This is a genomic window from Pseudoxanthomonas kalamensis DSM 18571, from assembly GCF_010211745.1.
Taxonomy (GTDB): domain Bacteria; phylum Pseudomonadota; class Gammaproteobacteria; order Xanthomonadales; family Xanthomonadaceae; genus Pseudoxanthomonas_A; species Pseudoxanthomonas_A kalamensis.
Map to the genome: position 1 here is coordinate 52840 of NZ_PDWQ01000002.1, position 56491 is coordinate 109330.

At 67.3% G+C, this 56491-nt stretch carries 55 protein-coding genes and 1 pseudogene (2 of these 56 running past the window's edge); 23 read left to right on the forward strand and 33 right to left on the reverse strand.

What is annotated here, in order from left to right; genetic code table 11:
• On the forward strand, positions 1 to 751 hold the 3' end of the coding sequence (gene ggpS, locus CSC70_RS04225; protein ID WP_162455818.1) for a glucosylglycerol-phosphate synthase. Its footprint begins 1583 nt before the window's first position; 751 of the gene's 2334 nt are visible here — the last part of the coding sequence; its start codon lies beyond the left edge, outside the window; the stop codon is at positions 749 to 751.
• Here the strand turns inward: ggpS and CSC70_RS04230 are convergent.
• The gene (locus CSC70_RS04230; RefSeq protein ID WP_162455420.1) at positions 661 to 2211 is read right to left on the reverse strand and encodes a sodium:solute symporter family transporter; all 1551 of its coding nucleotides are present in this window, start codon (positions 2209 to 2211) and stop codon (positions 661 to 663) included. The genes ggpS and CSC70_RS04230 overlap by 91 nt on opposite strands.
• Positions 2212 to 2305: 94 nt before the next feature.
• Positions 2306 to 4168, reverse strand: a complete 1863-nt coding sequence (locus tag CSC70_RS04235; RefSeq protein ID WP_162455421.1) for an ABC-F family ATP-binding cassette domain-containing protein — start codon at positions 4166 to 4168, stop codon at positions 2306 to 2308.
• 393 nt (positions 4169 to 4561) lie between these two features.
• Between CSC70_RS04235 and CSC70_RS04240 the strand changes: the two genes are divergently transcribed.
• From CSC70_RS04240 to CSC70_RS04260, 5 genes are all read left to right on the forward strand, one after another.
• The gene (locus CSC70_RS04240) at positions 4562 to 6940 is read left to right on the forward strand and encodes a TonB-dependent receptor plug domain-containing protein (RefSeq protein ID WP_162455422.1); all 2379 of its coding nucleotides are present in this window, start codon (positions 4562 to 4564) and stop codon (positions 6938 to 6940) included.
• 142 nt (positions 6941 to 7082) lie between these two features.
• Positions 7083 to 8765, forward strand: coding sequence for a cation:proton antiporter domain-containing protein (locus CSC70_RS04245; RefSeq protein ID WP_162455423.1), 1683 nt, complete (start codon positions 7083 to 7085; stop codon positions 8763 to 8765).
• Positions 8765 to 9346: a nucleoside deaminase gene (locus tag CSC70_RS04250; protein ID WP_425501526.1), complete on the forward strand. Its 582-nt coding sequence runs from the start codon at positions 8765 to 8767 to the stop codon at positions 9344 to 9346. The genes CSC70_RS04245 and CSC70_RS04250 overlap by 1 nt, the downstream gene beginning before the upstream one ends.
• 72 nt (positions 9347 to 9418) lie before the next feature.
• Positions 9419 to 10495 (forward strand): 23S rRNA (cytidine(2498)-2'-O)-methyltransferase RlmM, encoded by a 1077-nt coding sequence (gene rlmM, locus CSC70_RS04255; RefSeq protein WP_162455424.1) that lies wholly within the window; start codon positions 9419 to 9421, stop codon positions 10493 to 10495.
• Complete coding sequence (locus CSC70_RS04260) at positions 10492 to 10848, forward strand: hypothetical protein (RefSeq protein ID WP_211369418.1); 357 nt, start codon at positions 10492 to 10494, stop codon at positions 10846 to 10848. The genes rlmM and CSC70_RS04260 overlap by 4 nt, the downstream gene beginning before the upstream one ends.
• 47 nt (positions 10849 to 10895) lie before the next feature.
• On the opposite strand, the gene CSC70_RS04265 is transcribed toward CSC70_RS04260, so the two are convergent.
• The 6 genes from CSC70_RS04265 to CSC70_RS04290 form a co-directional block, all read right to left on the reverse strand.
• On the reverse strand, positions 10896 to 11342 hold the full coding sequence (locus tag CSC70_RS04265) for a GFA family protein (protein WP_162455426.1): 447 nt from the start codon (positions 11340 to 11342) through the stop codon (positions 10896 to 10898).
• A 33-nt stretch (positions 11343 to 11375) separates the two neighbouring features.
• Positions 11376 to 11732 carry a GFA family protein gene (locus CSC70_RS04270; protein ID WP_162455427.1) on the reverse strand — a complete coding sequence of 119 codons (357 nt, stop codon included), beginning with the start codon at positions 11730 to 11732 and terminating at the stop codon, positions 11376 to 11378.
• Between the two features lie 30 nt (positions 11733 to 11762).
• Complete coding sequence (locus CSC70_RS04275) at positions 11763 to 12182, reverse strand: hypothetical protein (protein WP_162455428.1); 420 nt, start codon at positions 12180 to 12182, stop codon at positions 11763 to 11765.
• Between the two features lie 123 nt (positions 12183 to 12305).
• Positions 12306 to 13094, reverse strand: coding sequence for an SGNH/GDSL hydrolase family protein (locus CSC70_RS04280; protein WP_162455429.1), 789 nt, complete (start codon positions 13092 to 13094; stop codon positions 12306 to 12308).
• A 51-nt stretch (positions 13095 to 13145) separates the two neighbouring features.
• Positions 13146 to 13475 (reverse strand): luciferase domain-containing protein, encoded by a 330-nt coding sequence (locus tag CSC70_RS04285; RefSeq protein WP_162455430.1) that lies wholly within the window; start codon positions 13473 to 13475, stop codon positions 13146 to 13148.
• 68 nt (positions 13476 to 13543) lie between these two features.
• Positions 13544 to 14062 (reverse strand): hypothetical protein, encoded by a 519-nt coding sequence (locus tag CSC70_RS04290; protein WP_162455431.1) that lies wholly within the window; start codon positions 14060 to 14062, stop codon positions 13544 to 13546.
• A 91-nt stretch (positions 14063 to 14153) separates the two neighbouring features.
• Between CSC70_RS04290 and CSC70_RS04295 the strand changes: the two genes are divergently transcribed.
• Entirely contained in the window at positions 14154 to 15890 is a 1737-nt protein-coding gene (locus CSC70_RS04295) for a hypothetical protein (protein WP_162455432.1), read from the forward strand.
• Positions 15891 to 16559: 669 nt separating this feature from the next.
• Here the strand turns inward: CSC70_RS04295 and CSC70_RS04300 are convergent.
• Entirely contained in the window at positions 16560 to 17342 is a 783-nt protein-coding gene (locus tag CSC70_RS04300) for a hypothetical protein (protein ID WP_162455433.1), read from the reverse strand.
• A gap of 59 nt (positions 17343 to 17401) precedes the next feature.
• On the reverse strand, positions 17402 to 18085 hold the full coding sequence (locus CSC70_RS04305; RefSeq protein WP_162455434.1) for an HNH endonuclease: 684 nt from the start codon (positions 18083 to 18085) through the stop codon (positions 17402 to 17404).
• A 151-nt stretch (positions 18086 to 18236) separates the two neighbouring features.
• On the opposite strand from CSC70_RS04305, the gene CSC70_RS04310 reads away from it, so the two are divergent.
• Positions 18237 to 18959, forward strand: a complete 723-nt coding sequence (locus CSC70_RS04310) for a hypothetical protein (protein WP_162455435.1) — start codon at positions 18237 to 18239, stop codon at positions 18957 to 18959.
• Positions 18960 to 19812: 853 nt separating this feature from the next.
• On the opposite strand, the gene CSC70_RS04315 is transcribed toward CSC70_RS04310, so the two are convergent.
• Both CSC70_RS04315 and ubiH read right to left on the reverse strand, forming a co-directional pair.
• Entirely contained in the window at positions 19813 to 20991 is a 1179-nt protein-coding gene (locus CSC70_RS04315; protein ID WP_162455436.1) for a UbiH/UbiF family hydroxylase, read from the reverse strand.
• Positions 20988 to 22196: a 2-octaprenyl-6-methoxyphenyl hydroxylase gene (ubiH, locus tag CSC70_RS04320; protein ID WP_162455437.1), complete on the reverse strand. Its 1209-nt coding sequence runs from the start codon at positions 22194 to 22196 to the stop codon at positions 20988 to 20990. Before ubiH ends, CSC70_RS04315 begins: the two co-directional genes overlap by 4 nt.
• Before the next feature lie 82 nt (positions 22197 to 22278).
• Here ubiH and CSC70_RS04325 point away from each other — a divergent pair, with 82 nt between their 5' ends.
• From CSC70_RS04325 to CSC70_RS04365, 9 genes and pseudogenes are all read left to right on the forward strand, one after another.
• A complete protein-coding gene (locus CSC70_RS04325; protein WP_162455438.1) occupies positions 22279 to 22887 on the forward strand; it encodes a hypothetical protein in 609 nt (202 codons plus the stop codon).
• A gap of 25 nt (positions 22888 to 22912) precedes the next feature.
• Complete coding sequence (locus tag CSC70_RS04330; RefSeq protein ID WP_162455439.1) at positions 22913 to 23470, forward strand: cob(I)yrinic acid a,c-diamide adenosyltransferase; 558 nt, start codon at positions 22913 to 22915, stop codon at positions 23468 to 23470.
• Between the two features lie 100 nt (positions 23471 to 23570).
• A complete protein-coding gene (locus CSC70_RS04335; RefSeq protein ID WP_162455440.1) occupies positions 23571 to 24479 on the forward strand; it encodes a histone deacetylase family protein in 909 nt (302 codons plus the stop codon).
• Between the two features lie 129 nt (positions 24480 to 24608).
• Complete coding sequence (lptD, locus tag CSC70_RS04340; RefSeq protein WP_246189323.1) at positions 24609 to 27020, forward strand: LPS assembly protein LptD; 2412 nt, start codon at positions 24609 to 24611, stop codon at positions 27018 to 27020.
• Between the two features lie 5 nt (positions 27021 to 27025).
• Positions 27026 to 28372 (forward strand): peptidylprolyl isomerase, encoded by a 1347-nt coding sequence (locus tag CSC70_RS04345; protein WP_162455441.1) that lies wholly within the window; start codon positions 27026 to 27028, stop codon positions 28370 to 28372.
• Positions 28373 to 29353 (forward strand): 4-hydroxythreonine-4-phosphate dehydrogenase PdxA, encoded by a 981-nt coding sequence (gene pdxA / locus CSC70_RS04350; protein WP_162455442.1) that lies wholly within the window; start codon positions 28373 to 28375, stop codon positions 29351 to 29353.
• Positions 29350 to 30138, forward strand: a complete 789-nt coding sequence (rsmA, locus tag CSC70_RS04355) for a 16S rRNA (adenine(1518)-N(6)/adenine(1519)-N(6))-dimethyltransferase RsmA (protein WP_162455443.1) — start codon at positions 29350 to 29352, stop codon at positions 30136 to 30138. The genes pdxA and rsmA overlap by 4 nt, the downstream gene beginning before the upstream one ends.
• A gap of 133 nt (positions 30139 to 30271) precedes the next feature.
• Positions 30272 to 31099, forward strand: a pseudogene (locus tag CSC70_RS04360) (symmetrical bis(5'-nucleosyl)-tetraphosphatase); the annotation flags it as partial.
• Between the two features lie 17 nt (positions 31100 to 31116).
• Positions 31117 to 31767, forward strand: coding sequence for a DUF1287 domain-containing protein (locus CSC70_RS04365; RefSeq protein ID WP_425501527.1), 651 nt, complete (start codon positions 31117 to 31119; stop codon positions 31765 to 31767).
• Here CSC70_RS04365 and CSC70_RS04370 read toward each other — a convergent pair.
• From CSC70_RS04370 to CSC70_RS04405, 8 genes are all read right to left on the reverse strand, one after another.
• Positions 31752 to 32246, reverse strand: coding sequence for a dihydrofolate reductase (locus CSC70_RS04370; protein ID WP_162455445.1), 495 nt, complete (start codon positions 32244 to 32246; stop codon positions 31752 to 31754). The genes CSC70_RS04365 and CSC70_RS04370 overlap by 16 nt on opposite strands.
• Before the next feature lie 25 nt (positions 32247 to 32271).
• Positions 32272 to 33066, reverse strand: coding sequence for a thymidylate synthase (locus CSC70_RS04375; protein WP_162455446.1), 795 nt, complete (start codon positions 33064 to 33066; stop codon positions 32272 to 32274).
• A complete protein-coding gene (lgt, locus tag CSC70_RS04380; RefSeq protein ID WP_162455447.1) occupies positions 33063 to 33968 on the reverse strand; it encodes a prolipoprotein diacylglyceryl transferase in 906 nt (301 codons plus the stop codon). The genes CSC70_RS04375 and lgt overlap by 4 nt, the downstream gene beginning before the upstream one ends.
• 91 nt (positions 33969 to 34059) lie before the next feature.
• A complete protein-coding gene (locus tag CSC70_RS04385) occupies positions 34060 to 34548 on the reverse strand; it encodes a TPM domain-containing protein (protein WP_162455448.1) in 489 nt (162 codons plus the stop codon).
• Positions 34549 to 34558: 10 nt separating this feature from the next.
• The gene (locus CSC70_RS04390; protein ID WP_162455449.1) at positions 34559 to 35440 is read right to left on the reverse strand and encodes a TPM domain-containing protein; all 882 of its coding nucleotides are present in this window, start codon (positions 35438 to 35440) and stop codon (positions 34559 to 34561) included.
• Between the two features lie 46 nt (positions 35441 to 35486).
• On the reverse strand, positions 35487 to 36065 hold the full coding sequence (locus CSC70_RS04395; RefSeq protein WP_162455450.1) for a LemA family protein: 579 nt from the start codon (positions 36063 to 36065) through the stop codon (positions 35487 to 35489).
• Positions 36066 to 36162: 97 nt separating this feature from the next.
• On the reverse strand, positions 36163 to 36912 hold the full coding sequence (locus CSC70_RS04400; RefSeq protein WP_162455451.1) for a TerC family protein: 750 nt from the start codon (positions 36910 to 36912) through the stop codon (positions 36163 to 36165).
• Between the two features lie 19 nt (positions 36913 to 36931).
• The gene (locus CSC70_RS04405; protein ID WP_162455452.1) at positions 36932 to 37312 is read right to left on the reverse strand and encodes a diacylglycerol kinase; all 381 of its coding nucleotides are present in this window, start codon (positions 37310 to 37312) and stop codon (positions 36932 to 36934) included.
• Between the two features lie 174 nt (positions 37313 to 37486).
• Here CSC70_RS04405 and CSC70_RS04410 point away from each other — a divergent pair, with 174 nt between their 5' ends.
• Entirely contained in the window at positions 37487 to 38233 is a 747-nt protein-coding gene (locus tag CSC70_RS04410; RefSeq protein WP_162455453.1) for an SGNH/GDSL hydrolase family protein, read from the forward strand.
• 34 nt (positions 38234 to 38267) lie between these two features.
• Here CSC70_RS04410 and CSC70_RS04415 read toward each other — a convergent pair whose 3' ends face one another.
• The 10 genes from CSC70_RS04415 to CSC70_RS04460 form a co-directional block, all read right to left on the reverse strand.
• Entirely contained in the window at positions 38268 to 38642 is a 375-nt protein-coding gene (locus tag CSC70_RS04415) for a VOC family protein (protein ID WP_162455454.1), read from the reverse strand.
• Positions 38643 to 38671: 29 nt separating this feature from the next.
• The gene (locus CSC70_RS04420; RefSeq protein WP_162455455.1) at positions 38672 to 39265 is read right to left on the reverse strand and encodes an RNA polymerase sigma factor; all 594 of its coding nucleotides are present in this window, start codon (positions 39263 to 39265) and stop codon (positions 38672 to 38674) included.
• 76 nt (positions 39266 to 39341) lie between these two features.
• Entirely contained in the window at positions 39342 to 40571 is a 1230-nt protein-coding gene (locus CSC70_RS04425) for an ABC transporter permease (RefSeq protein ID WP_162455456.1), read from the reverse strand.
• Positions 40568 to 41281, reverse strand: coding sequence for an ABC transporter ATP-binding protein (locus CSC70_RS04430; RefSeq protein ID WP_162455457.1), 714 nt, complete (start codon positions 41279 to 41281; stop codon positions 40568 to 40570). Before CSC70_RS04430 ends, CSC70_RS04425 begins: the two co-directional genes overlap by 4 nt.
• Positions 41278 to 42798 carry an efflux RND transporter periplasmic adaptor subunit gene (locus CSC70_RS04435; protein WP_162455458.1) on the reverse strand — a complete coding sequence of 507 codons (1521 nt, stop codon included), beginning with the start codon at positions 42796 to 42798 and terminating at the stop codon, positions 41278 to 41280. Before CSC70_RS04435 ends, CSC70_RS04430 begins: the two co-directional genes overlap by 4 nt.
• A gap of 100 nt (positions 42799 to 42898) precedes the next feature.
• Entirely contained in the window at positions 42899 to 44170 is a 1272-nt protein-coding gene (locus CSC70_RS04440) for a sensor histidine kinase (RefSeq protein ID WP_162455822.1), read from the reverse strand.
• 41 nt (positions 44171 to 44211) lie between these two features.
• The gene (locus CSC70_RS04445) at positions 44212 to 44913 is read right to left on the reverse strand and encodes a response regulator transcription factor (protein ID WP_162455459.1); all 702 of its coding nucleotides are present in this window, start codon (positions 44911 to 44913) and stop codon (positions 44212 to 44214) included.
• Positions 44914 to 44988: 75 nt separating this feature from the next.
• On the reverse strand, positions 44989 to 46395 hold the full coding sequence (gene murD, locus CSC70_RS04450) for a UDP-N-acetylmuramoyl-L-alanine--D-glutamate ligase (protein ID WP_162455460.1): 1407 nt from the start codon (positions 46393 to 46395) through the stop codon (positions 44989 to 44991).
• The gene (murL, locus tag CSC70_RS04455; protein ID WP_162455461.1) at positions 46376 to 47758 is read right to left on the reverse strand and encodes a UDP-N-acetyl-alpha-D-muramoyl-L-alanyl-L-glutamate epimerase; all 1383 of its coding nucleotides are present in this window, start codon (positions 47756 to 47758) and stop codon (positions 46376 to 46378) included. Before murL ends, murD begins: the two co-directional genes overlap by 20 nt.
• Positions 47755 to 50355, reverse strand: a complete 2601-nt coding sequence (locus CSC70_RS04460) for a bifunctional aspartate kinase/diaminopimelate decarboxylase (protein ID WP_162455462.1) — start codon at positions 50353 to 50355, stop codon at positions 47755 to 47757. The genes murL and CSC70_RS04460 overlap by 4 nt, the downstream gene beginning before the upstream one ends.
• A gap of 83 nt (positions 50356 to 50438) precedes the next feature.
• Between CSC70_RS04460 and CSC70_RS04465 the strand changes: the two genes are divergently transcribed.
• Positions 50439 to 51317 carry a PhzF family phenazine biosynthesis protein gene (locus CSC70_RS04465; protein WP_162455463.1) on the forward strand — a complete coding sequence of 293 codons (879 nt, stop codon included), beginning with the start codon at positions 50439 to 50441 and terminating at the stop codon, positions 51315 to 51317.
• A 19-nt stretch (positions 51318 to 51336) separates the two neighbouring features.
• Here the strand turns inward: CSC70_RS04465 and CSC70_RS04470 are convergent, their stop codons facing one another.
• Together CSC70_RS04470 and CSC70_RS04475 are read right to left on the reverse strand one after the other, a co-directional pair.
• The gene (locus CSC70_RS04470) at positions 51337 to 52023 is read right to left on the reverse strand and encodes an alpha/beta hydrolase (protein WP_162455464.1); all 687 of its coding nucleotides are present in this window, start codon (positions 52021 to 52023) and stop codon (positions 51337 to 51339) included.
• Between the two features lie 10 nt (positions 52024 to 52033).
• A complete protein-coding gene (locus CSC70_RS04475; RefSeq protein WP_162455465.1) occupies positions 52034 to 52471 on the reverse strand; it encodes an OsmC family protein in 438 nt (145 codons plus the stop codon).
• A 240-nt stretch (positions 52472 to 52711) separates the two neighbouring features.
• Here CSC70_RS04475 and fusA point away from each other — a divergent pair, with 240 nt between their 5' ends.
• From fusA to CSC70_RS04495, 4 genes are all read left to right on the forward strand, one after another.
• Positions 52712 to 54760, forward strand: coding sequence for an elongation factor G (gene fusA, locus CSC70_RS04480; RefSeq protein ID WP_162455466.1), 2049 nt, complete (start codon positions 52712 to 52714; stop codon positions 54758 to 54760).
• Between the two features lie 297 nt (positions 54761 to 55057).
• The gene (locus tag CSC70_RS04485) at positions 55058 to 55453 is read left to right on the forward strand and encodes an HU family DNA-binding protein (protein ID WP_162455467.1); all 396 of its coding nucleotides are present in this window, start codon (positions 55058 to 55060) and stop codon (positions 55451 to 55453) included.
• 164 nt (positions 55454 to 55617) lie between these two features.
• Positions 55618 to 55908 carry a DUF3861 family protein gene (locus CSC70_RS04490; RefSeq protein ID WP_162455823.1) on the forward strand — a complete coding sequence of 97 codons (291 nt, stop codon included), beginning with the start codon at positions 55618 to 55620 and terminating at the stop codon, positions 55906 to 55908.
• 45 nt (positions 55909 to 55953) lie between these two features.
• Complete coding sequence (locus tag CSC70_RS04495) at positions 55954 to 56253, forward strand: helix-hairpin-helix domain-containing protein (protein WP_162455468.1); 300 nt, start codon at positions 55954 to 55956, stop codon at positions 56251 to 56253.
• A gap of 6 nt (positions 56254 to 56259) precedes the next feature.
• Here the strand turns inward: CSC70_RS04495 and CSC70_RS04500 are convergent, their stop codons facing one another.
• Positions 56260 to 56491, reverse strand: partial view of a DUF3734 domain-containing protein gene (locus CSC70_RS04500; RefSeq protein ID WP_162455469.1) — the 3' end only. 968 nt of this gene lie beyond the right edge of the window; 232 of the gene's 1200 nt are visible here — the last part of the coding sequence; its start codon lies beyond the right edge, outside the window — the gene reads right to left on this strand; the stop codon is at positions 56260 to 56262.

Genomic DNA, 56491 nt, shown 5'->3' on the forward strand with positions numbered 1-56491 from the left:
GGACGTGCGCAACAACGTGTACAAACTGCGGCGCGAGATCGGCGCACGCAAGCTGGTGTTGTCGATCGAGCGGCTGGACTACACCAAGGGCACCCTGGCCAAGCTGGAAGCCTACGAGCGCCTGCTGGAAACCCGGCCGCAGCTGCAGGGCAAGGTCACCCTGCTGATGGTCTGCGTGCCGGCCGCACGAGAGATGACTGTCTACCGCACCCTGCAGAACCAGATCGAGCAGGCGGTGGGCCGGATCAACGGTCGCTTCTCGCGGCTGGACTGGACCCCGGTGCGCTTCTTCGCCCAGGCGCTGCCGTTCGAGGACGTGGTCGCGCACTACGCCGCTGCGCAGGTGATGTGGATCACCCCGCTACGCGACGGCCTGAACCTGGTTGCCAAGGAATTCGTCGCCACCCACGGCATCGAAGGCAGCAGCGGCGCACTGGTGCTGTCCGAATTCGCCGGCGCCGCCGCCGAGCTGAAGGGCGCGGTGCTGACCAACCCGCACGACCAGGCCGACCTGAGCGCGGCGCTGGAACAGGCGCTGTCGATGCCCGACGACGAAGCCGCCGGCCGCATGCGCCAGCTGTACGACATCGTCGAATACCACGACATCGACCGCTGGGGCCGCGAGTTCCTGGCCGCGGTGAAACAGGCCGTGCAGCCGGCTCACCAGAAGGCCAGCACCAGCAGGAAGGTCAGCAAGGCGACCAAGAGCATGCCCAGGCGCAGCGGCAAGGCCGGCAGCGCCGCCGCCTGAGGCGATGCCACCGCCGCCAGCTGCTGCGCGTCCGCCGGCCGGCCGCGCAGCAGCTGCCACAGCAGGATGAAGCCGCAGGTGGCGGCGAACAGCACGCCGGCGACGATGCTGAAATGCAGGTTCGCCCAGCCCAGCTGGGTGGCGGCGAACCAGGCCAGGCTCAGTGCATGCCCACTCAGGGTGCCGAGGAAAGCGGCGTCGGCGCCGATGCGGCGGTTCCACATCGCCATCACGAATACCGCCACCAGTGGCGGAGTGACATAGGCGAAGGCCTGCTGCAGATAGGCGAACAGGCCGGGGAAATGCTGGATCTGCGGCGCCCACAATGCCGCCAGCGCCATCAGCACCAGGGTCAGCACACGTCCAAGCCGGGCCAGCGCGCGGGTATCCATGCCCGGCCGGTGCGGCTGCACGAAATCGACACTGATCAGGGTCGAAGCCGAGTTCAGCGCCGAATCCACGCTCGACATGATCGCCGCCAGCAGGCCTGCCAGGATCAGTCCGGCCACGCCGACCGGCGCGTAATGCCGGATCAGCTGGGCAAACACCTCGTCGCCGCGCTGCAGGTCCGGCAGCAGCGCCGCCGCCATCGCTCCCGGCAGCACCATCAGGAACAACGGCAGCAGCTTCAGCGCTGCCGCGATCAGCGAACCGCCGGCCGCCGCATCGACGCTGCGTGCGCCCAGCAACCGCTGCGACACATACTGGTTCATCGTCCAGTAGTAGAAGCCCAGGATCGGCAGGCCGATCAGGGTGCCCAGCCACGGCAGTTCGGGATCGTCCAGCGGACGGATCAGCGACAGGTGATCGTCGGGCACCGCCGCCATCATCCGCGACCAGGAGAAGTCGAACTGCGAGAACACTACCCCGGCCAACAGCGCCGACCCGGCCAGCAACACCACGGTCTGCAGCGCATCGGTATAGACCACCGCGCGCAGGCCGCCGGCAGCGGTATACAGGCCGGCGAACAACGCGATCGCGACGATGGTCGGGGTCAGCGGCAACTGCGGAAAGAACACCTGCAACACCAGCGCGCCGGCATACAGGCTGCCGGCGGTGTCCAGCACGATCGCCAGGAACACCGTCACCGCCGACAGGTACTTGCGCATGCGCGCATCGAAGCGCTTTTCCAGCAACTCCGGCACCGTGGTCAGGCGATCGCGCAGGAACACCGGGATGACGAAACGGGCGGCGAACAGCAGCACCAGCGCCGCCATCCATTCGTAGTTGGCCACCGCGATGCCCGAGGACCAGGCCGCGCCAGGCAGGCCGATCAGGGTGGTCGAGGAGATGTTGGAAGCGAACAGCGACAAGCCAACCATGCCCGCTCCCAGCGAACGCCCGGCCAGGAACAATTCGTCGCTGTCGGGACTGCGTCGCGCCACGCGCACGCAGACCACGATCACAATCAGCAGATACGCCAGCAGAACGGCGTAGTCGAGCGTGTGCAGCGCTCCCATCTTCCTCGTGCAATGCGTGCGGGGGTGTTTTCAGGGAAACACGGATGGCCACGCATTACAAATCGACGGTCGCCAGACCGCGACAGCCACACGCTCAGGACGCGGCGTCGTACAGCGCAAGCAAGGCTTCTTCGGCTATCTCCAGCTGCGCGCGCAATTGCGTCTGCTGACGCCCCAGTTCCGCGCCTTGCGAACCGTCGCCGGCAAACACCGCCGGATCGGCCAGCCGCATCTCGACCTCGACCAGTTGCCGTTCCAGTTCCGCCACCGTCTGCTCGGCCTTGCCCAGCTTGTGCGGGTTGATCCTGGGGCGTTCGGGTTTCGGTGCGGCGACCGGCGTCGCTTCCGCCTTCGGCATCGCCGGCGCACGCGCCTGCTCGCCCGAGGGACGCGAACGCAACCACGCGGCGTATTCGTCCAGGTCGCCGTCGAACGGCTCGACGATACCGTCGTGCACGCGCCAGAAACTGTCGCTGACCAGGCCGATCAGGTGGCGGTCGTGCGAGACCAGCACGATCGCGCCATCGAAGTCGCTCAGCGCTTCGGCCAGCGCCTCGCGCATGTCCAGGTCCAGATGGTTGGTCGGCTCATCCAGCAGCAGCACGTTCGGCTGCTTCCAGGCAATCAGCGCCAGCGCCAGCCGCGCGCGCTCGCCGCCGGAAAAGCCGTCGATGCTCTCGAAGGCGCGATCGCCGGGGAAATACCACTTGCCGAGGAAGTCGCGGAACGCCTGAGTCGCGGTGTCCGGCGACAACTCGCGCAGGTGGTCGATCGGCGAGGTGCCTTCCTTCAACGACTCCACCGTGTGCTGGGCGAAGTAGCCGATCCGCAGGTCCGGGTGCGCGTAACGCTCGCCGTCGATCAGCGCCAGTTCGCCGACCAGCGACTTGACCAGAGTCGACTTGCCGGCCCCGTTCGGCCCGAGCAGGCCGATGCGGTCACCGGCCTCCAGCCCGAAGCCGACCCCGGACAGGATGCGGACGTCGTTGCCATAGCCGCAGACACCGTCGTTGATCCGCAACAGCGCATGCGGCAGCTTCGCCGGCGGCGGGAAATCGATCCGGAACTCGCGTTCGGCGCGCACCGCCTCGGTGCCGGCCAGCTTGGCCAGCCGCTTCATTCGTGATTGCGCCTGCCGCGCCTTGCTGGCCTTGGCCTTGAAGCGGTCGATGAACTTCTGCAGATGCGCGCGTTCGGCCTGTTCCTTGTCGAAGGCGATCTGCTGCTGGCGCAGGTGCTCGGCGCGCTGGCGTTCGAATGCGGTGTAGTCGCCGGCGTACAGCTTCGCCCGGCCTTCGTTGAGGTGCAGGGTATGGGTGCACACGCCGTCGAGGAACTCGCGGTCATGCGAGATCAGCAGCAGGGTACCGGGGTATTTCAGCAGCCACTGCTCCAGCCACAGCACCGCATCCAGGTCCAGGTGGTTGGTCGGCTCGTCCAGCAGCAGCAGGTCGCTGGGCATCATCAGCGCGCGGGCCAGGTTCAGGCGCACGCGCCAGCCACCGGAAAACTCGCTGACCGCGCGCCGATGGGTCGCGGCCGGAAAGCCCAGTCCATGCAGCAGGCGGCCGGCGCGGGCCTCGGCGTCGTAGCCGTTCAGTTCGGCCAGCTTCTGATGCGCCTCGGCGACCGCCTCCCAGTCCTCGCGCGCATTGGCCTCGGCCTCGGCGCGCAGCACGCGGGCGATGGTCTCGTCACCGCCCAGCACGAAATCGATCGCCGCGTCCGGCAGCGACGGGGTTTCCTGCGCCACGCTGGCGATGCGCAGGCGGTTGGGCACATCGATGTCTCCACGGTCGGCCTCGACCTGACCCTGGATGGCGGCGAACAGGCTGGACTTGCCGGTGCCGTTGCGCCCAACCACGCCAACCCGCCAGCCCGCATGCAGGGCCAGATCGACCTGGGACAGCAGCAGCCGTTCGCCCCGGCGCAGGGCGAAATTGCGAAAGGAAATCATGCGGCAATTCTACCGGTTGCCGGCACCCCGCATTGCCTTGCAAGGCGAGCGGACATCAAGGTCATCCACCTTCCGCAGGGCAGCCACCCCTCGAAGGCGCGGGCGCGGCCCGCCCCCTGCCGAACTGGCTTGCAAGCAATCCGTCGTTGATAGCCGAACCGCATCTGCACATGAGCCCAGACCATTGGGAATGCATGCGATTGCAGCCGAACATGTCGTCAACGTCGTTCATAAAAATCCGATTGACCACGATGTCATCCCAGTGTAATCAAGGCATGTGCTGCATCGCACAAAAGTGATTCCACTTGCAACCTTTGCTCCGCCACGCGGTGGAGAGAACGCCCCCTGGCGTGTGACATCGACATAACTACAAACCCCAAGGAAGAGCTTCCAATGAAGAACAAACTGTCCCTGCTGTCCATCGCCGTCCTCGGCGCACTGGCCAGCCAGTCGGCGCTTGCCCAAGACAACAGCGCCCCGGCCAACACGCTGGATACCCTGATCGTCACCGGTACCCGCGTCGCCGACCGTACCGTGGCCGAGTCGACCGCCCCCATCGACATCATCAGCCCGGAAGTGCTGGAAGGCACCGGCACCACCGAACTGGCCACCGCGTTGTCGCGTGCGCTGCCATCGTTGAACTTCCCGCGTCCGGCCGTTTCCGACGGCACCGACGCCGTGCGCCCGGCCCAGTTGCGCGGCCTCTCGCCCGACCATGTGCTGGTGCTGGTCAACGGCAAGCGCTACCACAGCGGCGCCCTGGTCAACGTCAACGGCACCCAGGGCCGCGGTTCTGCACCGGCCGACCTGAATACCATTCCGATCGCCGCCATTGCCCGCGTCGAAGTGTTGCGCGACGGCGCATCGGCACAGTACGGCTCCGATGCCATCGCCGGCGTCATCAACATCGTGCTGAAGGGCAGCGAGAGCGGCGGCAGCATCGCCGCGCGCTATGGACAATACAGCGCCGGCGATGGCCAGCAGTACCAGCTGTCCGCCGATGCCGGTCTGAAACTCGGCGAAGCCGGCAAGATCCACTTCGCCGCGCAGGGCGGCCATCAGGACCAGACCGACCGCGCCCGTCCCTACCTGGGTTCCAACCCGGGCCCGAATTCGTCCAACCCGCCCGCGGGCGAGGTCTCGCAGCGGCTGGGCGATCCGGAAGTCGACCATGGCTCGTTCGCCTACAACGGCGAACTGAACCTCACCGACTACCTCACCCTGTATTCGTACGGCATCTATACCAAGCGCGACGTGCTCTCCAACGGTTATTTCCGTGAAGACCTTGATCCGAACAACATCCAGGAAATCTATCCGAACGGCTTCCTGCCGCAGATCAACAACGTCTCCACCGACTACGACTTCGTGCTGGGTGCCAAGACCTGGACCGATGGCGGCACCAACATCGACCTCAGCTACACCTACGGTTCCAACGAACTGACCTTCGACATCAAGAACACGCTCAACCGCAGCCTGGGTCCCACCTCGCCGACACGGTTCTTCGCCGGCGCGCTGGAATACAAGCAGCACGTGCTGAACCTGGACTTCAACAAGGCGCTGGAATGGGGTCTGGCCTATCCGGTCACCCTGTCCTACGGCGTGGAGTGGCGGGGCGAAGAGTTCATCCAGACTCCGGGCGAACCCGATTCCTACGCCAACGGCAGCTTCGGCGGCGCCGCCGGTTCGCAGGTGTTCCCCGGCTTCCAGCCCGGCTACAGCGGCAATTACGACCGCAACAGCCTGTCGTTCTACGCCGGCCTGGAGGGCAACATCACCGAGAAGTTCGCCCTCGGTCTGGCCGCCCGTGCCGAGGACTACAGCGACTTCGGCAATACCACCACCGGCAAGATCACCGCGCGTTACGACTTCAGCCCGGCGGTCGCCCTGCGCGGCACCGTGTCCACCGGCTTCCATGCGCCGGCGCTGCAACAGCAGAACTTCCAGGCGGTTTCGACCAACTTCATCGACGGCATTCCCTACGACATCGCCACTTTCCGCGTCGACCATCCGGCGGCGGTCGCCCTGGGCGCCGAACCCCTGAAGCCCGAAGAATCGGTCAACTACAGCCTGGGTCTGGTGCTGCAACCGGCCGACGGCCTGTACGTCACCATCGACGCCTACCGCATCGCCGTGGACGACCGCATCACCCTGTCCGCCAACCTGACCAGTACCGCAGTACGCAACTACCTCAATGCCAACGGGTTCCCGTCGGTCGGTGGCGGGCGTTATTTCACCAACGCCATCGACACCACCACCGACGGCATCGACATCGTCGGCACCTACAACTGGAAACTGGCCAACAGCAGCATCGACCTGACCGCCGGCTACAACTACAACAAGACCACGATCGACCGCGTCGCCGGCAACCCGGCTGCGCTGGAAGCCATCGACCCCACCGCCGAACGCTTCAGCCGGGTCGAGATCGGTCGCTTCGAGAAGGGCGCCCCGCGCGACAAGCTCTCGCTGGGCGGCACCTGGCATCTGGCCTCGTTCGACGTTTCGGCCAGCGCGACCCGCTATGGCGAGTTCACGTCGTTCAGCAGCAATCCGGACAACGACCAGACCTTCGGCGCCGAATGGACGCTTGATCTGGCCGCCACCTACCGGATCAACGGCTGGGAGTTCACCCTGGGCGGCGACAACGTCCTGAACGAATACCCGGACGAACTGATCTACGCCACCTCGAACAACGGCCAGTTCCCGTACAGCGGCAGCTCGCCGTTCGGTTTCAACGGCGCCTTCATGTACGCCAACATCGGCTACAAGTGGTAATCACCGCTGCAACCGGCAAACGGAAAAGCCCCGCATTGCGGGGCTTTTTCATTGCCCCGAACGCGAACGGCAACACATTGCCGCCACCTGCCCCATCGGCGACACTGATCGCATCTTCCGAGTATCGCTTCCCGACCACCCGATGCATCACGACACCGACCTGATCACCCTGATCGCCGTGGGCCTGGCCCTGGCCTTCGTGCTGGGCACCATTGCGCACAAGCTGCGACTGTCGCCGCTGGTCGGGTATCTGGTTGCGGGCATCATCACCGGTCCGTACACGCCCGGCTTCATCGCCGACCAGGCATTGGCCACCCAGTTGTCGGAAATCGGGGTGATGCTGCTGATGTTCGGCGTCGGCCTGCATTTCTCGCTCGACGACCTGCTGGAAGTGAAGGCAATCGCCATCCCCGGCGCCATCGTGCAGATCACCGTGGCCACCCTGCTCGGCTGGGGCCTGGCCTGGACGATGGGCTGGCCGACGCTGGATGGACTGGTGTTCGGACTGGCCTTGTCGGTTGCCAGTACCGTGGTGGTCACCCGCGCGCTGGAGGAACGCCGGCAACTGGATACGCTGCGAGGGCGCATCGCCATCGGCTGGCTGATCGTCGAGGATCTGGTGATGGTGTTGGCGCTGGTGCTGCTGCCGGTACTGGCGCAAGCCGGCCACGGCGAGGCCGGCGAACGCAGTCCGTTGCTGCCCCTGCTCGGCTGGACCCTGCTCAAGCTGTGCCTGTTCGTGACCTTCATGCTGGTGATCGGCAAGCGCGCGATCCCGTGGACGCTGGAGCGCGTGGCGCGTACCGGCCAGCGCGAACTGTTCACCCTGTCGGTACTCGGCATCGCGCTGGGCGTGGCGTTCGGCGCGGCCGCCCTGTTCGGGGTGTCGTTCGCGTTGGGCGCGTTCTTCGCCGGCATGCTGCTCAACGAATCCGAACTGAGCCACAAGGCCGCCGCCGACTCGCTGCCGCTGCGCGATGCTTTCGCCGTGCTGTTCTTCGTCGCCGTCGGCATGCTGTTCAACCCGGCGATCCTGCTCGAACAGCCCTGGCAGGTGCTCGGCGTGCTGCTGGTAATCTACGGCGGGCAATCGCTGGTCGCGTTCGGCGTCATGCGCCTGTACCGGCAACCGATGGACAGCTCGCTGACGGTTGCCGCCAGCCTGTCGCAGATCGGCGAATTCTCGTTCATCCTGGCCGCGCTCGGCCTCGGCCTGGGCATCCTGCCGAAAGCCGGGCACGACCTGGTGCTGGCCGGCGCATTGGTGTCGATCATCCTCAACCCGCTGCTGTTCGCCCTGCTCGACCGCCGGCAGTCACGGCAACTGGCCGAAGCCCCGCAGGAAGCCGAACCCGAACCGCTGCCGGGGCCGTCGCTGGAACTGGAAGGCCATGCCATCGTCATCGGCTACGGCCGCGTCGGCAGCGAACTGGCCGAGGTACTGCGCGAGCGCGGCGTGCCGGTGCTGATCATCGACGCCGACCGCGACCACGTGCAGCGCGCGCACGAACGCGGCATTCCGGGCATCCGCGGCAGTGCCGCCGCCGACAAGGTGCTGGCCGAAGCGCATCCGGACAAGGCGACCATCGCGATCCTGGCCATCCCGCAACCGCTGGAGGCCGGCGAAGCCATCGCCAAGCTGCGCGCCACCAACCCGACCCTGACCCTGCTGGCGCGCGCGCACAGCGACGCCGAGGTCCGGCACCTGCTGGAACACGGCGCCGACGGCGCGGTGATGGCCGAGCGCGAACTGGCGCATTCGCTGGCCGAGATGGTGCTGTCCACCCCACCCTACCGCGCCCTGCGCCGCACGATCCCCGCATGATGGAAAGCTCTTCGCCACTGCCGCTGCCCGCCCGGGTGCAACTACTACTGCCCGAGTGGATGCAGCACTTCCCCGACCCACACACCGTCTGCGCCAGCGACGAGGACAAGGTCGCGCTGGCCATCGAACTGTCGCGGCGCAATGTCGACGCCGGCAGCGGCGGGCCGTTCGGCGCCATCGTGTTCGACGCCGAAGGCCGCATCGTCGCCGCCGGCGTCAACCGGGTGATGCCGCAGCACACCTCGCTGGCGCATGCCGAGAACATCGCCTTCATGCTGGCCCAGCAACGCCTGCACAGCGCGCGCATCAACGCCGCCCTTGCTGCGCCGGTGACGCTGGCCACCTCCTCGCAACCCTGCTGCCAGTGCTATGGCGCGGCGGTCTGGGCCGGCATCGACCGCCTGCTGATCGGTGCGCGCGCCGAGGACGTGATGGCGCTGACCCCATTCGACGAAGGCCCGCTGCCCGCCGACTGGATCGGCGAACTGCAGCGGCGCGGGATTCAGGTCGTGCGCGACCTGCACCGCCAGGCCGCCTGCGAGGTGCTGCGCGCCTACGGCGAAAGCGGCCCGCGGTATTGAGGCCTTCGCGCGGGAACACGGCTGCCCTCGTCCGCCATCGGCCCTGCCGCGGTCATGGATAATGCGCGCACGATGACCACGATCCGCGCCGATTCCGCTCCGCCTGCCGGCATCGGCCTGCTTGGCTACTGCCGTCCCGGTTTCGAGCCGGAACTGGCCGCCGAACTGGGCGAACGCGCCGCCGCAGCCGGAATCGCCGGCTATGCACGCGCCAACCGCAACGACGGTTTCGTCGTCTACGCCAGCGACGATCCCGCCCTGGCTGCGGCCCTGCCCTGGCGCGAGCTGGTGTTCGCCCGGCAGAAACTGACCCTGCTGGCCGAACTGCGCGGACTGGACCCGAAGGACCGCATCGCGCCGATGCTGTCCGCCCTGCATGGACACGCACCGTTTGGCGAGCTGTGCGTGGAGCACCCCGATTCCGACGCCGGCAAGCCGCTGGCCGGGCTGGCACGCAGCTTCGGCAATGCGCTGCGGCCGGCGCTGCGCAAGGCCGGCCTGCTCAGCGCGCGCGACAACCCGCACATCCCGCGCCTGCACGTGTGCTTCATCGCCGGCGACCATGCCTTGCTCGCCGAGGCCGACACCCGCAACAGCGCGCCGTGGCCGCAGGGCATCCCGCGACTGAAGCTGCTGGCCGACGCACCGTCGCGTTCGGCGCTGAAGCTGGAGGAAGCGCTGCTGGTCCTGCTCGACGACGACCAGCGCGAGGCTTTGCTGCAGCCGGGCATGCGCGCGGCCGACCTTGGCGCCGCACCGGGCGGCTGGACCTGGGTGCTGACCCGCCACCACCTGCGCGTGACCAGCATCGACAACGGCCCGCTGCGCCCGCACGTGCTGGACACCGGCCTGGTCGAGCACCTGCGCGCCGACGGTTTCCACTGGCAACCGCCGCAGCCGCTGGACTGGATGGTCTGCGACATGGTCGAACAGCCGCGCCGGGTCGCCGAACGCATGGCCACCTGGCTGCGCGAAGGCTGGTGTCGGCACGCCATCTTCAACCTCAAGCTGCCGATGAAGAAGCGCTGGGACGAAACCCGGCTGTGCCTGGAGCTGTTCGAAGCGCAATCCGCGCGCCCGTTGCAGGTCCGCGCCAGGCAGCTTTACCACGACCGCGAAGAAATCACCGTGTTCGCGACCTGCGCATGAAGAAGGAGTCCACCATGGCCGCCAGCTGGCTCACCATCGCCGCGCCCTACGTGCCGGAAATCATCCGCCTGGCCAAACCGCTGTTCACCCGCAAGCCGCCGCAGGTGGACGAATCGCAGCAGCAACGGCTGGAACTGATCGAAAGCCAGATCGCCGAACTGCAGTCCGCGGCCACCACCAATGCCGATTCGATCAGCAAGCTGGCCAGCGACATGCAGAAGACGCTGGAAATCCTGCAGGTCGGCGCCGAGCGGGCCGAGCAGCAGGTGCGTGGCGCGCAGGCGCTGGCCTGGGTTGCCGTCACTGCCGCGGTGCTGGCGTTCGCGCTGGCGGCTTATGCATTGGCGAGTTGAGACCGGACGACTTCCGGACAGTTTGAACCGGCGGGCCGGGGCCCGCCCTACGCGGTGCGGCCGACGAACTCGACGTGCGCGATCCAGCCACGGGTGCGGCGTTGCAACCGCGTGGCCACGTCCTCGTCGCCGAAATTCGCCGTCGTCATCTTCAATCGCGAGCGGTCGATGCCTTCCAGCGCGTTGACGCTGACCACCGCATAGGTGCTGCCGTCGATCTCGGAGCTGACCACCGGCACCACGCCGCAACGGCGGCAGACATGGAAACGCGCGGTGCCGGTGCCGAAGGCGTATTCCTGGTGCGCACCGGCATCGGCAATGCGGACCTGCAGCTGTCCGCCGGGACTGGAAGTCCATACCCCGCCGTGCTTGACGCAGAACGAGCAATCGCAGGCGCGCGCCGGAATTTCCTCCGGCTCGCCGTCCCAGTCCAGGGTGAACGCGATATTGCCGCAATGGCAGCCGCCTTCGATCCGCATGCCTGACCCTGCCATTCCTCCGATCCGTTCGACGCGATCAACCGAAGGCTAGAAACTTCTTCCGTCCACATGCTTGCTGTGCAGCTGCCGCGGCTCGACCCCGGCCAGGCAGTTGACGTTGACGGCCACCATCTCGGACCCGTCCGGCGTTTGTCCGTAGGCAAAACTCTCCACGCCGCAGGTCTTGCAGAAAAGATGATGGATCGCCTTGCGATTGAACAGGTACTCGGTCAGGTTGTCCTCGCCCGACTTCAGCCGGAAGCCCGACCGCGGCGTGAACGCCAGCACGAAACCCATCTTCTGGCAGCGTGAACAATTGCAGGTGACGGTGTTGTCCAGGTCCAGATCGACCTCGTAATCCACTGCGCCGCACTGGCATCCGCCCTGGTAGTGTGTGACCGACATGTGCATGACTCCTTGTGGGTAGGTGACGACTCAGGAACCGCTGTCGCGCGGACGGGCCAGCAGCTGCCCCAACCAGGCGAACGGCAGGTAGGCGCAGATCAGGTCGAGCGCGATGAACCAGGTCGGCGCCGGAATCATCCGCGCCGCCATGATTCCGCCGACCAGGAACAGCAGGCCGACGATCATCGCCGCGACGCGCTTGTGCCGCAAGGCGATCCTGGCGGCGACGAAGGCGCCGACCAGGGTCCCCAGCGCATGCGCGAGGAACGGGAACAGGTAGTGGCGCGGTTCCAGCATCGGCAGCGCGGCACGGATGCCCTCGGCCGTGGTCATGTCGGCGCCGGGCGGCGGCGGGATCACCTGCCCGCTGATCAGGATCAGGCCCATGTTGACGGCACTGCCCACCAGCAGGCCGACGATAATGGCAAGTACGGTTCTCAGGATGGACATGTCTTCTTCCTCTGCATGAGTTGGCATGACCGACGCGCAAGCGCGACGCGAGAAGATTCTTTTACCCCATCGGCAATGTCATCGCCGATACGCCACGGTCGGGCAATGGTCGGGGCGCTCGGCCTACTGCTTCAACGCGGTGGCGATGGCCTGTTCGGCCAGCGGCGCCATCACCGCATAGCCGGTCGGGGTCGGGTGCACGCCATCGCCGGCCAGTTCCGGGTCCAGACCGCCTTCGGCATTGGCCATCGCGGTGTAGTAGTCCAGATACACCAGCCCGTTGTCGGCGGCGTAACGGCGCATCCAGTCGTTCAACGCGCGAATGCGTCCGGCTGGCCGGTAACCCGGCCGCCACGGGTAGGCGCTGGCCGGCAGCACCGAGGCCAGCACCACGCGGATGCGGTGGGCCGCGGCCAGTTCCGCCATCGAGCGCAGGTTGTCCTCGATCATGTCCAGCGTGGCCGGGCCGGTGTTGCCGGCGATGTCGTTGGTGCCGGCCAGGATCACCACCGCCTCGGGCCGCAGTTCGATCACGTCCTGGCGGAAGCGCAGCAGCATCTGCGCGGTGGTCTGCCCGGAGATGCCGCGGTTGACATACGGCTTGCCGGGGAAGAACTCGGTACCGGGCACGCGGCCCCAGCCATCGGTGATCGAGTCGCCATAGAACACCACCCGGCCCGCTTCGCTCGCCGGCAGCGCGGCATTGTCGTCGCGGTAACGCGCCAGGTTCGGCCAGTCCAGCAACTGCTTCTGCATCCCGCCGACCTGCCCGGCATCCAGCGTGGCCGGATCGGCCAGGTATTGCGGCGACACTGCCGGCGGCGGCAGCGAGGATTCGCCGTCCTGCGCGCAGGCCGCGAACATGGCGAACGCCGACAGGCTGAGCAGAACCGCGACAGACAGGTGTTTCATCGATCGACTCCGTTCACGCGACACGCGGGGTGCGCGGAACGATATCAGGTTTCACTTGCCCGACCCGATGCGCTCGACCGCCATGCGCACCAGCCGCACGGCCTCGTCCACGTCGGCATCCGCGAGTATCCGCATCTCGTGCCACGGCGAAGACGCCGAACGGTCGGGGTGCACCGTGGAATCCGGCAGGCGGGACAGGCGCTCGCGCTTTATCACGTCCTTGCCAAGGCGAATATCCAGCTCGCATTCGGAATGGAAATGCGCGAATTCCTTGCCGCCGTACATCAACGAAGCGAATCCATCATCGCGCCCCGGCCATGCCTGTTCCTCGACCCCGATCTCGCGGAGCTTCCGGCTCAGTCTTTTGCGCAATGCATGCATGGCGAATGATCCCGATCCTTCCTGTTCAAACCACCGGCGCATGGTAACCCGCAGGCGGCAAGGCGACCTCAACCACCTCCTGCACGTACCGGTTGCGGGCGTGGCAGGTGGATGACGTGCTTGCGGAAGTTCAACACCGTGCCGGTCATGGCATTGGTCACCACGAAGGCGATGGGCAGTTCGGGTTCCGCGTCCAGGACGACGCGGGCCTCGAAGCCGCGCGACTTCAGGAACTCTGCCGCGCCGTTGGCGCTGGCGGCGGGGTCGCTGGCGACCAGCCCGATGCTGGCCGAAGCGTGGCCGAGCTTCTGCAGTACCTCGGGCGGCGACTGGTTGATGATGGTGCCGTCCCACAGGATCGAGCGCCGTATACCGCTGCTGTCGAAGCGGAAGCGTTCCTTCAGTCCGTGCCGGGCCAGCAACGCGACAACCGCGTCCTTGGCCTCTGGCGTGGATGCGGAAAAGATGCGCGAGCCGCGATCCGGGAACGGAAGCGGATTGCGCCCGGTGGCCAGCAGGAAAGACCACCCCGCAAGGGCCACGAAGACCAGGCACGCCAACACGATGAACCACATGGGCAGGAACATGCTTGCCTCCTAATGCGACCGTATGGCCGGGGCTTCACCGCTTGCGCCAGCCAAGCCATCCTACGGCGGAACCACCGGGAGCGATTTCGCCGTGGCGGCCCGTTACCCCGTGATTACGCGGATTGCCGGGCTTTTCGGTCGGGATTGCGGAAAAGCATGCCCGCCCACCGGCTTCGACCGGCGACATTCCACCCGGATTGGCCCGTGCATCAGCAGAAAAGGCCTGCATTCCGGGTTCACCGGCGTAATGATTGAGTCGCCCCGAAACCGCGAACCGAGGCCCACCCTACAATGCGCGGCAGCGGTCGGACGGATTCAAGCCCGTTTCATGCGGATTGACGGCTGCTTCCGCACGGACCAAACCGGGAATGGGTTGCACATGTCTCAACACGCCATCGAAGACCTTGTCGAAGACAGCATTCGTCTGGTCGATGCCTGCGCACTGCCGAAAGCGGACAAGCAGGCATGGGTCCATGGCCTGCTGCGCGTGCAGGCGCTGTACGACACCAGTCTGACCTGGTTCCGCATGGACGAAATCCTGATCGGACTCGATGTCCTCTCGCGGACCGCCGCGCCGCCGGAAACCGAAGCCGTCGATGGCTGGCAGACCGGTGAAGACGAAACCGGTTACCTGCGTGTCGACGAGAATGGCGCCTTCGTCTACCGCTTGCTGGACGAAACATCGCCGGTGCCATTGCCCGGCGTGTTCGTTGAAACCATGCAGTTGGCGTTCGACAACAAGGCCTTTCCGCTGGTGCACGACTGGTACGGACTGCTGGTCAATGGCTGGTGGGACGGCACGCTGGATACATCCCTGGGGTTTCCGGACGGCTTCGAAAGCCTCGTGGCGGATGCGAACATGAAACGCGCGCGGTCGCTGGCCGACCGGACGGCCCGGCGAGTCGATCCCGACCCCGACCGCGACGAGGACTTGACCGTTCCGGACCTGCAGGAAGCGCTGTCGCTTGCGGCAGACCCCGAGCAGGAAGCCTGCCTCCGCTACCTGCTGTCGCCGGGCAGTTCCGCGGCCACCCTCAGGCGCGATTTCGCCATGGCAATGGCGCGCAAGGCGCGGGGCAACGACTTCATCATCGACCGCCTGGAACAGGCCTTTTCCCGCTTGGGCTGGACGCGCGTACCCGACACGGATACGGATCGATGGCTATGGATTCTTGATGTCGATGGCCACCGGCGATTCGCCCATTTCCAGCTCCACCCCGAGCTGAAGTTGCTGATGTGCGAATTGGGCATCGAACACGCGCTGATGCTGCGCTGGCAGCAACGCACGGCCTCCACGGAATTCCACAATGTGCACTTCTACCGCATCGGAACCGTGTTCCTGCCCGAGGAACTGGGCCAGGGCAAACGCATTCACGCGTTCGGGGGCTGGAAGTTCGACATTGCGGGCTCCGAGCGCACGCTGGAAGCCACCCTGAAACAGATCGAATCCGCCATTCCGATGATGGTGCAGGCCTATTTCGACTTCATTGACGACACCTTCCAGGAGCGTTATTTCAGGACCACTCCCGATCAGCTGTTGTCCGTGCTGCTTGATGGCGAAATCATCCCGGAGGATGTGTTGTTCGACAGCCCGCAGGCTGTCCTGCTGGCATTTGCCATGCATGCCCGTGACCGGGGAAACCTGACGCTTGCCGATGATTGCGTGCGCAAACTGGAAAAAAGGATGCAGGACCGTCCGCGAAAATCGGCCTACGACATCCAGTATGTCGAGCCGTTCGTCCGGCGATGGCAAAGTGGCGACAGGAATGCGCCGATGCCGCCGGTCCTGCATGCGAAGCTGGCGCTGCACCTTCAGCGCCTGGCTTGAGGATGCCCCCGGACCACCCCGCCCCATCCCGGACACGACATGCCCTGGGGCCCGAAACGCCGTCGCAATCGCCTTTCGCGGCTCACAAAAACACGATCAGCGGCATCGTCGGCAGGCCGTCAACCGCCGAGGCGGGTCATCCGCCGCACAGGTTCCGCCCTTGTGGGTTGCGGGAAATAGGCCCGCCGACCGGCTTCGACCGGCGGCGTTCCGCCCGGATTGGCCCGCGCGCCGGCAGAAAAGGCCCGCATTCCGGGCAATTTGCTCGGCCGACCGCCCGAATTTCCCGGCCCACGGCCCTCGGAAGCCGGTCCGCCGAGCAAAAAGGTCCGCTGGCCGAGCAAATAGGCCCGCCAGCCGGGCAAATAGGCTCGCGCACGGAGCAAATAGGTCGGCCGGCCGAGCAAAAAGGCTCGTACGCGGAGCAAAAAGGTCGGCGCTCGGGGCTCAGAAGCCCGCGCTCCGAGCAAAAAGGCTGGCGCTCGGAGCTTTTTGCTCGGATCGCCGAGTTATTTGCTCGGCGGATGGACAAAATTTGTCCAAATTTGCCGTCGGCAACGTAGGGCGGAACCGCCGAAGGCGATTCCGCCGTTGCGATCCATCAGCTCATTGATGGAGGAATCCGCTGCGCGGGTTCCGCCTTACACGAGTTACGCGGGTTAGATGCACCTAACTCACTTTTTCTTGGGTGGAGGCGGCGGTGGAGGCGGTGGTGGTCGCTGACTTGTTTCTCTTGTTACGCCGCCTTTTACTTGGCCGCGTTCCACCCCTTCCTGTAGTGGGATTCTCTTGTCTGCCATTGGACAACTCCATTTCAGCGGATGAGGGTGACTCGATGGTAAAGGTTCCGAGTGGTTTGCTTAGATAGATTGAGTCAAGTTGGTAAAGCGGATCGGAATCCTCGTACGAGTACACAGTGACGTCAGTCAGCGCGATCTCTTGCACTTCTTTCGTCTCTGAGAAAGATCGGACGACCCCCCGATAGCTGAATCCCGCAGCTGGATCTCGCAGGTACACCCAGAGTACGTCAGGCGAGTTGAGGAAGTAGCTAAATAAATTTTCGTCGCCGTACTTATTGGAAATTCCCAATAGCTGTGCGAAGCGAGTCAGATGCTTCTTGTTTACGCAGTAGACTGCAGCTAATGCAATGAGAGGTGACAAGCCTGTTGCCCATGCGACCTCAGAAAAATGAAGGTCTTGCCCAGAGGAAAGCGTACCCCATAGTCCAAGCGCTGCGCTCTTGGACAAAAAAGGAAGATGACGGGAGCAAAGGAAGGTGGCCCATGCCAAGAACTGGAGTACAACGTAAGAGCCAACGCCAAAGATGAATGTGTAGATGCCGTATTTAAAGCTGTTCCAACGTTCGGCATGTACCAAGAGCTTGTCGCATATGACGGTCGCAATAAGGCCGGGGAAGGAAATGAGCCCAATGAGGACAGCGAGATCATTCATGTGCAATCTAACACCTGAATTAAGCCGCACCGCGAAGCGGCATCAGCTTGAATGAATTGTTAGGCCTTTCCCCGGAGAATGACATCATTGTGGTAACTGATGAAGTCCGGCAAGACATTGCTGAACTTTGTCGGATCGGCCACGATTGCGCCATAGTCAAGCATGACGTGGCAGTTCGGGCATACACAGACGATATTTCCGGGGTGGTCTGGGCCATTGTGAGGTGCCCCAAGTGGTTTGACATGGTGCGCTTCTGCGTAGGGCGCTCCGTTGCCAAGAACAATACGAGCAGAACAGTTCTGACAGGTGTAATCCATATCCGCCTTGATGCGACGGGCAAGAGCAGTATCACGGAGTACTCGATAGGTGGTTACAAGGTGGCGCCCTGTTGGTTCTGGCTCGCCAATGTCTGTCGCGATTGGCGTTGTATCTTCTGTCAGGAAGAACCGAGCAACACGCTCAGCGTCACTTTCAGAGCATGACCGCGCGAGCCATTGCCGTAGTAATGGAGAGCCATCTTTGATCCATTCGGTAATGAGCTGGTCGATTTCATTGGCGCTCAAAGTGTCATTTGTGTTTTTTCCAACGAGATGAGCAAAAACTGTCTTTGTTCTGACACCGCGCGAAGCTACATGCGCAATCGCCTTTTGCCTCCATTCGCTTGAATGGCTTCGAGGACTCTGGCGAGCAAGTGATCGCACGAGATCAAGAACTTCAAGGCAGTCGGCAATACGTTGGCTCATAGGAATGATGAGAAAGGCCTAAATATCGTTCACACCGCCCTTCCGCGGCCCCATCCGCCTTATACCACCATCTCACATTGAAACCCGGCGCCGTCTCAAGCCCTGAAACCCTGCCGTGGCATGCTGTTCAACCAGCAACGGAGCCTTTGCCATGCACGCCATCGAACTCAGGGACCCTGCCGCTTTCGGCAATGAATTCCTGCGCCTGACCCTGTTGCAGGGCTTCCAGTCGCTGACCAAGCGCGACCTGGAACTGCTGATCTTCGTCCTGCTGGAACGCGACGGCGCCATCGGCCGTGGCGAAGGCAATGCCGCCGTGGCCGCCCGGCTGCGGGTCACCCCGGCCAAGGTCAAGGCCCTGCGCCGCGACGGCTATGCCCGCTGGCGCGCGCTGGTGCATGAGGAAAACGCCGACGCCATGCGCCGCATCCTGTCCACCGTGCTAACCGAGGTCAACCTGCGTGCCGGCGTGCGCCACGTCAGCGCCGCCAGCCGCAAGGACGGCTTTCTGGCGATCCGGGTCGAACACCCGGACGATGCCCAGCGCTTCGAGCAGGCCATCCTCGACGTGGACGCCCTGCCCGTGTACGAGCGCAACCGCGAAGTGGTGGCGGTGCGCTTCGACACCCTGCTCAAGCTGGGCGAAACCTGGGGCTGGCTGCAGCCCGACCCGCAGCCGGTGGTGCGCGAACTGAAGAAGCTGGCGCCGGCCGCCGAGGAAGTGGCCGACCTGCTGAAGAAGGACGTGGGCAAGCTGCGCTGGGAGGACGCCCGCAATGCGCTGAACAGCCTGGGTGCCAAGGCCATCGCCAGCACCGCCGAGGGCGGGCTGAAGGGGCTGCTGAAGATCGTGTTTCCGTTTATTCCGGGGTGACAGCCCCCCATCCGCCTTCGGCACCTTCCCCCGCAAGCGGGGGAAGGGTGGGTTTGGCGCTGGTAAGGAATTGAATCCGTGCGAAGTCATCGTGACCACACTGCCGTCATCCCCGCGAAGGCGGGGGTCCATGTCGCCGAAAACCTGTGGATTCCCGCCTGCGCGGGAATGACGAACAAAAGCGGGAAGCTCTGCCCCCATCCGCCTTCGGCACCTTCCCCCGCGGGCGGGGGAAGGGTGGATTTGGCGCTGGTGAGGAATTGAATCCGTGCGAAGTCATCGTGACCACACCGCCGCCATCTCCGCGGAAACATCATGACCCACACTGCCGTCATCCCCGCGTAGGCGGGGATCCATGTCGCCGAAGCCTGTGGATTCCCGCGTACGCGGGAATGACGAGCAAAAGCGGGAGGCACCGCCCCCATCCGCCTTCGGCACCTTCCCCCGCAGGCGGGGGAAGGGTGGGTTCCGGGCGTCTTGGCGGACTGGGAAGGGCTGTTTCAGCCCTCGCATGAATCGAAGCACTGCCGTCATCCCCGCGAAGGCGGGGATCCATGTCGCCGAAGCCTGTGGATTCCCGCCTGCGCGGGAATGACGAGCAAAAGCGGGAGGCGCTACCCCCATCCGCCTTCGGCACCTTCCCCGCAAGCGGGGGAAGGGTGGATTTGGCGCTGGTGAGGGGCTGAATCCACGCGGGAACATCATGACCCACACCGCCGTCATCCCCGCGAAGGCGGGGATCCATGTCGCCGAAAACCTGTGGATTCCCGCCTGCGCGGGAATGACGAACAAAAGCGGGAAGCGCCGCCCCTACCCGCCTTCGGCACCTTCCCCCGCGGGCGGGGTTGAGCCGCTACAGGCCGGAGGCTTTGCGCCAGAACAGTTGCGACAGCGGCGGCAGTTTGCCGGCGGTGGCGAGCAGCGGGCCGCGGGCCAGGGTCAGGTGCGGTTCGTCGTTGGAGAACAGGCGGTTGATGGCGCTGAACGATTTGGACGCCAGCACGCTTTCGCTGCGGCGGGTGCGGGCCCAGCGTGCCAGCCGGTGCGGGGCGGCCCAGTCGGCCTTGCGCGCCTGCGCGTCCTGCAACAGCGCTTCCAGCGCGGACACGTCGCGCAGGCCCAGGTTGACGCCCTGCCCGGCCAGCGGATGCACGGCGTGGGCGGCGTCGCCGACCAGCAGCACGCGGCCGGCGAGGAACTGTTCCGCCGTCTGCCGCCGCAGCGGGAACGCGGCCCGCTTCGACGCCAGCCGCGTCTGCCCCAGCCGCGCGGCGAAAGCGGCGGTCAGTTCACGGTCGAAAGCGGCTTCGTCCAGCGCCAGCACCCGTTCGGCCTCGTGTTCGGGCAGGGTCCAGACAATCGAGCAGCAGCCTTCGAACGGCAGGAAGGCCAGCGGCCCGCTGGGCAGGAAGCGCTGCCAGGCAGTGGCTTCGTGCGGGTGTTCGGTATCGATGAAGGCGACCACGCCGCGCTGGCGGTAATCGTGCGCATCGACCTCGATGCCGGCCAGCGTGCGCAAGGTCGAAGCGGCGCCGTCGGCGGCGATGGCCACCCGCGCGTCCAGCCGGCTGCCGTCGTCCAGCCGCAGGCGCACGCCTTCGTCGTCCTGTTCCAGCGCCTCGACCCGCGCCGGGCAGCGCAGTTCCACCCCGGCCGCATCCAGCCCGGCCCACAGGCGGTCGACCAGCAGGTCGTTCTCGACGATCCAGCCCAGCTCGGTGCGGCCCAGCGCGTCGGCGTCGAACACCAGTTCGCCGCGCGGGCAGCCGGCGTCCCATACCCGCATGCGCCGGTAGGCCGGCGCGCGCGCGCTGCGCACCGCGTCCCACGCGCCCAGGCGCTGCAGCAGGGCGGCGTTGTCCGGGGCGAAGGCGTACACCCGCAGGTCGCGCGATTGCGCTGACCACGTCGGTGGCGGCCGGCCTTCGACCAGGGCGACGGCCAGGCCTTGCTGCGCCAGCATCCGCGCGCTGGCGGCGCCGACCACGCCACCGCCGACGACTACCGCGTCCAGTCGGGCGCGACGGCTCATCGGCCTTCGCCCCGGCACAGCTGCGGCACGTCGCCGCGGAAGCCCATGGCGCCGCCGACCAGCCAGCCCTGCAGGCTGGGCGATGCATCGGCCGCCAGCAGGCCCAGGCTGCGCAGCGGGCGCAGCAGCGGCGCATCGCTGGCGGTCAGCCGCGCCAGCTGGTCGGAGAACGCCAGCGTGCGTTCGCGGTCTTCGCGGCGGCGCTGGCGGTAATGCTGCAACAGGGCCGGATCGCCGGGGTCGGCGGCGCCGTCCAGCTGTTCGGCCAGGGTCAGCGCGTCGCGCAGGCCAAGGTTGAAGCCCTGCGCGCCGATCGGGTGGATGGTCTGCGCGGCATTGCCCAGCAGCACCGCGCGTTCGCCGATGGTGTCCTCGGCGACCATGCGCACGATCGGATAGCGGCTGCGTTCGCCGGCGGCCAGGAGGCGGCCGACCCGCCAGCCGAAGGCCTGCTGGATGCGTTCGCACCAGCCGGCGTCGTCCAGCGCGGCCACCGCGTCGGCCTGGTCGCGGGCGACGCCGTGGATCACCCCGTAGTGGCGGTCGCCGCGCGGCAGCAGCGCGGTCGGGCCGTGGTCGCCGAAGCGTTCGTAGGCGGTGCCGTCCGGCGCACGTTCGGCGCGCATCCGGGTCACGAACAGGGTCTGGCCGTAATCGTGTTCGCGCACGCCGATGCCGAGCGCGCCGCGCACGCCGCTGTGGTTGCCGTCGGCGCCGACCAGCAGCCGAGCGCGCAGTTCGCGTTCGCCCTGCGCATCGGTGATCCGGATCCGGCGCAGGCCGTCTTCACTGCTGCCGAGGCCGGCGAAGCGCGCCGGGCGGTAGCGGGTCAGGTTCGTCAGCTCATCCAGCCGCGCTTCCAGCGCCTCGCCGAAATCGCGCGCCACCACCACCTGACCGAAGGCTTCGACGCCGTAGTCGGCGGCGTCCAGCCGGACCCGGCCGAATTCGCCGCGACGGCTGACGTGGATGCGGCGGATCGCCCCGGTCGGGGCGCGCAGGCGCGCCATCACCCCCAGCGCGGTCAGCGCGTTGACGGTGGCGGCGGCGAAGCTGAGGTTGCGCTGGTCGAACACCGCCGGCAGGGTCCCGGCCGGGGTGGCCTCGACCAGACCCACATCCAGTCCCAGCCGGTCCAGGGCGATCGCCAGGCTGGCGCCGACCAGGCCGCCGCCGACGATCAGCACGTCGTGCGAATGCGTCATGCCGCCATGATAGCCGCCGCCACGGCACGGCGGCCGGCGAGCCGCTAGAATGGCGGCAGTTTCCCGCAACCGCCGCCACGCAATGAACAACACCACCGCCCGTGCCCTGATCCTGGTCCTGCTCGCCGCGCTGATGATCGTCACCCGCAGCCACCTGCTGTACCACTTTGCGCCGGTGCCGGACGCCTCGTGGGCGGTGTTCTTCATCGCCGGCTTCTACCTGCGCGGCTGGAGCCGCTGGGCCTTTCCGCTGTTCATGGCGCTGGCGGTGGCCACCGACTACGTCGCCATCAGCGGCCAGGGCCTGAATTTCTGGGCGCATTACTGTATGTCGCCGGCGTACTGGTTCCTGATTCCCGCCTACGGCGCGCTGTGGCTGGGCGGCAACCTGGTCCGGCGCGGGTATCGCAAGGCCGATGGCCACGCGCTGGCGACCCTGGTAGTCAGCCTGCTGGCCTCGGTGGCGGTCTGCCACCTGCTCAGCCAGGGCAGCTTCTACTGGCTCAGCGACAGCTGGATCGGCGACAGCGGCCGGGTCCCGACCGTGGCCGGCTGGTGGCAGAACTACGCCGACTGGTTCCTGCCCTACCTGCGGACCACCGCGATCTACACCGGGCTGGCGGTGATCGCCCATGTCGGCGTGCAGCAGATCGCGCGCCTGGCCCGCCCGCAGGACCGCACGGCGCACTGATCGCGCCGACGCCGGGCCGGAGCGCATGGGCAACCGCCTGACGAAGATCTACACCCGCACCGGCGACGACGGCAGCACCGGGCTGGGCGACGGCAGCCGCACCGGCAAGGATTCGGCGCGGGTGGCGGCCTACGGCACCGTGGACGAAGCCAATTCGGCAATCGGCCTGGTGCTGGCCACGGCCTCGGTGAGCGACGACATCCGCGACCTGCTGACCACGGTGCAGCACCAGTTGTTCGACCTTGGCGGCGAGCTGTGCATCCCCGGCCATGCGGCGATCCACGCGGCCGACATCGACGCGCTGGAGCGCCAGCTGGACCATTACAACGCCGAACTGCCGGCGCTGAAGGACTTCATCCTGCCGGCCGGTGGCGAGGCCGCGGCGCGTTGCCACCTGGCCCGCACCATCGTCCGCCGCGCCGAACGCGAGACGGTGGCGCTGTCGCGGCTGGAGCCGGTGCGCGCCGAGGCGATCGGCTACCTGAACCGGCTTTCGGACCTGCTGTTCGTGCTGGCGCGGGTGCTGGCGCGGGCCGAAGGTCAGGGCGAAGTGCTGTGGCGACACGAGCGCCGCAAGGCCTGACTGCCGCCAAGGTCGAATGCCGGCGCCGGCGACGCGGGCATAGAATGCGGGGTATCCCTTTCCCGGAGGCTTCCGCCCGCCCGCGGGTGACGCACGCCACGTGATCATCTTCACCCACCCCGCCTGCCTCGAGCACGACACCGGCCCGGAACATCCGGAATGCGCCGACCGCCTGCGGGTGGTGCTGGAATCGCTGCGCGAGGCGCACGGCGACCTCGACTGGCGCCAGGCGCCGCTGGCCAAGCTCGGCGAACTGCATCGGGTCCACGACCATGCCCTGGTCGAGGCGGTGATGGACGGCGACTTCGACGGCCACCGCATGCTCGACCCGGACACCGTGGTCAGCCCGAAATCGCGGCTGGCGGCCCTGCGCGCGGCCGGCGCCGGCGTGGCCGCGGTGGACGCGGTGATGAACGGCCCGGATACCATCGCCTTCTGCGCGGTGCGCCCGCCCGGCCACCACGCCACCCCGCAGGCGGCGATGGGCTTCTGCCTGTTCAACAACATCGCCATCGCCGCCGCCTACGCCTGCGAGCAGTACGGCCTGAGCCGGGTGGCGGTGATCGATTTCGACGTCCACCACGGCAACGGCACCCAGGCGATCTTCTGGGACGAGCCGCGGGTGGCCTACTTCAGCAGCCACCAGTCGGACCTGTACCCGCATACCGGCGCCCCGCGCGAGCACGGCTCGGGCAACATCCACAACGTGCTGCTGCCGCCGGGCAGCGGCGGCTTCCGCTTCCGCAATGTCTGGGAAGACCAGCTGCTGCCGGACGTGGCCTCGTTCCGTCCCCAACTGGTGCTGGTCTCGGCCGGTTTCGACGCCCACATGCACGACCCGCTGGCCGACCTGATGCTGGAAGCCGAGGACTTCGCCTGGCTCAGCGGCCGGCTGAAGCAGATCGCCGCGCAGCACGCCGGCGGACGGTTGGTGTCGATGCTGGAAGGCGGCTACAGCCTGGACGCGCTGCGCGAATGCAGCGTCGCCCACGTCGCCGCCCTGCGCTGAGCCCGCGCCGGTCACGGGATTGCCACGGTGCGTCTGAACCCCGGCCGACGCCGGGTTGGCGGTTTCATTGCCCGCCTGCCGGCGATACGGCACGATAGCGGGCGTTTTCACCCCGGATCCCCCGCCCGCGTGCGCCTCGCCCTTCGTCTGCTGACCCTGCCCTGCTGCATCGCCCTGGCCCTGCCGGCCATGGCCGCCGACGAAGGCAAGCCCCCCAACTGGGGGCTGTGCACGGTGCAGGACGCGATCCCTTCGTTCGACCTGCGCACCGACCCGCAGTCCAACGGCATCGAACTGAGCCCGGCCGAAAGCCGCGAACAGCGCGCCGAATTGCCAACCGAAATCACCGGGGACAGCCAGACCGGCACCGAGACCAACATGGCCTACCAGGGCGATGTCGAGCTGCGGCGCGGCGACCAGTACCTGCGCGCCGACAACCTGATCGTCGATCAGGAAACCGGCAAGTACCAGGCCGCCGGCCACGTCCGCTACCAGGACTCGGGCATGCGGGTGATCGCCGAAACCGCGCACGGCGACCAGGACAACGACACCCATTCGATCGAGAACCTGCAATACCAGCTGGTGTCGCGGCGCGGTAACGGTGGCGCCGACCGCATCGAAATGCACGGTGCCGACGGCGCGCTGATCGGTTCGACCTATTCGACCTGCGACCCGGGACAGCGCCACTGGGAGCTGCGCGCGCGGCGGATCGACGTGGATACCGACGAAGGCTGGGGCGTGGCCCGCGGCGCCAGCATCCGCCTGGGCAAGGTGCCGGTGCTGTACATGCCGTGGCTGAAGTTCCCGATCGACGACCAGCGCCATACCGGCCTGCTGTATCCGGCGATCAGCAACTCCGGGCGCAACGGCTTCGACTACCGCCAGCCGATCTACCTGAACCTGGCGCCGAACTACGACGCCACCCTGCTGCCGCGCTGGATGAGCGACCGCGGCGTGCAGCTGGGCGGCCAGTTCCGCTATCTGTACGAAAAGGGCAAGGGCCAGCTCGACCTGAACTGGATGCCGAGCGACGACCTGGTCGAACGCCGGATCGAGGACATCGCCAACGGCGCGCCGACGGTCGGCAACGACCCGCTGCGCACCGACAACCGCGGCATGGCCAAGTTCGTCGGCAACCACAATCTCGACCGCCACTGGCAGGCACGCGCCAACATCGCCTGGATCAGCGACTCGCGTTATCTGGAAGACCAGGGCAATTCGCTGTACGGCCAGGCCGCCACCCGCCTGACCAGCACCGTCGGCCTGTACGGACGCGGCAACGGCTGGACCGCCGGGATCATGGCCGACAGCCAGCAACTGGCCGACTACACCCTCAGCGACAGTTCGCTGCCCTACAACCGTCTGCCGCGCGCCTATCTGAACTGGGAACAGTCCTATCGCCGCTGGCTGCAGGTCGGGATCGACGCCGAGGCCGTGCGCTTCCAGCACAACGACAAGGGCGACGGCAGCCGGCTGGACATCAAGCCCTACGTGTCGCTGCCGCTGCAGGGCGCGGCCTGGTACATCACCCCGACCCTGGCCTGGCGCTACACCCGGTATCAACTCGAGGAAGACCTGCAGGCCTCGCTGGGCAATCCCGACCGCACGCCGTCGCGCAGCCTGCCGATCGCCTCGCTGGATGCCGGCCTGTATTTCGACCGCAACACCACCATCAAGGGCCGCTCCTACCTGCAGACGCTGGAACCGCGGCTGTACTACCTGAATGTGCCGTACCGCGACCAGGACACCCTGCCGCGCTTCGACAGCCGCGCCTTCACCTTCAGCTGGGGCCAGCTGTTCCGCGACAACCGCTATTCCGGCCCCGACCGTCAGGGCGACGCCAACCAGCTGACGCTGGCGGTCAGCAGCCGCTTCCTGCGCAGCGAGGACGGTTTCGAACGGCTGGCGCTGAACCTCGGCCAGATCCATTATTTCAAGGACTCGCAGGTCGTCTTTCCCGGCGAAGTCCCGGTCGAAAAAGGACGCTCGGCCTGGGTCGCCGATGCCAGCTACGCGCCGACCGACCGCTGGAACATCGGCCTGTCCTACCAGTGGAATCCGAAGTACCGCGCCGAGGATCTGGCCAGCCTGCGTGCCCGCTACCTGCTGCCCGACGACGGCGTGGTCAACCTGAGCTACCGCTACCGGCGCAACGCGGCCAGCCGTACCAACCTGCTGGAACAGGCGGACTTTTCCTTCCTGTATCCGGTCAACCGCAGCTGGAGCGTGGTCGGCCGCTATTACTACTCGCTGCTGGATCACAAGTTGCTGGAAGGCATCGCCGGCGTGCAGTGGGACAGCTGCTGCCTGGCCGTGCGCGCGGTGGTGCGCCGCTACGTACGCAACCGCGACGGCGAAATGAACAATGCCCTGCAAGTGGAATTCGTGCTCAAGGGCCTCGGCTCGGCCGGCCAGGACACCGAGCGCACCTTGCGCCGTGCTATCCTCGGCTACTACCGGGACGACCTCTATCTGGTCCCGCCCAGCATCGCTGCGCCGAGCGGGGACGACGACTCATCCTCCGGCGAACTCCTGCCATGAATACCATGAACACACGATCCATCACCGGCACCGTCCTCGGCGGCCTGTTCCTGTCCGCACTGCTCGCCGCGGCCGCCGCGTTCCCGGCGCAGGCGCAGCAGACGCAACCGCTGGACCGCATCGCTGCCATCGTCGACGAAGACGTCATCCTGCAGAGCGAACTGGAGCGCGCGGTCGCCAACGTCCGTGCCCAGTACGCCAGCCAGCCCGGCCAGTTGCCGCCGGACGACGTGCTGCGCCGGCAGGTCATGGAACGGCTGGTGCTGGTCAAGCTGCAGGTCGCGCGCGCCAACTCCAGCGGCATCCGCGTATCGGACAACGAACTGAACAACGCCGTCGCCACCGTCGCCCAGCAGAACGGCACCGACGTCGCCGGCCTGCGCCAGCGGCTGGCCGCCGAGGGCATGGGTTTCGAGGATTTCCGCAACTCGATCCGCGACGAGATCACCGTGCAACGACTGCGGCAGAGCTTCGCCCAGTCGCGCATCCAGGTCAGCGAGAGCGAGGTCGACGCGGCGCTGGCCGCGCAGGCGGACGGCGGCGTGCAATACCACCTGGCGCACATTCTGGTCGCGCTGCCCGATGGCGCCACCGCCGACCAGATCGCCACCGGGCAGAAGAAGATCGACGGCATCAAGGGCCTGCTGGACAAGGGCGAGATGGACTTCACCGCCGCCGCGGTGCGCTATTCGGACAGCCCCAACGCGCTGGAAGGCGGCGACCTGGGCTGGCGCAGCGTCGACGAAATCCCGTCCGCCTTCGTGCAGATGCTGCAGCAGATGAGCCCCGGCCAGGTGATCGGCCCGATCCGCGGCCCCAGCGGCTTCCAGCTGCTCACACTGGTCGAGACCCGCGACGCTTCGCAGGCCGCCAAGCGCAGCGTGACCGAGTACCAGGCACGGCACATCCTGGTCCGGATCACCGAATTGCAGGACAACGCCAAGGCGCGCGCCAAGATCGACACCCTGCGCGCGCGCATCGCCGGCGGCGCCGACTTCGCCGAAGTAGCCAAGGAGTCCTCGGAAGACGCCAATACCCGCGCCGATGGCGGCGAACTGGGCTGGTTCCCGGCCGATGCCTTCGGTCCGGACTTCCAGAAGCAGCTGTCCGGCATCGCCGACGGCCAGATCACCCAGCCGTTCCGCAGCGAGGCCGGCTGGCACATCGTGCAGCGCGAAGGCACCCGCCAGACCGACGTCACCGACCAGAACCAGCGCGCGCAAGTCCGCGAGATGATCGGCCGCCGCAAGCTGGAGGACGAGTACAACCGCTTCCTGCAGGAAATGCGCGGCGAAGCCTATGTCAACGTCCGCGACGCCAGCACTGCGCCTCCCGCCAGCAGCGGAGGCTGAATGATCCCGCGCCTGGCGCTGGTCCCGGGCGAACCGGCCGGTGTCGGCCCGGAACTGTGCGTGCGTCTGGCCCAGCAGGTCCGCAGCGATTGCCGCCTGCTCGCCTACGGCGATGCCGCAACCCTGCGCGATGCCGCCGCGGCGCTCGACCTGCCGCTGAACCTGTTGCCCGCCGAGGCCGACGCCGTCGCGCCGGGCGACCTGTGTCTGCAGCCAGTCGCCAACGCCGTGCCGGTGCGTTTCGGCCAGCCCGATCCGAATAATGCCGCGGCGGTGATGCAGGCGCTGGACGAAGCCGCCGCGGCCTGCCTGTCCGGCCAGCTGCACGGCCTGGTCACCGGCCCGGTGCACAAGGCCGTCGTCAACGCCGGTGGCATCGCCTATACCGGCACCACCGAGCGGTTGGCGGCCGGCGCCGGCTGCAAGGTGGTGATGATGCTGGCCAACGACATCGTCCGCGTCGCCCTGGCCACCACCCACCTGCCGCTGCGCCAAGTCGCCGATGCGATCGATGCCAACACCGTGGATGCCGCACTGCGCATCACCCACGCCGCCCTGCGCTGCGATTTCGGCATCGCCGATCCGGTGATCGCCGTGCTCGGCCTCAACCCGCATGCCGGCGAAGACGGCCATCTGGGGCGGGAGGAAATCGACATCATCGAACCGCTGCTGCAACGCCTGCGCGGCGAAGGCATGCGCTTGCCCGGCCCGCTGCCCGCCGATACCGCCTTCCTGCCGCAGAAGCTGCGCGATTTCGATGCGGTGCTGGCGATGTACCACGATCAGGGACTGCCGGTGCTGAAATACAGCGGTTTCGAGCGCGCGGTCAACATCACCCTCGGCCTGCCCTACCCGCGGGTCGCGGTCGATCATGGCACCGCGCTGGAACTGGCCGGGCGCGGCCTGGCCGATCCGTCCAGCCTGTTCGCCGCGGTCGAGACCTGCGCCCGCTTCGCCCGCCAGCGGCAGGAGGCTGCATGAGCCGCGGCGGATTCAGCGCACCGGCGAAGAAGTCGCTGGGCCAGCATTTCCTGCACGAGCGCAGCTTCATCGACCGCATCGTGCTGGCGGTCGATCCGCAGCCCGGCGACCGCCTGGTCGAAATCGGTCCCGGCCAGGGCGCCATCACCCTGCCGCTGCTGAGACGGCACGGCGAACTGACCGCGATCGAGTTCGACCGCGACCTGATCACCCCGCTGATGGAAACCGCCGAAGGCGTCGGCCGCCTGACCATCATCCACAAGGACGTGCTGGCGGTCGATTTCGGCAAGCTGGCCGGCGACGAAGGCCCGCTGCGGCTGGTCGGCAACCTGCCCTACAACCTGTCCTCGCCGATCCTGTTTCATGCGCTGGCGCACGCTGCGGTGATCCGCGACATGCACTTCATGCTGCAGAAGGAGGTGGTCGACCGCATGGGCGCCGCGCCGGGCAGCAAGGTCTACGGTCGGCTCAGCGTGATGCTGCAGGCCTATTGCCGAGTCACGCCGCTGTTCGTGGTGCCGCCAGGCGCGTTCCGGCCGCCGCCGAAGGTCGATTCGGCGGTGGTGCGACTGCTGCCGAAACCGGCCGCGGAGATTGGCGTCCGCGACCCGCAGCGGTTCGAACAGGTCGTCCGCGCCGCCTTCGGCCAGCGCCGCAAGACCCTGCGCAATGCGCTGGACGGCGTCTGCGACAGTGCGCGGATCGAACAGGCCGGCCTGCGTCCGGATGCCCGCGCCGAACAGGTCGACGTGGACGGATTCGTGCGCCTGGCCAACATCGAGTAAGCGGCAGCGGCGACCTCCGCGCGGAAGTCGCCGCCGATTTTGCTTACACTGGCTGGATGGACGTTTCCGCGCACAGGACCGACATCATCGCCCCCTTCCGTCCGCGCCGCGGACGCAACGCGCGGCATCCGGCATGAGCGTCTGGGCCATCGGCGACCTGCAGGGCTGTTACGACGTCACCCGGCGCCTGTTGGACAAGATCCGCTTCGATCCGGCGCGCGACCGCCTGTGGTTCTGCGGCGACCTGGTCAACCGCGGCGGACAATCGCTGGAAACCCTGCGTCTGGTGCACTCGCTGCGCGAATGCAGCCATGTCGTGCTCGGCAACCACGACCTGTCGCTGCTGGCCATCGGCGAACGCAGCGCCGACGAGCAGCGCAAGGTCAATCCCGACCTGCAGCGGATCGTGCTGGCCGACGACCGCGACGAACTGCTGGGCTGGCTGCGCGGGCAGGAACTGGCGCACGTGGACCGCGAGCTGGGCTGGATGATGGTGCATGCCGGCCTGGCGCCGAAATGGACGACCCAGGATTGCGAGAAGTACGCACGCGAGATCGAGCAGCAGTTGCGCGGCAAGAACCACTCCAAGCTGCTGCGCAGCATGTACGGCGACAAGCCGAACTGGTCGTCGGGCTTGCGCGGCCCGGACCGCTGGCGGGCGACGATCAACGTGCTGACGCGGATGCGCTACTGCACGCCGCGTGGCCGCATCTCGATCGAGGACAAGGGCGCTCCCGGCACCCAGCCGGCCGGACTGTATCCCTGGTACGAAGTGCCCGGCCGCGCACAGCGCGACCTGAAGATCGTCTGCGGCCACTGGTCCACGCTGGGGCTGATGATCGGCCATGGCGTACACGCCATCGACACCGGCGCGGTCTGGGGCGGCCAGCTGACCGCACTGCAACTGGATGTCGACGACCTGCACCTGGTGCAGGTGGCGGGCCGCGAGGTGCCCACGCCGTGAACTTCGCGGGCAGGATGCCGATCTCGCTGCTGCTGCCACTGCCTATGCTGATGCTGTCGGTCGCCGGATGCAGGGCCGACGCGATTCCCTCGCTGTCGCCCGATGCCGGGGTTCCGGCGCAACACGCAGCCGCCCTGTCCCCGCCACTGGTCGCCGCAGCGCGTCAGCAGATCGGCGTCACCCGTCTGTACGATCCTGCCTACGTGGTGCTGGACTATCCCGGCGGCGATGTCCCGCGTGATCGCGGCGTCTGTACCGATGTCGTGGTGCGCGCCCTGCGTACCCAGGGCATCGACCTACAGCAGGCCGTGCACGAGGACATGCGGGCGAACTTCCGCCTCTATCCGCAGCAATGGGGGCTGACCGGCCCGGACCGCAACATCGACCATCGCCGCGTGCCCAACCTGATGCGCTGGTTCGAACGCAACGGCTGGGGCATGCCGATCGGCGACCAGGCTTCGGACTACGCCGCCGGCGACATCGTGGCATGGAAACTCAGCGGAAGCGGGCTGCTTCATGTCGGCATCGTCTCCGACCGCAGCGCCGCGGACGCAACCCCGCTGGTCATCCACAACATCGGTGCCGGCACGCAGGAGAACGACCTCCTGTTCCGCCACACCATCATCGGCCACTACCGACCGCGACTGCCTCAGGCGCGAACGTAGTCGACGAACTCGAAAGCATAGGCGTGCCGCGAATCGGCCGCATGTGGCCGGCGCGACAGCACCCGCCATTGCGCCGGATCGAAGGCCGGAATGAACGCATCGGCATTCGCTACTTCGGCATCGACATGGGTCAGGTGCATGTTCGTGGCCAGCGGTAGCAGCAACGCGTAGATCTCGGCACCACCGATCACGCACAGCTCGTCCGCGCCCGATTCGGCCGCCAGCGCCAGCGCTTCGTCCACCGAGGCCACCGCCCGCATGCCCTCGAACGGCACCTGCCCGTTACGCGTCAACACTAGGTTGGTCCGCCCCGGCAAGGCGCGGCCCAGCGATTCGGCGGTCTTGCGCCCCATCAGCACCGGCTTGCCCAGGGTCAGTACCTTGAAGTGCCTGAAGTCGTCCGGCAGGTGCCAAGGCATGGCGTTGCCGCGGCCGATGGCGCGATTGCGATCCAGCGCGGCGATCAGGGAAATCTTCACTGGCAATCGACGGGCACGTACAACCTCACACTGCCACCGGTGCCTTGATCGCCGGGTACGGGTCGTAGCCGAGGATCTCGATGTCGTCGTAGCCGAACGCGAACAGGTCGTCCACGTCCGGGTTCAGGCGCAGCGTCGGCAACGCACGCGGCGTGCGCGACAGCTGCTCGCGCGCCTGCTCGTAGTGGTTCGAATACAAGTGCGCATCGCCCAGCGTGTGCACGAAGTCGCCGACACCCAGTTCGCAGGCCTGCGCCACCATGTGGGTCAGCAGCGCGTAGCTGGCGATGTTGAACGGCACACCGAGGAAGATGTCGCCGCTGCGCTGGTACAGCTGGCAGCTGAGCTTGCCGTCGACCACGTAGAACTGGAACAGGTTGTGGCACGGCATCAGCGCCATCTGCGGCAGGTCGGCAACGTTCCAGGCGCTGACCACCAGCCGGCGCGAATCCGGATTGCGCTTGATCTCGTCGACCACCCACTTGATCTGGTCGATCTCGCCGCCGTCGGCGGTCGCCCAGCGCCGCCACTGCTTGCCGTAGACCGGGCCGAGTTCGCCGTCCGCGTCGGCCCACTCGTCCCAGATGCTGACCTTGTTCTCCTTCAGGTAGGCGATGTTGGTTTCGCCCTTCAGGAACCACAGCAGCTCGTGCACGATCGAGCGCAGGTGCAGCTTCTTGGTGGTGACCAGCGGGAAGCCTTCGCCCAGGTCGAAGCGCATCTGCCAGCCGAACACGCTGCGGGTGCCGGTTCCGGTGCGGTCGGACTTCTCCGCGCCATGCTCCAGCACGTGGCCCAGCAGGTCGAGATACGGCTTCATGCGGTCTCCTTGTCGGCGGCAACGTCGGCGACGGCCGGCTGCAGCGTCGGCGCACGGCGCGACAGCCACAGCAGGAACAGGCCCAGCGCGATCAGCGGCAGGCTGAGCAACTGGCCCATCGTCAACCAATCGAACGCAAGATAGCCCAGTTGCTGGTCAGGCACGCGGACGAATTCGACGATGAAGCGGAACAGACCGTACAGCAGCGCGAACAGCCCCGACACCGCATAGCGCGGACGCGGACGCGAGGAGAACCACCACAGCGCGGCGAACAGCAACACGCCTTCCAGCGCGGCTTGGTACAACTGGGTCGGGTGCCGCGCATGCATATCCAGCGCCCCGCTGGCGAACTGCTGCTGCAAACGGGCCATGAAGTCCGCCTGGCCGCGCATGGCGTCGAAAGCGGGGTCGGACGGAAAGACCCAGCCCCAGTCGGCGCCGGTGTGCTTGCCCCACAGCTCGCCGTTGACGAAGTTCGCCAGCCGCCCGATGCCAAGGCCCGGCGGCACCAGCGGCGCAAGGAAATCCATGGTGTCGAAGAAATGCAGGCGGTGCTTGCGGCTCCACCACCAGGCCGCGGCCAACACGCCCAGCAGGCCACCGTGGAAGCTCATCCCGCCCTGCCACACCTTGAACACCTGCAACGGCTGCTGCAGGTAGGCCTGCAGGTCGTAGAACAGGATGTAGCCGATACGCCCGCCCAGCACCACGCCCAGCATCGCGTAGAACACCAGGTCGGACAGCGCCTCAGCATTGATCCCCGGCAGGCGGCCGGCAACGATGCGGCGACGTCCCAGATACCAGGCCGCGACGAAGCCGATCGCGTAGGCGATGCCGTACCAATGCACTTTCAGGGGCCCCAGCGAGAAGGCCACGGGGTCGATCTGATGGAGATGGATCATGTGAGCTGCGGGTTTCCGGCGTCGATGCCGCTATTTTGCCCGAGGCCACCGGCAAACGCCCGCACGACGGACGGCATCCGCATGCGTCGGCTCACAGGAACCGGGGGCGATTCGGCAATTCGTCCACGTCGACGCGCTCGCCGGTCTGCGGATAGTGCGCGACCAGCAGGTCGGAAACCGCCTCCACCCCGCGGATCACCGCCGCTTCGGCTTCGCCGGCCCGCAGCCTCTCCTCCATCAGCAGGCACACCCCGCGCCATTGCTCGGCGCTGACCCTTCCGTCCAATCCGCGGTCGGCCACGATCTCGATACGGTGATCGGCCAGCAGCAGATAGATCAGCACGCCGTTGTTGGCCTCGGTATCCCAGACCCGCAGCCGGGCGAAGGCGTCGCGCGCGCGTTCGCCGGCCTGCACGCCGCGCAGCACCTGGCCGATGCCCAGTTCGGATTCGACCGCGAACACGATCTCGCCATAGTGACGCGCTTCGCCGGCCGAAATCGCATCGGCGATGCGGTGCAGGCTGGGCTCCGGGAACACGCCCTGAGCCGATCGTGCGAACAGGTGGCGCAGCAGTCTCATCGATTCCCCCTCACCAGCTGCCCGATGCACCGCCGCCGCCGGACATGCCGCCGCCGCCGGACCATCCACCACCACCGCCGCCGAAGCCGCCGCCACTGCCCCAACCGCCGCCACCGCCCCAGTCGCGATGGCGGGCATAGCCGCGGCGCGTCGACACGCTGGCCAGGCCGTACAGCAGGCCGAAGAACCCGGCCACCCCGCCCAACAGCAGGGCCGAGGACACCAGCCAAGCCACCATGCCGGAAGCGCCGCCGGTCAGCAGGCCGCGGATCCCGGCCGGCGCCTTGCCGAAGATGCCGCGCACGATATTGGCGACGATGAAGGCCGCGAACAGCGCGAACAGCCAGTTGCCGGCATTGTCCGGCGCGGCGCGATGGCCGCTGACCGGCTCCGGCAATGTCTCGCCATCGATCAGCCGGGTCAGCACGGCCGTGGCATCGATGATGCCGCCACCGTAGTCGCCTTGGCGGAACTTCGGCACCAGGTACTCCTGGATGACCCGGTTGGCGGTGGCATCCGGAATCGCGCCTTCCAGCCCGTAGCCGGTGTGGATGCGGACCCGGCGGTCGTCCTTGGCCACCACCAGGATCACCGCGTCGTCGACGCCGTCGCGGCCCAGCTTCCAGCTGTCGAACACCCGCTGGGTGTAGTCGAAGATGTCTTCCGGCTGCGTGCTCGACACCACCAGCACCTGCAACTGGCTGCCCTTGCGCTGCTGCAACGCCAGCGCCTGCTGCACCAGCTGCTGCTTCTGCGCCGCATCCAGGGTGCCGGTGGTGTCCACCACCGGCGAGTCCAGCGCCGGGATCGGCGCCAGCGATTGCGCCTGCAACACGCCACACAGGCACAGCAGCCACAGCGCGAACGCCGCGATCAGGCCGCGACTGCGCATGTCGGCAGGTATCGCCATCATCGGTCCCCGCGCCGCGCCGGCGCGATCAGAACTCGACCTTCGGCGCCTGCTGGATCTGCGCCTCGTTCTCGACGCTGAAATTCGGCTTGACCTTGTAGCCAAACAACTTGGCGGTCACCACCTGCGGGAACGAACGGATGTAGGTGTTGTAGTCCTGCACCGTCTGGATGTAGCGCTGGCGCTCGACGCTGATCCGGTTCTCGGTGCCTTCCAGCTGCGCCTGCAGCTGCAGGAAGTTCTGGTCGGCCTTCAGCTGCGGATAGTTCTCGCTGACCAGCAGCAGGCGGCCGATCGCGCTCTGCAGGCCGGACTGCGCCTGCTGAAACTGCTCCAGCGAGGCCGGGTCGTTGGCATCGACATTAATGCTGCCGACCTTCGAACGCGCTTCGGCGACGTCGGTGAACACCTTTTCCTCGTGCGCGGCATAGCCCTTCACCGTGGCCACCAGGTTCGGCACCAGGTCGGCGCGGCGCTGGTAGACGTTCAGCACCTGCGACCAGGCGGCCGTCACCGCCTCGTCTTTCTGCTGGATGGCGTTGTAGCCGCAGCCGGAAAGCAGGCTGACGGCCAGTAGCAGCAACATCGAACGGACGAACACGCGCATGGTGGCACTCCTGTCGGGGGACGGCCGGGTCTGGCCGTCGGATCGTGGCGGAATTATCGAAATGCCCGGTTAAGAAACCGTTGCCGACCGCTCCGGGCTACCACTCGCCTGCGCCGGGGACATGGTGGCTGGCCGCACGCCGGCGCATCAGCAGGTTCAGCCATTCCACCAGCACCGAGAACGCCATGGCGAAATAGATGTACGGCTTGGGCACGTGCACGTCCAGGCCATCCAGCACCAGCACCGCGCCGACCAGCAGGATGAAGGCCAGCGCCAGCATCTTGACCGTGGGATTCTCGTCGATGAAACGGCCCAGCGGGTTGGCCGCCAGCAGCATGATCGCGACCGCCAGCAGGATGGCGAACACCATGATCGGGATGTGCTCGGCGATGCCGACCGCGGTAATCACCGAGTCCAGCGAGAACACGATGTCGATGATGGCGATCTGCACGATCACCAGCCCGAACACCGCCGAGGCCTTGGTGGTGCGCGGGTCCTCGTCCTCGCCGCCGCTGATCAGCTCGCGGATCTCCAGCGCGCCCTTGACCAGCAGGAACAGGCCACCGACGATCAGAACCAGGTCGCGGATCGAGATGCCCATGCCGAACAACTGGAACAGGTCCTTGTGCATGCGCGCCAGGAAGGCCAGCGTCACCAGCAGTCCGATCCGGGTGATGCAGGCCACGGCGATGCCGATCTTGCGCGCCAGCGGCCGCTGCGTCTCCGGCAGCCGCCCGACCGCGATCGAGATGAACACCAGGTTGTCGATGCCCAGCACGATTTCCAGCGCGCTCAGGGTCACCAGGGTCAGCCAGACGTTCGGGTCGGCGAGAAATTCGAAGCTCACGATCGGTTCTTCCTGAAGTTCAAAGCAGTCGGGGGCCCAGGATCAGGCCCCAGCACAGCAACACGTTCATCATCAGCACGAACACCGCGCCCGAACCCATGTCCTTGGCGCGACCGGCCAGCTCGTGGTGTTCGGGTCCGTAGCGTTCGATCAATGCTTCCACCGCCGAATTCAGCAACTCGGCCGCCAGCACCAGCAACAGCGAGCCCAGCAGCAGCGCGCGTTCCACCCCGGTGTGTCCCAGCCACACGGCCAGCGGACCCAGCACGATCAGCAGGTAGACCTCGAGCCGGAACGAGGACTCGTGCAGCCAGGCCGCCCGCAGCCCCTGCCACGACCAGACCGCCGCCTTGAGGATGCGCCCCGGCCCGCGCGGCAGGTGTCCGAACTCGTCGGCCATCCTGTCCGGGCTCAGGCGGACCGGCACAATGCCGACAGCAGGCACTGCTTCAGGGCAACGACGAAGGCATCCAGCGACATGCGAAGGGGAATCCGGGGGAATGGAGGCGGCAATTTTGCCATAACCGGTGCAATGGACCGAAAATGCCGTTCGTCCCGTAAGGAAGCCTGCCCGATGCACCGGATTCTTCGCGCCCGTAACGTCTCCCCGTTCCCTCTGCTGGTTCCGCTACTGCTCCTGCTGCTGGCAGCCTGCGCCACCTCGCACCCGGAAGCCGCAGCGCCCGCCGCCCCGACCGTGTCGGCGCCGCAGGTTCCCGCCCAGGTCTCCAACGCGGGCTGGGAACAGGACATGCAGCGCTTCGCCGCCGAGGACGCCGTCCAGCCGCCGCCGCGCGGGGGGATCCTGTTCGTCGGCAGTTCCTCGATCCGGATGTGGAAGTCGCTGGCGCAGGACTTTCCCGGCCTGGCGGTCGTCAACCGCGGCTTCGGCGGCTCGGAGATTCGCGACAGCACCTGGTACGCCGACCGCATCGTCGTGCCCTACGCACCGCGCCAGATCGTGCTGTACGCCGGCGACAACGACATCAACAGTGGCCGCAGCCCGGAACAGCTGCTGGCCGACTTCCGCGCCTTCGTCACACGCGTGCGCCGCGACCTGCCCGACGTGGCCATCGCCTACATTTCCTGCAAGCCCAGCCTGGCCCGGGCCGAACAGCTCGCCACCCAGCGCCAGGCCAATGCCCTGATCGCCGCCGAGATCGCCGGGATGCGCAACGCCGCCTTCGTCGACGTGTTCACCCCGATGCTGGATGCACAGGGCCAGCCGCGTCCGGAACTGTTCATCGAGGACGGGCTGCACATGAACGCGACCGGTTACGCGCTGTGGCGCGAGCGGATCGACCCGGTCCTGCTGCGCTGAGCTGACGCGCCGGTTCGGGGAGACGCTCGACGGGTTACCGTCGCGACGCGCCGGCCTGCTGGTGCAGGCTGAGGATATTGCGGTCCGGGTCGAGAAAATCCACGGTCAGGCCGCCGTCCGGCGCCTCGCTGACCGGGGTCACGATTTCCACGCCCTGCGCCGCCAACTGCTCGGCGCAGGCATCGATGCCGCCATCGATCTCGAATACCGGGATCGGGCTTTCGCCAGCCCGCGCCGGTCGCGGTATGAACACCAGGGCGACCGGGCCGGCCTGCGCAACGGCGATCGGACCATCCTCGCTGTCGATCGGCACCACTTCCAGACCGAGTACGTCACGATAGAAAGCCACGCTGCGCGAAAGCTCGGCAACGAAGAACACCAGGTTTTCAAGACGGGCGGAAGCAAGCACGGATATTCTCCTGCGGGTGGGTTTCCCTATCAGTTGCCGCCAGGTACCGAAACGTGAGCGCGGCCGATCAGCAAAAGATGGCCATCGGGGTCGTGACTGCCCAGCACCGCCGCATCCCGCATCGCGGTCCGCAAGGCGCGCCGGACCAGCCCGAACTGTAACTCCACAGTTCGCGGCGGCGGGCCCGGACACTCCAGTTCCACCGGAAGTTGGCGGAGGTGCTTGCGGATCGAGGTCAGGCGCTGCCGGAACGCCATCGGAGTCAAGTCCAGCAACCAGCGGATTTCGTCGGCGGACAACCCGTGCAGAACCAGCACCGCTACCTGTCTGGCGGCCCGGGGTAATGTGTCGAGCGCAAAGGCGGGGATCGTGCCCTGCGGCTCGGACATTCCGACGATTTCCGCATCGCCGGCAACGGCCTGTTCGCGACGGCGGCGGCGCGCCTCGCCACGCGCCTGCATCGCCGCCTGTTTCTTCAATACGCCAGCCAACCAGGCAGGTTCGTCGCGGCCGGCCCGCAGGGAAGCCAGTAATGTCTCCTGCAACAGGTCGTCGGCATCCGCGGCATGACGCGTCAACCGCAAGGCCTGTGCGCGCAGGTCTCGAATCAGATTGGCATCCATGGGCCGGCATTATGGAGGCAATCGCAGCGGACACCATGCTCCATGGAAGCCCGTACCGAACACAGTTGTCCGGCGACTACTGCTGGCGCAGGGCCTCGATCGGATCCAGCTGCGAGGCCTTGCTGGCCGGGTAGTAGCCGAAAAACAGGCCGGTGGCGATGGAGAACCCGGCCGCCAGGCTGACCACCTTCCAGTTCAGCTCGGTCGGCAGGTCGCTGTACTGGCCGACCAGCAACGCGCCGACCACGCCGATCAGGATGCCCAGCACGCCACCGCCCAGCGACAGCAGCATCGCCTCGGCCAGGAACTGGCGGCGGATGTCGCCGGGGCCGGCGCCGACCGCCATCCGCAGGCCGATTTCGCGGATGCGCTCGGTCACCGACACCAGCATGATGTTCATGATGCCGATGCCGCCGACGATCAGCGAGATGGTCGCCACCGCGCCCAGCAGCAGCGACATCAGCCGGGTGGTCGCGGTACGGGTGGCGATGATCTCGGCCAGGTTGCGGACCCGGAAATCGTCCTCGTCGCCGGGACCGATCTTGTGCCGCTGGCGCAACAGCGACTCGACCTCGCCCTTGGTGTAGTTCAGATCATCCGCATCGCGCACCGCCAGCGAAATCTCCATCACCGCACCCGGTGGAAGCCCCATCGAACCCATCAGCCGGCGGCGCGCGGTTTCCAGCGGCACCATCATCACGTCATCCTGGTCGCGGCCCCAGTTGCTCTGGCCCTTGGCGCCGAGCACGCCGATCACGGTGAACGGCACCCGGCCGATGCGCACGGTCTCGCCGATCCCGGTACCGTCGGCAAACAGTTCGCGCCGCACCGTCTCGCCGATCACCACGACCTTGTCTTCCGGACCGAAGTTGTCGAAGCCTTCGCCCTCGACCACGCTCCAGCCGTTGATGACCAGATAATCCGGCTGCACGCCTTGCCAGCTGCTCGACCAGTTGTTCTCGGCGAACACCACCTGGCTACTGCCACGCAACGAGCCGGAGACGTATTCCATTTCCGGAATCTCGTCGCGGATGGCGTCCACATCGTCCACATTGAGGGTGAAGAAACTGCTGGCACTCATGCGCACGCCACCAATGCCGCGCGCCACGTTCGGGCTGATGTCCAGACGCTGCGAACCCAGTCCGGACACCATCTTGTCGATTTCCGCCTGGGTGCCCTGCCCGACCGAAACCATCACGATCACCGCGGCGATGCCGATGATCACGCCCAGCGAAGTCAGCGCACTGCGCATCCAGTTGCCGCGCAAGGCGAACACCGCGGTGCGCAGGATGTCGATCAGTTTCATGACGTGCGCTCCTCTTCGTGCAATCCGCCGTCGCGCATCACGAAGATGCGGTCGGCATGCTCGGCCACTTCGGCATCGTGGGTGATCAGCACCACGGTATGACCCTCGTCGCGCAAGCGCTTAAACAGGGCCAGGATCTCCTCGCCGGTCTTCGAATCGAGCGCGCCGGTCGGCTCGTCGGCCAGCAGGATCGGCGGCCGGTTGATCAGCGCGCGGGCGATCGCCACGCGCTGCTGCTGGCCGCCGGACAGTTCGCTGGGCCGGTGCGAAGCGCGCTCGCCCAGCCCCACCGCCTGCAAGGCCTCGTGCGCCAGCCGGTTGCGCTCGGCCGGGGGCACCTGCGCATAGCCCAGCGGCATGGCGACATTGTCCTGCGCGCTCATCCGCGGCAGCAGGTTGAAGCCCTGGAACACGAAGCCGATCTTGTCACGGCGCAGCGCGGCCAGTTGCTCGCGGTCCAGCGTCGACACGTCCACGCCGTCGCACAGGTAGACGCCGGCCGTCGGCGTGTCCAGGCAGCCGACCATGTTCATCAGGGTCGACTTGCCCGACCCGGACGGCCCCATGATCGCGACGAAATCGCCGTGCCAGATGCGCAGGTCGACATGGTTCAGCGCCACCACTTCGGCCTCGGTGCCGGCCGCGTAGACCTTGCTCAGGCCGCGGGTCTCGATCACCGGAACCGCGGCCACGTCCGCCTGCGCGTTCATTTCGGCGCGCGCTCGCCGCTGACAATCTCGTCACCTTCCTTCAGATCGCCGGACACTTCGCTGCTGTTGCCGTCGCTGGCGCCGATCCGTACCGGCACCGCCTCGCGCTTGCCGTCGTTCAGCCGGTACAGGGTGGCGCGAGTGGCGCTGAGCGACGCGCTCAGGACCTGGTTCCATTGCGTACGCTGGTCATCGTCGAGCAACTGGGTGAAGCCGGCGAAGTCCTGCTGGAAACGTTCCAGCATGCGCTGACGGATCTGCGCCTGGATATTGGCGTCGCCGCCGGCGCGGATCACCATCATGCCGGGCGGCGGACCGCCGGCATTGCCGCCGCTGGCGCTGCTGGCCATGCGTTCGCGCATCGCCTGCTGGCGTTCGCGCATGGCGGCGATCGCGGTGTCGAAGGCGGCCTGCTGCTCGTCGTTCAGATTCATTCCGGCCGCGACCCTGGCCAGTTCGTCGGTCATGCCGCCACCGCTGGGCGGACCGGACCGCTGCGCGGCACCGATCTGGTCGGCATCGGCCGGCTTGTAGCGCAGGGCCGCGTTCGACACTTTCAGCACGTTCTCGCGATTGCTGACCTCGATCTCGGCATTCACGGTCAGCCCCGGCAACAGGGTGCCGTCGCTGTTGTCGACGCTGACGATGACCGGATAGGTCACCACGTTGTTGGTGGTCGCCGCCGACAGCCGCACCTGGTCGACCACGCCCTTGAACTGGCGGTCGGGGAAGGCATCGGCGGAAAAGCTGACCGTCTGCTCCGGCTTGACCTGGCCGATGTCGGATTCGTCCACCGCCAGTTCGATTTCCATCTTCGACAGGTCTTCGGCGATGACGAACAGTTCCGGCGCCTGCAGGCTGGCGGCCACGGTCTGGCCCGGCTCGATGCTGCGGGTCAGGACCACGCCGTCGACCGGCGAGCGGATCACCGTGCGCTGCAGGTTGACCCGGGTGGTCTGGGTAGACGCGGTCTGCTGGCGGATCTGCGCCTGGGTCGAGCGCACCTGCGCCGTCGCCTGCTCGTAAGTGGCCTTGGCCTGGTCGATGTCGCTCTGTGCGACCAGCTGCTGCTTGCCCAGATTGACCTTGCGACGGTAATCCAGTTCGGCGTTGAGCAAGGTGGCCTGGGCCTGCGCCAGCGACGCCTGGGCGGCGGCGATCTGGGCATTGCCCTGTTCGATCTGCGCCTCGTAGGTGCTGGGGTCGATCCGCGCCAGCACGTCGCCCTGCTTGACCTTGCTGTTGAAGTCGACCAGGACGTCGGTCACCTGACCGGAAATCTGGCTGCCGACGGTGACCGTGGACGTCGCGCTGAGCGTGCCGGTGGCGGAAATGACCACGCGGATGTTGCCGCGCTCCACCTCGACGGTGCGGTAGGCCCCTTCACTGGCGGTCGCGTCGCGGTGGCTCCAGTACCACCAGCCCGCGCCCAGCAGGGCAAGGACGACGATGGCGGCGATCAGGCGTGGAAGCAGCTTTCCGCGGGTCTGCGGCGGGCGGGACGGAGAATGGCTCATGCGCGGCGGTATCGGCTGGGACGGGTTGCAGGAATGAACGCACGCGACCGCTTCCGGTTGACAGCCCGTCCACCGGTCCGGTTTCCGCGTGCGTGCCCCATTATGGATGGAAACGGATGCTGGCGACGGTGCCGCGCCCCAGTTCGCTTTCCAGTTCCACCTTCCAGCCGAAGCGGCCGCACAGCCGCTGCACGATCGACAACCCCAACCCGGTGCCGTGCGGGCGCGACTCGTCGGCACGATAGAACGGCTCGAAGGCGCGCTCGGCCGACGCCGCGCTCATGCCGATGCCGGTATCGCGGACCACGATCCGGTCCTGTTCGACGATCACGTCGATGCGGCCGTGGTCGGTGTAGCTGCAGGCGTTGCGCAGCAGGTTGCTGACCACCACGTGCATCACCCGCGGCGGCGCCTGCAGCCGCGGCTTGGCGTTGCAGGTGACCTCCAGATCGACCGGCTTGCCGATCAGCAGGCTGCGCGCGTTCTCGGCCTCGTCCAGCACCACCTCGGCAATGTCGAAGTCCTCGCTCTGCGGCTCGGTCTCGGCCTCGCGCGCCAGGATCAGGAAGGCGTCGATCACCGCCTCCATGTCGCGGCCGGCGCGCTGGATGCGCTGCAGCGAACGCACCACCTTGGGCGGGCTGTGCTCGGCCAGGGCCAAGTCGCTGGCGACCCGGATCACCGTCAGCGGCGTGCGCAGCTCGTGGCTGGCGTCACGGGTGAAATTGCGTTCGCGGGCGACCAGCGCGCTGACCCGTTGACCCAACCCATGCAGCGCCTCAGCCAGCTGCCGCGGCTCGCCCTGCACATCGGCCGGCAGCCGGTCCGCCGCCAGCGCGCCCACGTCGGGCCGGCGCGGGTCCCATTGCGCGACCTGGGTGGCCAGCCAGCTCACCGGCGACACCAGTCGCTTCGATGCGCGGTAGGTCAGCCACGACACCAGATAGATGGCCAACAGGATCACGATGATCGGCAAGGTGCCGAACCAGAACGTCAGCCGCTCGGCCTGCGAGCGCAGGAACACCAGATACAGTCGGCCGACCGGTTGCTCGTCGACCAACACCAGCACGCCGTCGTCCTTCAGTTCGTGGAAGCCCGGGCGCAGCGGGCGCAGGTTCTCCGGCAGTACCAGGTTGGAGCGGCCCTTCAGCACCATGTAGCCGCGCAGGCCATAGGTATTGGGCGGCGGCTGCGCCTCGGAGGCGCCGTACAACTCCCAGTAGTGCGCGGCCTCCTCGCGCAGCATGGCGTTGACCAGACTGCGCTTCACCACCGCCGAGATCAGATAGACGCTGAGGACGATGGCCAGGCTGGCCATCACCACCTGCAGGATGAAGGCGACCCGGATCTTGCGCGACAGCCCGTGCGGCACCGACGCGCCACGGAACAGGCTGCCGAAGACCCCGCGCGGGTTCATGCGATGTCGGCGATCCGGTATCCGGCGCTCTGCACGGTATGCAGCAGCGGCTTCTCGAACGGCTTGTCGATCACCTTGCGCAGGTTGTAGAGATGGCTGCGCAGGGTATCCGAATCGGGCAAGCCATTGCCCCAGATCTCGCGTTCGATCTCCTGCCGCGCCACCACCCGCGGCGATTCGCGCATCAGGATGGTCAGCAGGCGCAATCCGATCGGCGACAGCGCCAGTTCGGCGCCGGCACGGGTGGCGCGCAGGCTGACCGGATCCAGCACCAGATCGGCCACCTGCATGACCTCGGCGCCGACCTGGCGGCGCTCGCGGCGAATCAGCGCACGCAGTCTCGCTTCCAGTTCCTGGATGGCGAATGGCTTGGTCAGGTAGTCGTCGGCACCGGAACCCAGGCCGGTGAGCTTGTCGTCCAGGGTGTCGCGCGCGGTCAGCATCAGCACCGGCGTGGACTTGCGCGCCTCCTCGCGCAGGCGGCGGCAGACCTCGACCCCGTCCAGCCGCGGCAGCATCAGGTCCAGCACGACCACGTCGTAGCTGTTCTCCACCGCCAGCCGGTAGCCGTCCAAGCCATCGGTCGCGTAATCGACCTCGAAGCCCTTGCCTTCTAGGTACTCGCCGATCATCTCGGAGATGTTGCGGTTGTCCTCGACGACCAGAACCAGCCCCGCGGGCTCCTGCGTGGTTCGCATGCGGCCTCCAGCATTCCTTCAGGTTTGTGAAGCTACCCGATTGCCGGTTGACGGTACGTGAAGGTGCGCACTCTGTCAGGCCACGCCGATGCCGGCGATGCTGCTGATCGCCTCCGGATCGAAGCCGCCCAGGATGGCGAAGTGGCACCCACGGGCCACATAGTCGCGGTAGGCGCCGAAGCTGGGCGCGCCGGGCGACAGCAGCAGGAGGCCGGGACCGGCCAGCAGGTCGCGCGCCACGGCCACGGCCTGTTCCAGGTCGCCGGCGGCACCGAGGTGGAACCGCCCGGCCGCGGCAAGCGGCGCCAGCAGCTCGTGGATGCGCGGGCCGTTCTCGCCGAGGGTGACGATCGCTGCGGGCGCGGCCTCGGTCATGCGGCTGGCGAAGTCGCTCCAGTCCAGCCCGCGATCATGGCCGCCGACCAGCAGGGCCACGCGCTGTCCGCGGAAGCACTCCAGCGCCGCCAGGCTGGCATGCGGCGTGGTGCTGATCGAATCGTTGACCCAGGTAATACCGTCGCGCTGCCCCAGGGTCTGCAACCGGTGCGGCAACGGCTGGAAGCCTTGCGCCACCGGCGCCAGTGCCGCGGCATCCAGACCGAGCGCCTCGATCGCAGCCAGTACCGCGCACAGATTGCCGCGGTTGTGTCTGCCGGGCAGCGGTATCGAGCGGGTATCCATGACCAGGCGGTCGGCGTGGTAGAGGTCGTCATCGCGCAGGTGCCAGCCGTCCTCGCGGTTGAACCAGTGCACGCGGCTGTCGGGCAGTTGCAGCGCCGCCAGTCGCGAGTCGGCGGCATTCAGCACCGCATGCTGCGGTCGCGCGCGCGTGACCAGGGCCAGCTTGTCCTCGATGTAGCGCGCCTCGCTCCCGTGCCAGTCCAGGTGCTCGGGAAACAGGTTCAGCATCACCGCCACCTGCGGCCGAACCCCGCTCGCGGCCACGTCGCCGGTCTGGTAGCTGGACAGTTCGATTGCCCAGTAGCGCGGCGCCGGCTGCGGGTCGAGCAATTCCAGCAGCGGCAGGCCGATGTTGCCGGCCAACGCGGTCCGCCGGCCGCCGGTGCGCAGCAGGTGGGCGAGCAAGGCGGTGGTCGTGCTCTTGCCCTTGGTACCGGTCACGCAGACGGTGCCCGCAGCCACGCCATCGGTGCCGGCCTGCTCGGCGAACCACAACTCGGTGCCGCCGACGAAGCGCGTTCCGCGCGCGGCCGCCGTCTGCGCCTCGGGCCGGTACGGGCTGATGCCCGGCGATTTGATCACCACGTCGAAGGCACCCAACCGCTCGCCGTCCGGCGCGGTGTCCACCTGCAGCAGCGGATCGCCGAGCGCCGCCTGCGCCGCGGCGACCTCGTCAGCGGCGCAGAACAGCGTCAGCGGCAGTTCGGGCAGCCGCGTGCGCAGTGCCCGGTACGCCGCGCGGCCTTCGCGGCCCCAGCCCCACAGGGCCAGCTTGCGGCCGTCAAGCTGCGAAATCCGCACGCAGGCGTTCCCACAACGCGGCGGGGATGCGGTGTTCGCCGTGGATCTCCAGCAGCGAGGCCAGCGGCGGCGCATGCACCTGCGGCTGGATCTCGCGGATGAAGCGCGCCACTACCGCGTCTTCCTTCCATTCCGGCCGCTGCGCCAGCCAGGCCATCGCCGCGCGCGACTCCTGCCCTTCGCCCACGCACTCGAACGGCTTGTGGTCGCGGTATTCCAGCAGCGCGTCGTAACCCGCGATCTGGCCCGCATCGTCGAGCAGGTTGCGGCCGAAGATGCCGACCAGCCGCAGCTTGGGCATGAACGGCGCTAGCGCCAGGAACACGAAATGGCACTTCGGACAGACCCCGCACCAGCGGTTGGCCGGGCGTTCGCCGAGGATGTGGAAATTGCGGTTGCAGCTGGAGAAGTGCGCGTCGTAATGGCTGCTGCGGGCGAACTGCCGCGCCACCGCCAGTTCCGACAGCGGCCGCAGCAGCGAGTAGTACTGCAGGTCGGCGGCGACGCGCTGCTGCACGTAGTCGCCGAAGGCCTGTTCGAACGCCCAGCCCTTCGACCACTGATGATTGACCTCGCCGGTGCTGCGACCGTCGGCGGAAACGATCTGGCTGCCGTAGCTGGCCGAGCGTTCGTTGGAGAACACCACCTGGTCGGCGTCCTGCAGCAGCGCGGCCAGGACCAGGATCGCCGAATTGACCGCGGTCACCGGGATGTGGCCGTTCCAGGCGCCCTGGCGGTTCAGTTCGAACAATTCCGGCGCCAGCTGGCGGCCGATGTTCAGCGTCGGCAGGCCCGAATGCGCGGCGCAGGCGGCGATCAGCTGCGAGCCACCGATCCAGCTCACCGTCTGCGCCACCCCGGCGCGGCGCAGGGCCTCGATGGTGACCAGCGAATCCTTGCCGCCGCCGATCGCGGTCAGCGCATGCTGCCTGAGTCCGACCGCAGGAGCCGCATCCGCTGCGGTCGCGGCTGACGCCGCTGCTGCCGGGAACCTGATCTTCCCGCGCAGGTCCAGGCCGTTGCGATAGGCGAACTCGCCCAAACCGTTCTCGTAGATGGTCTCCAGCAACGCCGCCGTGCGCGCGTCGATGTCGTACGACTCGATGCGGATCTCATTCGGCACCGCCGCCTTGTAGTAGCTGATGCCGGCGATCAGGTGCAGCAGCTGCAACGCACCCTGCACGGCAGTCTGCCGCGGCGCGTCGAACGCGAACGGCGCGCCCGGGAAGCTGACCGTCTCGGTCATCTCCGGGTCGTCGTCGAAAGCGTAGACCAGTTGCGCCACGCCGGTATCGGCATCCAGGCCGCAGCGGACGAAGCGGAAGGCCTTGACCGCGTCGCGGTCGAACGTCCACGCGCTCATTCCAGGATCTCCTCGGCCGGCATCCCGCGCTGGTTGTACAGACTGGCCATCACGTAGCCGTAGGCGCCGGTGTCGGCGATCAGCATGACATCGTCGGGCGCGGTCGCCGCCGGCAACCGGCGGCGCTTGCCGAACACGTCGGAGGACTCGCAGATCGGCCCAACCACGTCGAACACCGCCTCGTCGCCATCGTCCAGCCGTTGCAGATTGGCGATGTCGTGCCAAGCGTCGTACAGCGCCGGGCGAATCATCGTGTGCATGCCCGCGTCCAGGCCCACCCGGCGCACGCCGTCCTTCTCCACCACCTGGGTCGCATGGCACAGCAGCACGCCGGATTCGGCGACCAGGAAGCGGCCGGGCTCGATCACCAGCTCGAAGGCCGGATGCACCGCGCGCACGTCGTCCAGGCTGGCCGCCCACGCCTCCAGGTCCAGCGGCTCGTCCTCGTCGCTGTATGGAATCGGCAGGCCGCCACCGATATCCAGCGTTTTCACGCTGCCGATGCGGCGGGCGAAGCCGGCCAGTTCGTCGCACATCTGCCGCCAGTGACCGGGATTGTCCACGCCGCTGCCGAGGTGCGCGTGCAGGCCGGTGATGGTCATGCCCAGCGCACGCGCCGCATCGACGAATTCGTCCACCCGGGTCAGCGACAGGCCGAACTTGGACGCCTTGCCGCCGGTATTGACCTTCTCGTGGTGGCCGTCGCCGTGGCCGAGGTCGATGCGCAGCCAGATCTGCCGACCGCGGAAGATCTCCGGCCAGCGGCGCAGCGCTTCGACGTTGTCCACGGTGACGTTGACCCCCAGCGCGAAGGCCTCGGCGTATTCGTGGTGCGGGGCGAAGCTGGGGGTGAACAGCACCCGCTGCGGCGACAACCCCGGCACCTGCGCGAATACGTGGCGCAGCTCGCCCAGCGATACGCATTCCAGTCCGAAACCTTCCTCGACCAAGGTGCGCAACACGGCCGGGTGCGAATTGGCCTTGATCGCGTAGTAGCGATGCGACACCGCCGCGATCGCCGCCAGCTGTCGCGCGCGCGCGCGGATCGTCGGCAGATGGTAGACGTAGCGCGGGGTGCCGGCCTCGGCCAGCCGCAGCAGCTGCGGGCGGGCGTCGCGCCACCACGGCCGCGGACGCGGGCGCAGGCCGCCGTCCAGTTCGCGCCAGCGCACGCCGAACACGCCCTGCTCGCCCACCGGCATCGCGCCGTTGTCGATCAGCGCCTGATGCAGCACCGGCAGCAAGCCGTCAGCCGCCGCCTCGTCGATGACGAAGGTCAAGTTCAGGTCGTTCGACGACTGCGAGATCATGTGCACGCGCTCCTTGCCGAAGGTGGCCCACACGTCGGACAGCTTGTGCAGCAGCGAGCGCATGCCGCGGCCGACCAGGGTGATCGCCGTGCACGGCGCGATCACCTTGACCCGGCAGATCTTCGACAAGTCTTCCGACAGCGCGGCCAGCACGTCGGTATCGACCAGGTTTTCGCTCGGGTCCAACGACACGGTGATATTGGTCTCGGCGGTGCCAATCAGGTCGACCGACAGGCCGTGCTGCTTGAACAGGGCGAACGCATCGGCCAGGAAGCCGACCTGCTGCCACATGCCGATGCCTTCCATCGACACCAGCACGATGCCGTTGCGGCGACTGATCGCCTTGACCCCCGGCACCGGCTCGGCGGCATCGTCGATCCGGGTGCCCGGCAACTGCGGGCGCTCAGTGTCCAGGATCGCCATCGGCACGCCGTGGATCCGGCAGGGGCGGATCGAACGCGGATGCAGCACCTTGGCGCCGGTGGTGGCGATTTCCTGCGCTTCGAAGTAGTCCAGCCGGGTCAGCAGTCGCGCATCCGGCACCTCCTTCGGATTGGCGCTGAACATGCCCGGCACGTCGGTCCAGATCTCCACGCGCTGTGCGCCAAGCACGGCGCCGAAATACGACGCCGAGGTATCCGATCCACCGCGCCCGAGCACGGCGGTGCCGCCATCGCCGTGGCGGGCGATGAAGCCCTGGGTCAGCAGCAGCCGCGACGGCTGGGCGCGGAAGCGCCGGCCCCAGTCCTCGTCGATGACGGTGTCGCAATTGACCGACAGGCGCTTCGACCACTCGGTCTGGTTGGGCTGCGGCGGCAGCGCATGCAGCCAGTCGCGCGCATCGGTCCAGCCGAAATCCAGCCCCTGCGCGCGCAGGTAGGCCGCGCCCAGCGTGGACGACAGCAATTCGCCCTGAGCCAGCACTTCGGCCTGCCAATCCAGCGTTCGCGACGCCGCGCGCGGATCGTCCAGCAGCCCGCGCAGCACGGACAGCCGTTCGCCGAGCACGGTATCGGCATCCAGTTCCAGCTCCGCGGCGAAATCGCGATGCCGCTGCAGCAGCGTCTCGATGCGCTGCGCACTGTCGGCGGCTCCGTCGGCGATGGCGGTCAGCTCGTTGGTCACGCCCGACAGCGCCGACACCACCACCAGCACCCGCGCATCGTCCTCGTCCGCACGCTGCCTGGCCAGCCTGCCGATGGTGTCCCAGCGATGGCGACGCGACACCGAGGTGCCGCCGAACTTCAGCACGAACCAGCGATCGGGGAAAGCGGATGCAGAGGACATGGATAGAATGCACGGACCGTCGCCCGGACCGTCCGGGCATGAACTGCCAATTCTAGTCCAAGCCGACCCGGCAAACCTCAGCCATGACCAGCCGCCCCTTCCTGCAACTCGACGTGTTCTCGCCATATCCCGGCGCCGGCAATCCGCTGGCGGTGGTGCTGGAGGCGGAGGGACTGGACGACGCGGCCATGCAGGCCATCGCGCGCTGGACCGGGTTGCCGGAGACCACCTTCGTATTTCCCGCCAGCGACCCGCAGGCCGATTACCGGTTGCGGATGTTCGCGCCGCAGAAAGAAGTGCCGTTCGCCGGCCACCCCAGCGTCGGCACCGCGCATGCGGTGCTGGAAGCCGGGCTGGCCGCGCCGCGCGACGGCGTGCTGATGCAGGAAGGCATCGCCGGCCTGTTGCCGCTGCGGGTCGATGGCGAAGGCGTCCAGCGCAGCATCGCCATTCGCAGCCCGCCGGCGTCCCTGATCGAAGCGGTCGACGGCAACGACCCGCGCCTGGCCGACGCGCTGCGCGGCTGGCGGCTGGGTGCGTTGCCGCCGGCGCTGATGGATGGCGGGCGGCGCTGGTGGCTGGTGGAAACCGCGGACGAAGCCAGCTTGCGCGCGCTGGCGCCGGACTGGGACGCGATCGCCACGCTGGCCGAATCGACCGCCAGCATGGGCGTGTTCGCTTTTGCCGGCGCCGATGCCGGCCAGGAATTCGACCTTGCCGTGCGCGCCTTCGTCGGCAACGGCCGTCGTTTCGAGGATGCCGCGTCCGGCGCGGCCAATGCCGTGCTGGCCGCGTGGCTGCAGCAGCGTGGCGCCCTGCCGCGCGACGATGGTCGCTACACGGTCAGTCAGGGCCGCGAAATCGGCTACGACGCACAACTGGACATGCGCATCGACGCCGATGGCGCCATCTGGTCCGGCGGTCGCGTACGGACGGTGATCCGCGGCCATATCGACTGGTAGCCGCGCGCATCGCGAAGGGCTAGCGATCCAGCCGCAATCCGCGCAGCCAGAGCGCCGCCTGCTCCGCGGCGAACGCGGCATCGCGGCCGAACAGCGGGCCGACATGACTGGTCGCTGCGGTTTCGATCACGCTGGCCCGCCAGGCGGCGGCCAGTTCGCGGCCCGCCGACGGCGGCACATCGTCGTCCTGCGCCGACAACACCAGCAGCAGCGGACAGGCCGGCTGCGCAATCTCCACGCCAGCATGGGCCTGACTCAGCGCCAGTCCGGATTCGTCGCACCAGTGCCGGTGCGCGTACAGCACATTGACTGCGTATGCATCGGGCATCGCCTTGCCGGTCGATGCCAGCCGCGCCTGCACCTGCCAGGGCACGATCTCCGGCCATTCCCGCGCCGGCAGCCGCGCATGCCAAGGCGCCGGCGGCAAGGGATTGACCAGCACCAGCGCATCGGCGGCATCGGCATTGCGCAGCACCAGCAACCCGCCCAGGCTGGCGCCGACCGCGACCCGCGGCCGCGGCAAGGCACGCAGGGCATCGCGCACCTGCCCCGCATAATCCTGCAACGAGGTCTTCGCCAACCCGGTCGCCGCCGGCTGCACATCCGGCGCATGCGCCGTCATGCCGTGCGCCTGCAGCACCCGCCGCCACACATTCCATTCCCAGCCGCCGCCCCCGGCACCGTGGATCAGCAAGACGTGCAGCATGGGCAACGACTCACTCCTGCAGCGTGGCTTCCAGCGTCACCGGCACGGACAACGCCCGCGAAATCACGCAGCCGGCCTTGGCCTCGTTCGCGAGTTGTTGGAAAACGTCCGCACCGATGCCGGGCACACGCGCGTCGAGCACCAGCTTGATCGCGGTGATCGTCGGCCCCGGATCCATGCCCGGTTCCATCGTCGCTTCAGCGCGGGTCCGGATCTCCTCGGCCACGAAACCCGCCTTGTCCAGCACCGCCGCCAGCGCCATGCTGAAGCAGCCGGCGTGCGCAGCTGCCAGCAGTTCTTCCGGATTGGTGCCCTTCTCGTCGCCGAAGCGGGTCTTGAAGGAATAGTTCTGGGTATCGAACAGCCCGCTCTGCGGCGTGCTCAATCCGCCCTTGCCGCTGGTCAGATCGCCGTTCCATACCGCGTCGGCATATCGCTTGAAGGCCATGATCGCACTCGGTGTCGTGAGGAAGGCGCAGGGTACACCCGGACGCTTGCCGCAGTGCGACTTGACCGCCCCGATGCCCGCCACGATGCTGGCCGTCCGCCATGACCGCCCGTCGAGCGCAACGCTCGCACGGTTGCGCACGCTCCGCGGACAGCCATGACGAGCCGATGCGAACGCTTTCGCGCGGACCCGGCGATTGCGCCGGCGCCCCGCCCGCAAGCCTCCCTGCAAGGAGTGGCCATGTCCTACGACACCGAACATATCCGCAACGTGGCCCTGGCGGGCCACCCGAGCGCCGGCAAGACCACGCTGTTCGAAGCCCTGCTGCACGCCGGCGGCGTTGTACAGACGGCAGGCACGGTGGAACGCGGCAACACCGTTTCCGATTTCGACCCGATGGAAAGGCGACGCGGCCATTCGATCGACAGCAGCATCGCCAGCCTCGATGTCGGCAGCGGTGGGCAACCGCTGCACCTGAACATGATTGACACTCCCGGCTATCCGGAATTTCGCGGCCAGGCGCTATCGGCGCTGTCTGTGGCCGATACCGCCCTGATCGTGGCCGAGGCCGTCGCCGGCGCCAACCACGGCACGCGCCGGCTGATGGAGCGCGCGCGCGAACGCGGACTGTGCCGCGCCATCGTGATCAACAAGATCGACCAGGATGGCGCCGATTGCGTCGGCGCGCTGGCCACCCTGCGCGAGGCCTTCGGCCCCGAACTGCTGCCGATCAACCTGCCCGCCGATGGCGGCGCGCGGGTGATCGACTGCTTCGGACAGAGCGCCGGCGATTCCGACCTGGGGCCGGTGGCGGACTGGCACCAGAAGATCATCGACCAGGTAGTCGAGATCAACGAGACGGTGATGGAACGTTTCCTCGACCTCGGCGAAGGCGGCCTGTCCGGGCAGGAACTGCACGACGCCTTCGAGCAGTGCCTGCGCGAAGGCCATCTGGTCCCGGTCTGCTTCGCCTCCGCGCGCACTGGCGCGGGCGTGCGCGAACTGCTGCAGGTGGCCGCAAGGCTGTTCCCGCATCCCGGCGAAGCCAATCCGCCGGACTTCCGTAAGGGCGGCCAGCCGATCGCGGCCAAACCCGATCCGTCCGCGCACGTCATCGCCGACGTGTTCAAGATCGTCAACGACCCCTTCGTCGGCAAGCTCGGCGTGTTCCGCGTCTACCAGGGCACCCTGCGCCGCGACACCCAGCTGTTCGTCGACGACGGCCGCAAGCCGTTCCGCGCCGGCCACCTGTTCCGGCTGCAGGGCAAGGACCACGTCGAGATCGAGCAGGCGATCCCCGGCGACATCGCCGCGGTCGCCAAGGTCGAGGAACTGCATTTCGACGCCGTGCTGCACGACAGCCACGACGAGGACAACATCCACCTGGCGCCGATCGATTTCCCCCGGCCGATGTTCGGTCTGGCGATCGAGGCGGCCAGCAAGGGCCAGGAACAGAAGCTGGCCACCGCCTTGCACAAGCTGGGCGAGGAAGACCCGGCGTTTTCGGTCGAGCATCGCGCGGAGACCAACGAGACCGTCGTCCACGGCCTGTCCGACCTGCACCTGCGTCTGATGCTGGAACGGCTGCAGGAGCGGCACGGGGTGGACGTGCGCACGCGGCCGCCGCGGATCGCCTATCGCGAAACCATCGCCGCCAGCGCCGAAGGGCACCACCGGCACAAGAAGCAGACCGGCGGCGCCGGCCAGTTCGGCGAAGTCTTCCTGCGGGTGGAACCGCTGCCGCGCGGCGCCGGCTTCGACTTCGTCGACGAGGTCAAGGGCGGCACCATCCCCGGACAGTTCCTGCCGGCAGTGGAAAAGGGCGTGCGCCAGGTAGTCGATGGTGGCGCCATCGCCGGCTATCCGTTGCAGGATGTCCGGGTCGTGGTCTACGACGGCAAGCACCACCCGGTCGACAGCAAGGAAGTCGCTTTCGTCGCTGCGGGCAGGAAGGCCTTCCTCGACGCGATTTCCAGGGCCCGCCCGCAGATCCTGGAGCCGGTGGTCGAACTGGAAGTCAGCGTGCCGGAAAGCCAGATCGGCGACATCACCGGCGGGCTGTCGTCGCGTCGCGCGCGCATCCACGGCACCGACGGCGGTCGCGACGAAGTCGTGGTCCGCGCCCAGGTGCCACTGTCCGAACTGGAGGACTACGCCGCCGAGCTGAAGTCGGTCACCGCCGGCAAGGGACGCTACGCGCTGGATTTCAGCCACTACGAACCGGTGCCTGTGCAGGTGCAGCAGAAGCTGGTGGACGGCTACCGACCGCATCACGACGACGAGGGCTGACCTGCACGAAACCCCGCAATACAAGGGACTTGCGGCACATCCTTCAACCTCTGCGGCGACCTAAAGCGCAGGATTCCCCGGCCTCCGAAGCTGCGCGCGGGCCGTCGCCCGACCCTCGCGCGCCCGTGCATGGCACCGACAGCGACATCATCACGCGTGATCGCCTTGTTCACGCGGACCGGAAAAAGACGGGTTTTTTTGCAATTTCCTATTGGCGAAGCGCTCCGAATGGCCTACATTTCGCATGCCGAATGGTTCGGCAAGAACAACCCACCTACCTAGGTAAACAGGATCACTATGGCAAAGACCAAGAAGAAGGCCGTCGCGAAGAAGGCCGCCCCGAAGAAGGCCGCCAAAGCCGCCAAGCCGGCTGCGCTGAAGCCGATCAAGGAAGCCCTGAGCAAGTCCGGCCTGGTCGCCCACATCGCCGAGGCGACCAACGTCGCCGCCAAGGACGTGCGCGCCGTGCTGGCCTCGCTGGAAAGCGCCGTGCACGCTTCGATCAGCAAGAAGGGCGCTGGCGCCTTCACCCTGCCCGGCGTGCTGAAGATCACCGCCGTCAGCGTGCCGGCCAAGCCGAAGCGCAAGGGCATCAACCCCTTCACCAAGGAAGAGCAGTGGTTCGCCGCCAAGCCCGCCACCGTGAAGGTCAAGGTGCGCCCGCTGAAGAAGCTGAAGGACGCCGCGGTCTGATCGCAGCGCACAGGCTTTGAGGTTCCGCGCTCGGGATGGCTTCGGTCATCCCGAGTCGTTTACGGCCACGGCCGCATACGCTGGAACACTGCATCGCGTCGCCGGCATTCCTGCTGGCCTCGGCGTCGGCCTATCTTGGCGGCATCGAATGCCGGCCGCAGCCCATGGAAATGCCCAGCCACCGTTACCGCATCACCGTCACTCCGGTCGAGGACGACGGCCTGCCCTGCAACGGGCGCTGCACGATCGAGTTCGAGCATCGCGACAGCGACAACTGGACCCGGCTGCTGGAATCGGCCCGCCGCGTGCAGGGTCCCTGCGGCGACGAGCGCACCGCCCTGACCATCGGCCTGCGCCTGCTCAACGGCGTGGCGGCACGACACCCCGACAACGCCGCGCTGGGCGCACTGAGTGCCGAGCTGGATCGTTTCGCGCGTACACTCACGTCTCCCTGAACCGAAAGTGCGCTCCGCACGCCTCCCGGCCGCACACGTACCGCCATGCGCAAGGCGAAGACCGCTTCCGAAGCCAAGCACCTGCTGCAGCTACCCAACATCGGCCCTGCCATGCTCGGGGACTTCCACCTGCTCGGTATCGAACGACCGCAGCAACTGGCTGATCGCGACCCCTACCAGTTGTACGACGCACTGTGCGCAACGACCGGACAGCGACACGACCCCTGCGTCATCGATACGTTCATCAGCGCGGTGCGTTTCATGCAGGGCGAACCGGCGCGGCCGTGGTGGCACTACACCGAAGAGCGCAAGATCACGCTCGCGGCCAATCCGCACCACGGCTGAGACCTTTCAGTCCGCGGTGGCGTCGTGGGTCACGAAAGTGTCTTCCCCTTCCGGAAGTTGCAGCCATTCCGGATGTTCCAGCGCGCGCCGGATGTCGGTCAGCCCGGCCCTCCAGTGCTCGCGCATCGAGGTGCGGCCGAACTGGTAGTCCTTGAAATGCCCGAACCGGGCCCGCTCGCGGTAGATCAGATGGATCACGCTGTAGCGGCGCGGACAGGCCAGCGCCTCGGCACGCTGG

Coding starts and splice junctions, on each gene's coding strand:
- CSC70_RS04230 (WP_162455420.1), bottom strand. CDS start 2,211: ATGGGAGCGCTGCACACGCTCGACTACGCCGTTCTGCTGGCGTATCTG.
- CSC70_RS04235 (WP_162455421.1), bottom strand. CDS start 4,168: ATGATTTCCTTTCGCAATTTCGCCCTGCGCCGGGGCGAACGGCTGCTG.
- CSC70_RS04240 (WP_162455422.1), top strand. CDS start 4,562: ATGAAGAACAAACTGTCCCTGCTGTCCATCGCCGTCCTCGGCGCACTG.
- CSC70_RS04245 (WP_162455423.1), top strand. CDS start 7,083: ATGCATCACGACACCGACCTGATCACCCTGATCGCCGTGGGCCTGGCC.
- CSC70_RS04250 (WP_425501526.1), top strand. CDS start 8,765: ATGGAAAGCTCTTCGCCACTGCCGCTGCCCGCCCGGGTGCAACTACTA.
- rlmM (WP_162455424.1), top strand. CDS start 9,419: ATGACCACGATCCGCGCCGATTCCGCTCCGCCTGCCGGCATCGGCCTG.
- CSC70_RS04260 (WP_211369418.1), top strand. CDS start 10,492: ATGAAGAAGGAGTCCACCATGGCCGCCAGCTGGCTCACCATCGCCGCG.
- CSC70_RS04265 (WP_162455426.1), bottom strand. CDS start 11,342: ATGGCAGGGTCAGGCATGCGGATCGAAGGCGGCTGCCATTGCGGCAAT.
- CSC70_RS04270 (WP_162455427.1), bottom strand. CDS start 11,732: ATGTCGGTCACACACTACCAGGGCGGATGCCAGTGCGGCGCAGTGGAT.
- CSC70_RS04275 (WP_162455428.1), bottom strand. CDS start 12,182: ATGTCCATCCTGAGAACCGTACTTGCCATTATCGTCGGCCTGCTGGTG.
- CSC70_RS04280 (WP_162455429.1), bottom strand. CDS start 13,094: ATGAAACACCTGTCTGTCGCGGTTCTGCTCAGCCTGTCGGCGTTCGCC.
- CSC70_RS04285 (WP_162455430.1), bottom strand. CDS start 13,475: ATGCATGCATTGCGCAAAAGACTGAGCCGGAAGCTCCGCGAGATCGGG.
- CSC70_RS04290 (WP_162455431.1), bottom strand. CDS start 14,062: ATGTTCCTGCCCATGTGGTTCATCGTGTTGGCGTGCCTGGTCTTCGTG.
- CSC70_RS04300 (WP_162455433.1), bottom strand. CDS start 17,342: ATGAATGATCTCGCTGTCCTCATTGGGCTCATTTCCTTCCCCGGCCTT.
- CSC70_RS04305 (WP_162455434.1), bottom strand. CDS start 18,085: ATGAGCCAACGTATTGCCGACTGCCTTGAAGTTCTTGATCTCGTGCGA.
- CSC70_RS04310 (WP_162455435.1), top strand. CDS start 18,237: ATGCACGCCATCGAACTCAGGGACCCTGCCGCTTTCGGCAATGAATTC.
- CSC70_RS04315 (WP_162455436.1), bottom strand. CDS start 20,991: ATGAGCCGTCGCGCCCGACTGGACGCGGTAGTCGTCGGCGGTGGCGTG.
- ubiH (WP_162455437.1), bottom strand. CDS start 22,196: ATGACGCATTCGCACGACGTGCTGATCGTCGGCGGCGGCCTGGTCGGC.
- CSC70_RS04325 (WP_162455438.1), top strand. CDS start 22,279: ATGAACAACACCACCGCCCGTGCCCTGATCCTGGTCCTGCTCGCCGCG.
- CSC70_RS04330 (WP_162455439.1), top strand. CDS start 22,913: ATGGGCAACCGCCTGACGAAGATCTACACCCGCACCGGCGACGACGGC.
- CSC70_RS04345 (WP_162455441.1), top strand. CDS start 27,026: ATGAACACACGATCCATCACCGGCACCGTCCTCGGCGGCCTGTTCCTG.
- pdxA (WP_162455442.1), top strand. CDS start 28,373: ATGATCCCGCGCCTGGCGCTGGTCCCGGGCGAACCGGCCGGTGTCGGC.
- rsmA (WP_162455443.1), top strand. CDS start 29,350: ATGAGCCGCGGCGGATTCAGCGCACCGGCGAAGAAGTCGCTGGGCCAG.
- CSC70_RS04365 (WP_425501527.1), top strand. CDS start 31,117: ATGCCGATCTCGCTGCTGCTGCCACTGCCTATGCTGATGCTGTCGGTC.
- CSC70_RS04375 (WP_162455446.1), bottom strand. CDS start 33,066: ATGAAGCCGTATCTCGACCTGCTGGGCCACGTGCTGGAGCATGGCGCG.
- lgt (WP_162455447.1), bottom strand. CDS start 33,968: ATGATCCATCTCCATCAGATCGACCCCGTGGCCTTCTCGCTGGGGCCC.
- CSC70_RS04385 (WP_162455448.1), bottom strand. CDS start 34,548: ATGAGACTGCTGCGCCACCTGTTCGCACGATCGGCTCAGGGCGTGTTC.
- CSC70_RS04390 (WP_162455449.1), bottom strand. CDS start 35,440: ATGCGCAGTCGCGGCCTGATCGCGGCGTTCGCGCTGTGGCTGCTGTGC.
- CSC70_RS04395 (WP_162455450.1), bottom strand. CDS start 36,065: ATGCGCGTGTTCGTCCGTTCGATGTTGCTGCTACTGGCCGTCAGCCTG.
- CSC70_RS04405 (WP_162455452.1), bottom strand. CDS start 37,312: ATGGCCGACGAGTTCGGACACCTGCCGCGCGGGCCGGGGCGCATCCTC.
- CSC70_RS04410 (WP_162455453.1), top strand. CDS start 37,487: ATGCACCGGATTCTTCGCGCCCGTAACGTCTCCCCGTTCCCTCTGCTG.
- CSC70_RS04420 (WP_162455455.1), bottom strand. CDS start 39,265: ATGGATGCCAATCTGATTCGAGACCTGCGCGCACAGGCCTTGCGGTTG.
- CSC70_RS04425 (WP_162455456.1), bottom strand. CDS start 40,571: ATGAAACTGATCGACATCCTGCGCACCGCGGTGTTCGCCTTGCGCGGC.
- CSC70_RS04430 (WP_162455457.1), bottom strand. CDS start 41,281: ATGAACGCGCAGGCGGACGTGGCCGCGGTTCCGGTGATCGAGACCCGC.
- CSC70_RS04435 (WP_162455458.1), bottom strand. CDS start 42,798: ATGAGCCATTCTCCGTCCCGCCCGCCGCAGACCCGCGGAAAGCTGCTT.
- CSC70_RS04445 (WP_162455459.1), bottom strand. CDS start 44,913: ATGCGAACCACGCAGGAGCCCGCGGGGCTGGTTCTGGTCGTCGAGGAC.
- murL (WP_162455461.1), bottom strand. CDS start 47,758: ATGAGCGCGTGGACGTTCGACCGCGACGCGGTCAAGGCCTTCCGCTTC.
- CSC70_RS04460 (WP_162455462.1), bottom strand. CDS start 50,355: ATGTCCTCTGCATCCGCTTTCCCCGATCGCTGGTTCGTGCTGAAGTTC.
- CSC70_RS04465 (WP_162455463.1), top strand. CDS start 50,439: ATGACCAGCCGCCCCTTCCTGCAACTCGACGTGTTCTCGCCATATCCC.
- CSC70_RS04470 (WP_162455464.1), bottom strand. CDS start 52,023: ATGCTGCACGTCTTGCTGATCCACGGTGCCGGGGGCGGCGGCTGGGAA.
- CSC70_RS04475 (WP_162455465.1), bottom strand. CDS start 52,471: ATGGCCTTCAAGCGATATGCCGACGCGGTATGGAACGGCGATCTGACC.
- fusA (WP_162455466.1), top strand. CDS start 52,712: ATGTCCTACGACACCGAACATATCCGCAACGTGGCCCTGGCGGGCCAC.
- CSC70_RS04485 (WP_162455467.1), top strand. CDS start 55,058: ATGGCAAAGACCAAGAAGAAGGCCGTCGCGAAGAAGGCCGCCCCGAAG.
- CSC70_RS04490 (WP_162455823.1), top strand. CDS start 55,618: ATGGAAATGCCCAGCCACCGTTACCGCATCACCGTCACTCCGGTCGAG.
- CSC70_RS04495 (WP_162455468.1), top strand. CDS start 55,954: ATGCGCAAGGCGAAGACCGCTTCCGAAGCCAAGCACCTGCTGCAGCTA.